The 57,671-nt window shown below is 33.8% G+C and carries 58 protein-coding genes; 26 read left to right on the top strand and 32 right to left on the bottom strand.

The features are described 5' to 3' along the window. Positions 1-149: 149 nt before the first annotated feature. Complete coding sequence (locus QZ659_RS09480; RefSeq protein WP_291725381.1) at positions 150-500, bottom strand: 4Fe-4S binding protein; 351 nt, start codon at positions 498-500, stop codon at positions 150-152. 136 nt (positions 501-636) lie between these two features. Here QZ659_RS09480 and QZ659_RS09475 point away from each other — a divergent pair, with 136 nt between their 5' ends. Continuing rightward, entirely contained in the window at positions 637-1,182 is a 546-nt protein-coding gene (locus QZ659_RS09475; RefSeq protein WP_291725379.1) for a GNAT family N-acetyltransferase, read from the top strand. Between the two features lie 26 nt (positions 1,183-1,208). Here QZ659_RS09475 and QZ659_RS09470 read toward each other — a convergent pair whose 3' ends face one another. Together QZ659_RS09470 and QZ659_RS09465 are read right to left on the bottom strand one after the other, a co-directional pair. Then, a complete protein-coding gene (locus QZ659_RS09470; protein WP_291725378.1) occupies positions 1,209-1,634 on the bottom strand; it encodes a copper-binding protein in 426 nt (141 codons plus the stop codon). A 79-nt stretch (positions 1,635-1,713) separates the two neighbouring features. Then, positions 1,714-2,658: a 5'-methylthioadenosine/adenosylhomocysteine nucleosidase gene (locus QZ659_RS09465; protein WP_291725377.1), complete on the bottom strand. Its 945-nt coding sequence runs from the start codon at positions 2,656-2,658 to the stop codon at positions 1,714-1,716. 492 nt (positions 2,659-3,150) lie between these two features. On the opposite strand from QZ659_RS09465, the gene QZ659_RS09460 reads away from it, so the two are divergent. Then, a complete protein-coding gene (locus QZ659_RS09460; protein WP_291725376.1) occupies positions 3,151-3,666 on the top strand; it encodes a hypothetical protein in 516 nt (171 codons plus the stop codon). A 10-nt stretch (positions 3,667-3,676) separates the two neighbouring features. Here QZ659_RS09460 and QZ659_RS09455 read toward each other — a convergent pair whose 3' ends face one another. The 3 genes from QZ659_RS09455 to QZ659_RS09445 form a co-directional block, all read right to left on the bottom strand. Further along, on the bottom strand, positions 3,677-4,618 hold the full coding sequence (locus QZ659_RS09455; RefSeq protein ID WP_291725375.1) for an AEC family transporter: 942 nt from the start codon (positions 4,616-4,618) through the stop codon (positions 3,677-3,679). A gap of 88 nt (positions 4,619-4,706) precedes the next feature. Then, on the bottom strand, positions 4,707-5,231 hold the full coding sequence (locus QZ659_RS09450) for a PRC-barrel domain-containing protein (protein WP_291725374.1): 525 nt from the start codon (positions 5,229-5,231) through the stop codon (positions 4,707-4,709). A 67-nt stretch (positions 5,232-5,298) separates the two neighbouring features. After that, complete coding sequence (locus QZ659_RS09445; protein WP_291725373.1) at positions 5,299-5,946, bottom strand: hypothetical protein; 648 nt, start codon at positions 5,944-5,946, stop codon at positions 5,299-5,301. A gap of 275 nt (positions 5,947-6,221) precedes the next feature. On the opposite strand from QZ659_RS09445, the gene QZ659_RS09440 reads away from it, so the two are divergent. The 3 genes from QZ659_RS09440 (at position 6,222) to QZ659_RS09430 (ending at position 7,907) form a co-directional block, all read left to right on the top strand. Next, on the top strand, positions 6,222-6,806 hold the full coding sequence (locus QZ659_RS09440) for an RNA polymerase sigma factor (RefSeq protein ID WP_291725372.1): 585 nt from the start codon (positions 6,222-6,224) through the stop codon (positions 6,804-6,806). A gap of 19 nt (positions 6,807-6,825) precedes the next feature. After that, complete coding sequence (locus QZ659_RS09435; RefSeq protein ID WP_291725371.1) at positions 6,826-7,326, top strand: hypothetical protein; 501 nt, start codon at positions 6,826-6,828, stop codon at positions 7,324-7,326. 104 nt (positions 7,327-7,430) lie between these two features. Continuing rightward, a complete protein-coding gene (locus QZ659_RS09430; protein ID WP_291725370.1) occupies positions 7,431-7,907 on the top strand; it encodes a hypothetical protein in 477 nt (158 codons plus the stop codon). Positions 7,908-8,036: 129 nt separating this feature from the next. Here the strand turns inward: QZ659_RS09430 and QZ659_RS09425 are convergent, their stop codons facing one another. Further along, on the bottom strand, positions 8,037-8,219 hold the full coding sequence (locus tag QZ659_RS09425) for a hypothetical protein (RefSeq protein ID WP_291725369.1): 183 nt from the start codon (positions 8,217-8,219) through the stop codon (positions 8,037-8,039). A gap of 273 nt (positions 8,220-8,492) precedes the next feature. Between QZ659_RS09425 and QZ659_RS09420 the strand changes: the two genes are divergently transcribed. The 3 genes from QZ659_RS09420 to QZ659_RS09410 all read left to right on the top strand — a co-directional run bounded on the left by QZ659_RS09420 (position 8,493) and on the right by QZ659_RS09410 (position 10,879). Then, a complete protein-coding gene (locus QZ659_RS09420; RefSeq protein WP_291725368.1) occupies positions 8,493-8,984 on the top strand; it encodes a YcxB family protein in 492 nt (163 codons plus the stop codon). Positions 8,985-9,065: 81 nt separating this feature from the next. Further along, the gene (gene mltG, locus QZ659_RS09415) at positions 9,066-10,145 is read left to right on the top strand and encodes an endolytic transglycosylase MltG (RefSeq protein ID WP_291725367.1); all 1,080 of its coding nucleotides are present in this window, start codon (positions 9,066-9,068) and stop codon (positions 10,143-10,145) included. Continuing rightward, positions 10,145-10,879: a metallophosphoesterase family protein gene (locus tag QZ659_RS09410; protein WP_291725366.1), complete on the top strand. Its 735-nt coding sequence runs from the start codon at positions 10,145-10,147 to the stop codon at positions 10,877-10,879. The genes mltG and QZ659_RS09410 overlap by 1 nt, the downstream gene beginning before the upstream one ends. Before the next feature lie 6 nt (positions 10,880-10,885). On the opposite strand, the gene QZ659_RS09405 is transcribed toward QZ659_RS09410, so the two are convergent. Both QZ659_RS09405 and QZ659_RS09400 read right to left on the bottom strand, forming a co-directional pair. Beyond that, the gene (locus QZ659_RS09405; protein WP_291725380.1) at positions 10,886-11,377 is read right to left on the bottom strand and encodes an SGNH/GDSL hydrolase family protein; all 492 of its coding nucleotides are present in this window, start codon (positions 11,375-11,377) and stop codon (positions 10,886-10,888) included. Positions 11,378-11,532: 155 nt separating this feature from the next. Further along, positions 11,533-11,724 (bottom strand): hypothetical protein, encoded by a 192-nt coding sequence (locus QZ659_RS09400; RefSeq protein WP_291725365.1) that lies wholly within the window; start codon positions 11,722-11,724, stop codon positions 11,533-11,535. 456 nt (positions 11,725-12,180) lie between these two features. Between QZ659_RS09400 and QZ659_RS09395 the strand changes: the two genes are divergently transcribed. The 9 genes from QZ659_RS09395 (at position 12,181) to QZ659_RS09355 (ending at position 20,724) form a co-directional block, all read left to right on the top strand. Next, positions 12,181-14,616 (top strand): thiamine pyrophosphate-dependent enzyme, encoded by a 2,436-nt coding sequence (locus QZ659_RS09395; protein ID WP_291725364.1) that lies wholly within the window; start codon positions 12,181-12,183, stop codon positions 14,614-14,616. A gap of 128 nt (positions 14,617-14,744) precedes the next feature. Beyond that, positions 14,745-15,242 carry a hypothetical protein gene (locus tag QZ659_RS09390; protein ID WP_291725363.1) on the top strand — a complete coding sequence of 166 codons (498 nt, stop codon included), beginning with the start codon at positions 14,745-14,747 and terminating at the stop codon, positions 15,240-15,242. Continuing rightward, positions 15,242-15,760: a hypothetical protein gene (locus QZ659_RS09385; protein ID WP_291725362.1), complete on the top strand. Its 519-nt coding sequence runs from the start codon at positions 15,242-15,244 to the stop codon at positions 15,758-15,760. Before QZ659_RS09390 ends, QZ659_RS09385 begins: the two co-directional genes overlap by 1 nt. Positions 15,761-15,796: 36 nt before the next feature. Further along, positions 15,797-16,210 (top strand): hypothetical protein, encoded by a 414-nt coding sequence (locus QZ659_RS09380; RefSeq protein WP_291725359.1) that lies wholly within the window; start codon positions 15,797-15,799, stop codon positions 16,208-16,210. Positions 16,211-16,219: 9 nt separating this feature from the next. Beyond that, complete coding sequence (locus QZ659_RS09375; protein ID WP_291725358.1) at positions 16,220-16,807, top strand: hypothetical protein; 588 nt, start codon at positions 16,220-16,222, stop codon at positions 16,805-16,807. Positions 16,808-16,988: 181 nt separating this feature from the next. Beyond that, positions 16,989-18,326 (top strand): signal recognition particle protein, encoded by a 1,338-nt coding sequence (gene ffh, locus QZ659_RS09370; protein ID WP_291725356.1) that lies wholly within the window; start codon positions 16,989-16,991, stop codon positions 18,324-18,326. 160 nt (positions 18,327-18,486) lie between these two features. Beyond that, positions 18,487-19,254 (top strand): TIGR00266 family protein, encoded by a 768-nt coding sequence (locus QZ659_RS09365; RefSeq protein ID WP_291725354.1) that lies wholly within the window; start codon positions 18,487-18,489, stop codon positions 19,252-19,254. A 237-nt stretch (positions 19,255-19,491) separates the two neighbouring features. Continuing rightward, positions 19,492-20,058, top strand: coding sequence for a Crp/Fnr family transcriptional regulator (locus QZ659_RS09360; protein WP_291725352.1), 567 nt, complete (start codon positions 19,492-19,494; stop codon positions 20,056-20,058). 84 nt (positions 20,059-20,142) lie between these two features. Next, positions 20,143-20,724 (top strand): NAD(P)H-dependent oxidoreductase, encoded by a 582-nt coding sequence (locus QZ659_RS09355; RefSeq protein WP_291725350.1) that lies wholly within the window; start codon positions 20,143-20,145, stop codon positions 20,722-20,724. A gap of 51 nt (positions 20,725-20,775) precedes the next feature. On the opposite strand, the gene QZ659_RS09350 is transcribed toward QZ659_RS09355, so the two are convergent. The 4 genes from QZ659_RS09350 to QZ659_RS09335 form a co-directional block, all read right to left on the bottom strand. After that, positions 20,776-22,782 carry a DUF3857 domain-containing protein gene (locus QZ659_RS09350; protein ID WP_291725348.1) on the bottom strand — a complete coding sequence of 669 codons (2,007 nt, stop codon included), beginning with the start codon at positions 22,780-22,782 and terminating at the stop codon, positions 20,776-20,778. A 139-nt stretch (positions 22,783-22,921) separates the two neighbouring features. Next, positions 22,922-23,620, bottom strand: a complete 699-nt coding sequence (locus QZ659_RS09345) for a CBS domain-containing protein (RefSeq protein WP_291725346.1) — start codon at positions 23,618-23,620, stop codon at positions 22,922-22,924. Between the two features lie 272 nt (positions 23,621-23,892). Then, positions 23,893-24,669, bottom strand: coding sequence for an alpha/beta fold hydrolase (locus QZ659_RS09340; protein ID WP_291725344.1), 777 nt, complete (start codon positions 24,667-24,669; stop codon positions 23,893-23,895). A 241-nt stretch (positions 24,670-24,910) separates the two neighbouring features. Then, on the bottom strand, positions 24,911-26,167 hold the full coding sequence (locus QZ659_RS09335) for a protoporphyrinogen/coproporphyrinogen oxidase (protein WP_291725342.1): 1,257 nt from the start codon (positions 26,165-26,167) through the stop codon (positions 24,911-24,913). A 259-nt stretch (positions 26,168-26,426) separates the two neighbouring features. Between QZ659_RS09335 and QZ659_RS09330 the strand changes: the two genes are divergently transcribed. Further along, the gene (locus QZ659_RS09330) at positions 26,427-29,525 is read left to right on the top strand and encodes a PAS domain S-box protein (protein ID WP_291725340.1); all 3,099 of its coding nucleotides are present in this window, start codon (positions 26,427-26,429) and stop codon (positions 29,523-29,525) included. A gap of 17 nt (positions 29,526-29,542) precedes the next feature. Here the strand turns inward: QZ659_RS09330 and QZ659_RS09325 are convergent, their stop codons facing one another. After that, complete coding sequence (locus QZ659_RS09325) at positions 29,543-30,127, bottom strand: hypothetical protein (protein WP_291725338.1); 585 nt, start codon at positions 30,125-30,127, stop codon at positions 29,543-29,545. Positions 30,128-30,382: 255 nt separating this feature from the next. Between QZ659_RS09325 and QZ659_RS09320 the strand changes: the two genes are divergently transcribed. The 3 genes from QZ659_RS09320 to QZ659_RS09310 are packed head-to-tail and all read left to right on the top strand — an operon-like array spanning position 30,383 to position 32,136. Beyond that, positions 30,383-31,105 carry a hypothetical protein gene (locus tag QZ659_RS09320; RefSeq protein WP_291725336.1) on the top strand — a complete coding sequence of 241 codons (723 nt, stop codon included), beginning with the start codon at positions 30,383-30,385 and terminating at the stop codon, positions 31,103-31,105. Positions 31,106-31,108: 3 nt separating this feature from the next. After that, entirely contained in the window at positions 31,109-31,435 is a 327-nt protein-coding gene (locus QZ659_RS09315; protein ID WP_291725333.1) for a low molecular weight protein tyrosine phosphatase family protein, read from the top strand. Next, positions 31,432-32,136 (top strand): hypothetical protein, encoded by a 705-nt coding sequence (locus QZ659_RS09310; RefSeq protein WP_291725331.1) that lies wholly within the window; start codon positions 31,432-31,434, stop codon positions 32,134-32,136. Before QZ659_RS09315 ends, QZ659_RS09310 begins: the two co-directional genes overlap by 4 nt. Here the strand turns inward: QZ659_RS09310 and QZ659_RS09305 are convergent. Further along, positions 32,133-32,957, bottom strand: coding sequence for a TIGR02452 family protein (locus tag QZ659_RS09305; RefSeq protein WP_291725329.1), 825 nt, complete (start codon positions 32,955-32,957; stop codon positions 32,133-32,135). The genes QZ659_RS09310 and QZ659_RS09305 overlap by 4 nt on opposite strands. Before the next feature lie 316 nt (positions 32,958-33,273). Between QZ659_RS09305 and QZ659_RS09300 the strand changes: the two genes are divergently transcribed. Further along, the gene (locus tag QZ659_RS09300) at positions 33,274-33,879 is read left to right on the top strand and encodes a DinB family protein (RefSeq protein WP_291725327.1); all 606 of its coding nucleotides are present in this window, start codon (positions 33,274-33,276) and stop codon (positions 33,877-33,879) included. A gap of 84 nt (positions 33,880-33,963) precedes the next feature. On the opposite strand, the gene QZ659_RS09295 is transcribed toward QZ659_RS09300, so the two are convergent. Continuing rightward, positions 33,964-34,650 carry an N-acetylmuramoyl-L-alanine amidase gene (locus tag QZ659_RS09295; protein WP_291725325.1) on the bottom strand — a complete coding sequence of 229 codons (687 nt, stop codon included), beginning with the start codon at positions 34,648-34,650 and terminating at the stop codon, positions 33,964-33,966. 237 nt (positions 34,651-34,887) lie between these two features. Between QZ659_RS09295 and QZ659_RS09290 the strand changes: the two genes are divergently transcribed. Beyond that, complete coding sequence (locus QZ659_RS09290) at positions 34,888-35,955, top strand: alpha/beta hydrolase (RefSeq protein WP_291725322.1); 1,068 nt, start codon at positions 34,888-34,890, stop codon at positions 35,953-35,955. 181 nt (positions 35,956-36,136) lie between these two features. Here QZ659_RS09290 and QZ659_RS09285 read toward each other — a convergent pair whose 3' ends face one another. From QZ659_RS09285 to QZ659_RS09265, 5 genes are all read right to left on the bottom strand, one after another. Continuing rightward, positions 36,137-37,018, bottom strand: coding sequence for a hypothetical protein (locus tag QZ659_RS09285; RefSeq protein WP_291725321.1), 882 nt, complete (start codon positions 37,016-37,018; stop codon positions 36,137-36,139). 15 nt (positions 37,019-37,033) lie between these two features. Then, a complete protein-coding gene (locus QZ659_RS09280; RefSeq protein WP_291725319.1) occupies positions 37,034-37,933 on the bottom strand; it encodes a hypothetical protein in 900 nt (299 codons plus the stop codon). A gap of 76 nt (positions 37,934-38,009) precedes the next feature. Further along, a complete protein-coding gene (gene rfbD, locus QZ659_RS09275) occupies positions 38,010-38,882 on the bottom strand; it encodes a dTDP-4-dehydrorhamnose reductase (RefSeq protein ID WP_291725317.1) in 873 nt (290 codons plus the stop codon). A 213-nt stretch (positions 38,883-39,095) separates the two neighbouring features. After that, a complete protein-coding gene (purH, locus tag QZ659_RS09270; RefSeq protein ID WP_291725316.1) occupies positions 39,096-40,646 on the bottom strand; it encodes a bifunctional phosphoribosylaminoimidazolecarboxamide formyltransferase/IMP cyclohydrolase in 1,551 nt (516 codons plus the stop codon). A gap of 214 nt (positions 40,647-40,860) precedes the next feature. Continuing rightward, entirely contained in the window at positions 40,861-41,286 is a 426-nt protein-coding gene (locus QZ659_RS09265) for a 6-pyruvoyl trahydropterin synthase family protein (protein WP_291725314.1), read from the bottom strand. 240 nt (positions 41,287-41,526) lie between these two features. Here QZ659_RS09265 and QZ659_RS09260 point away from each other — a divergent pair, with 240 nt between their 5' ends. Beyond that, the gene (locus tag QZ659_RS09260; RefSeq protein WP_291725312.1) at positions 41,527-42,822 is read left to right on the top strand and encodes a dicarboxylate/amino acid:cation symporter; all 1,296 of its coding nucleotides are present in this window, start codon (positions 41,527-41,529) and stop codon (positions 42,820-42,822) included. Position 42,823: 1 nt separating this feature from the next. On the opposite strand, the gene QZ659_RS09255 is transcribed toward QZ659_RS09260, so the two are convergent. From QZ659_RS09255 to QZ659_RS09215, 9 genes are all read right to left on the bottom strand, one after another. After that, entirely contained in the window at positions 42,824-43,351 is a 528-nt protein-coding gene (locus tag QZ659_RS09255; RefSeq protein ID WP_291725310.1) for a hypothetical protein, read from the bottom strand. Then, complete coding sequence (locus QZ659_RS09250; RefSeq protein WP_291725308.1) at positions 43,352-44,302, bottom strand: hypothetical protein; 951 nt, start codon at positions 44,300-44,302, stop codon at positions 43,352-43,354. A gap of 170 nt (positions 44,303-44,472) precedes the next feature. Further along, positions 44,473-45,624 carry a molecular chaperone DnaJ gene (gene dnaJ / locus QZ659_RS09245; protein ID WP_291725306.1) on the bottom strand — a complete coding sequence of 384 codons (1,152 nt, stop codon included), beginning with the start codon at positions 45,622-45,624 and terminating at the stop codon, positions 44,473-44,475. 87 nt (positions 45,625-45,711) lie between these two features. Beyond that, the gene (locus tag QZ659_RS09240; protein WP_291725304.1) at positions 45,712-46,320 is read right to left on the bottom strand and encodes a nucleotide exchange factor GrpE; all 609 of its coding nucleotides are present in this window, start codon (positions 46,318-46,320) and stop codon (positions 45,712-45,714) included. 245 nt (positions 46,321-46,565) lie between these two features. Then, positions 46,566-47,495, bottom strand: coding sequence for a DMT family transporter (locus QZ659_RS09235; RefSeq protein ID WP_291725302.1), 930 nt, complete (start codon positions 47,493-47,495; stop codon positions 46,566-46,568). 214 nt (positions 47,496-47,709) lie between these two features. Then, complete coding sequence (locus tag QZ659_RS09230) at positions 47,710-48,495, bottom strand: glycoside hydrolase family 25 protein (RefSeq protein WP_291725300.1); 786 nt, start codon at positions 48,493-48,495, stop codon at positions 47,710-47,712. A gap of 11 nt (positions 48,496-48,506) precedes the next feature. Then, a complete protein-coding gene (locus QZ659_RS09225; protein WP_291725298.1) occupies positions 48,507-49,637 on the bottom strand; it encodes a SpoIIE family protein phosphatase in 1,131 nt (376 codons plus the stop codon). Between the two features lie 74 nt (positions 49,638-49,711). Further along, positions 49,712-50,833 (bottom strand): FIST signal transduction protein, encoded by a 1,122-nt coding sequence (locus tag QZ659_RS09220; RefSeq protein WP_291725296.1) that lies wholly within the window; start codon positions 50,831-50,833, stop codon positions 49,712-49,714. A 118-nt stretch (positions 50,834-50,951) separates the two neighbouring features. Next, positions 50,952-51,836 (bottom strand): DUF4846 domain-containing protein, encoded by an 885-nt coding sequence (locus QZ659_RS09215; RefSeq protein ID WP_291725295.1) that lies wholly within the window; start codon positions 51,834-51,836, stop codon positions 50,952-50,954. A gap of 226 nt (positions 51,837-52,062) precedes the next feature. Between QZ659_RS09215 and QZ659_RS09210 the strand changes: the two genes are divergently transcribed. Together QZ659_RS09210 and QZ659_RS09205 are read left to right on the top strand one after the other, a co-directional pair. Then, positions 52,063-52,356 carry a hypothetical protein gene (locus QZ659_RS09210; protein ID WP_291725293.1) on the top strand — a complete coding sequence of 98 codons (294 nt, stop codon included), beginning with the start codon at positions 52,063-52,065 and terminating at the stop codon, positions 52,354-52,356. Positions 52,357-52,601: 245 nt separating this feature from the next. Next, positions 52,602-55,319 (top strand): putative LPS assembly protein LptD, encoded by a 2,718-nt coding sequence (locus QZ659_RS09205; RefSeq protein WP_291725291.1) that lies wholly within the window; start codon positions 52,602-52,604, stop codon positions 55,317-55,319. Positions 55,320-55,667: 348 nt separating this feature from the next. On the opposite strand, the gene QZ659_RS09200 is transcribed toward QZ659_RS09205, so the two are convergent. Both QZ659_RS09200 and QZ659_RS09195 read right to left on the bottom strand, forming a co-directional pair. Continuing rightward, positions 55,668-56,486, bottom strand: coding sequence for a hypothetical protein (locus QZ659_RS09200; protein WP_291725289.1), 819 nt, complete (start codon positions 56,484-56,486; stop codon positions 55,668-55,670). Between the two features lie 14 nt (positions 56,487-56,500). Beyond that, positions 56,501-57,671: DUF4139 domain-containing protein (locus tag QZ659_RS09195; RefSeq protein ID WP_291725287.1), on the bottom strand; the 1,171-nt coding region annotated here is incomplete at its 5' end.

Raw genomic sequence — 57,671 nt, 5'->3', positions numbered from 1 at the left:
AAATTAAAATTATGAACAGAACATATTTCATAGAATTTATAAATTAGGGATGATAAAAAAATATACAAGTTGTCTTGCTCATATTTTGAATTAGACTGAAGTCTAACATACAATTTTCTCACTCTAAAGAGTAAGCTACAAGGAGCAAATTATTTATCCTCGTGTAACCACGCCTTTTTCAATAGTAATTCTTCTTCGGTTTCTGGAAAGTTTTCATCTGGCACACAACAATCTGCTGGACAAACAAAAGCGCATTGAGGTTCGTCATGAAAACCTTTGCATTCTGTACACTTATCAGCTACGATATAATAAATAAAATCATCTAAAGGCTCATTTTCCTTATGAGCATCCAAAATTTCTCCGTCTTCGGTTTCTACTTGCTTTAAATTTGTTCCCTCTGCAAACGACCAATTTTGCGCTCCTTCATAAATTGCGTTATTAGGGCATTCTATCTGACAAGCTCCACAATTTATACATGCATCTGTAATTTTTAATGCCATTTTATTTTTACTTTTGTCTTGATATACTTTTTCTTTTATGTTTCTCATTAGCTACGCTGATTACTTCGTAATTCTAAAGAATGAGCTACAAGTGCAAAATTAACCAAAATAGAGTTTCACAAAAAACCACTTTACTTTGAATAACAAATATATTTTTACATCTAAAAGATTAGGTTTTAGAAATTGGCTTCCCTCTGATACAGAAAAACTTTTCAAGCTCAATTCTGATAAAGAAGTCATGGAGTTTTTTCCATTCTTACCTTCTTTAGAGCAAACTGAAGCCTTGATAGAAAAAATGACAAGCCAGTTTGAGAAATATGGTTTTTGTTATTTCGCTGTGGATGAGCTAGAAACAAATGAGTTTATTGGCTTTATTGGCATAGCAGAACAAAATTTTGAAGCAGATTTTACGCCTTGCGTAGATATTGGCTGGCGATTAGATAAAAAATACTGGGGAAAAGGCTATGCAAGTGAAGGTGCAAAACGATGCTTAGAATTTGCCTTTGAGGAAAAAGGTTTAGATGCTATAAAATCCGTTGCTCCAAAAATTAATCAAAAATCTATTCGTGTGATGGAAAAAATTGGAATGCAGCATGTAAAGGATTTTAAACATCCAGCTTTGAAAGACGATAAAAGACTAGAAACTTGTGTTTTGTATGAAATAAAAAATCCTATGATATAAAAACCATAGGATTTATGTTGTAGCAATTATTTTTTCAATGTAAGCTCCGTTTCGGCTGGCAGTTTGGTTGCACTTTTTATGAGAAATCCTTCTTCAGTTTTAGTTATTTCAAAAGTACCTTTATCTTCTGCTGCAAGTTCTGCTACAACGGCAGCATCAGCTTTAAAATCCATTTGCATCGCCATCATTACGTCTGGGATAGCTTCATGATTTAGAGTTACTGTTACTTGACCTGTCTCATCGGCTTCTGTCATACTTACAAGCTGTCCACGAACAGTATATATTTCTTCCTGTGAGGTCTCTTCAGTAGTTTGTGAAGTTTCATCTACGAGGGTTTCCTCTGCTAAAAGTTCGATTTCTTCATTTGGAGTTTCTTCTACATTCTCCTTTTTTTCAGACTGACAAGCAAACATCATTGAAGCTGCTAAAGCCAACATAGCCATTTTTTTCATTGTAAATTTGAGTTTGTGATAGAATAATTAAATTATGAGCGAGCAATTTAATCAAATTATCTTTATCATCCTTTTATTACTATTCTGTTTTGTTTATCTTCTTGTTTTCTTTTTCAAGTAGAAAAATAAGTTCACTTACTAAGTGTGCTGCATTAAATGATGCTACTTTGAGAAATTTTTTATAGAGTTTGGCTGCATTTTCATCGGCTGTATCGCTAATACTTCTGATAATTACAAAAGGCACTCCTTGCTGATAACACACTTGAGCCACTGCTCCTCCTTCCATTTCTACGGCTTTGGCTTCAAATTCTTTCTCCAAACGGTTTTTGAATTGTGTAGAGGCTACAAAAACATCTCCTGTAACGATTGTCCCTGTGTTGATGGTTGGTTTTCGCTTGGCATCGTAGGTTCTGATAAATTTTATTCTTGCTTTATCGCCTGCTTCTTGTGTTTTTGCTATGAGTAAGGAATCACAAGGAAAAAATAGTGGGTTTGAAGTCTCGTCGTAGTCAAAGGTTTTCCAAACAGTTATGCCCTCGGTGGTAAGTTGTCCGAAATCGTGTTGGGCTGCTCGTTCGCCTACTACAATATCCCCAGGTAATAATTCTGCATCTATTCCTCCAGCAATTCCAGTAAAAATTACTTCTGTTGGATTAAAATGTTCTAATAAAAGGGCAGCTGTCATAGCAGAATTTACTTTTCCGATACCCGATTTTACCACCACTACATCACGAGTACGCATCTTGCCTACTGTAAAAGTAACTCCCATAATAACGGTATCTCTTTTGGGATGCACTTTGAGTTTAAATAAATCTACCTCTACTTGCATAGCTCCAATCACTGCTGTAAAAGGTTTACGATTCGGATTTTTAAGTTCTTGTCTTTGGCGAGCAGAGAGTTCATTTTTCTTTCCTTCATCTGCATTTTTTTCAATATCGGATGCTGTTTGTGCTACTCCAAAGAAACAAATCAGACTGAAAAAACTACATAAAAACACAAAAGCTATTTGAGATAACTTATTCATACACTTAGATTAGGTTCAATTTATAAAACAAAAGATGCCACAAAATAAGCAACTTTTTTTAAAACATATTTACAAAATAAAACTACACACAAAAACCTAGCAAATCTATACAACCTAAATCTATTCGGCTAGTAATAGTTTTGCCCTTATTTTATCGGTTTGCTCTACGAAACTGACCTTATTCCAATTAGGTCAGACCAGTACCAATGCAATTTTTAGGTGTAGTTTAATTTTTATTTTGGTGTAAATACTTATGCTTAGAAAAGTTGTTTAAGACCTGAAAGTGAGCGAAGCTAATGTATTTTCTCAACCGTAAACGAGGTTTAGAACCGTCGTTTAGGGAAGTTTATCCTCGTTGAGTGCTGCATTTTGAGCCTCAACGACGGTTATTTTTTCATTCTTAAACAACTTCAGAGTTTCTTTGTAGAAATGTAAATCCTATTTTTATCAAAGCTCGTACCTATTGTCAAACCATCTCACAATCATAATTCAATGTTGCATATACATAGACTGGAAAAAATAAAACACGCTGATTTTTTATCTGAAAATCGTATAGACCCAATTTCTCTTGATGCTATCGCAGCAAATAATGAGGTGGTGATTTGTGCAAGCTGTAAATCTGTATTTTTATTAAGCTCTTGGGAATATATTGGTAAATCGCACTGTGGACAGAATGAAACGCTGAAAGAACTACCCCAAACTCAAAACATCGTAGTTTCCCAAAAAGAAGAAGATTTTGAAAAAATTAAAACTCATTCAGTAGCTGCAACAAGGAAAACAGAAACGACAGAAGAAAACACATTATCGTTTGATGTTTTTGCATTTGTTGGGTCTGCCTTTGGATGTATTTATTTTATCTATTTGCTTGACCATAATATTAATTTTGGGACACTTCTATCTCTAGGTATTTTTGCTCCTTTTATATATATAATTTTGATTTGGATAAAGTCTAGCTTTCTCAATTTTTTCAGCTTCCTAAAAAATGAAATAATGAAGCTCTTAAATTAGCTTACCCTTTCTAAATACTATTCAAAAATAAAAACCATAAATAAACACTTCCAATAGAAACTGGAATACCAATCGCTAACAAAAAGCCTCCTAATTTTGGATTGAGGTCATATTCTTGTGCAAGCAAAACGCCTGTTACCATAGGAGCCATAGCAGCTTCTAAAACCCCAACGTCGAAAGCCATATTTTTTTCTGTAAAAACAATCAAATACAAACCATAAATAGCTAAAGGAGCTACAAAAAGTTTGTAAAGCAAGCCAAAAAAGAAAGGATTTATTAAACTAAAGTTTTCTTTATTAAACTCTATTTGAAGCCCAACAGAAAAAATAGCTAGAACAACAAGTGGCTGTGCTAGGGTTTTCAAAACTGCTTCCAATGTTGTGCTAATATGTTCTACTCCTTCAAATGGAATCAATAGTAGAGCTACCAAAAAAGCTATAAAAGGAGGGAAATAAAAGAGTTTTTTTAAAATTATTTTTGATGAAGATTTTTCTCCAGCATAGTTCATCGCCACAATAACACCAACTGTTGCCACCACCAAAAATGAACCAGCTTGGTCACATACAATAGCGTATTGTAAAGGTTCTTGTGAATTATATAAAAATTCTAGTAAGGGGAAACCAACAAAAGAAGTATTACAAAGTCCACACGCCAATACCAAAGAACCTTCAATTTGTCTATTCCAACCAAATAACGTTGAAAGTCCTCTAAAGAACAGAATGCTTAACCCAAAAACTACCCAAGCCATTGCAGCTAGCCAAATGAGTGATAAGGAAAACTCCAACTTTGGAATATAAACTAGAGCCAAGCAAGGCAAAGCCACCCAAATAATGTAAGTATTTATTCCTTTGTAGGAATCTTTTGGAAAGGAAGGAATCTGTTTTAAAACAAATCCTAGAACCAGACAAATAAAAATAAGGAGTAGATTTTCCAAAACGCTTTTTTTACGCAAAGTACAAAGTTATTTGCACAAAAAAAACCTTATTTCATTTTTCTGAAACAAGGTTTTTTGTATCTGTACAATAAGTTTTTTACACTTCCTAGAATTCTGCACCTCTTAGGAATCTACTACCGTACATGGTTTTGTTATCATATTTAGTAGCCTCGCTATAATCTGCTGCTTCACGCCCAACATAAGGTTGTAATTCTACCTTTGAATGTTTTTCGTAATATTCATGTATAAGGCGTTCGTAGTCGACATCAATATCTGAACCATCATAATGTGGATAGTCAATGAAAGCATCTGCATCAATAGAGTCTATCTGTACGATTTCTAAATCTTCTTTGAGTTTAACAAGTCCGATGGGAACAACGATGTGTTTATGTACACCTCCTGCTTTGCGAAGACTTTCATCTACTGCAACATCTAAATATAAGATTCTTCCTAGCTCTTTTGAAGCTATTAATCCTCTTACTTTTCCTACTCTAAACTCTTTATCAGCTATTACTTTCCAACCTACTACATTATCGTAGCCGTCAGCTATTTCATAACCACTAAGGTCTTCTAATCTTTCTAAAGTGATTTCATCATAGAAATCTACTGTATTATCTGTTTTGTCTGCCATAATAATTAAAAATAAAGTTTAAAAAATGAGATAAATGGTTTTGGTAATTTATTTTTCAAAAAACCTTCTATTCTTCCATAGCAATTTTCTGCATTACCATTGCAGTCTTGTCAATAAACTCCTTAACATCAGACTTCTGATTTAAAGTCAATGTATTTGGGTCAATATCTCTAGCTTCCTTCTTTAAATTTGTGTCATTAGATGTATAAGCTAATTTATTTAAAGCTGTGCTTACTTTCAAAAAAGCTGCTCTAATATGGTCTGCATGGTCAGTTTCCTTCCAGTTTTTTTGAATATCATCTGCTGCTGCATCCAAATCACTGTGTAATGCTTTTGCATTGATTTCATCTGTCATTCCTTTCTGCTCTGCAAGCGCTACAATAGCATCTCCCATATAACGAAGCGATTTACCTGTATATTCGTGGTGAACACCCATTTCTGCGTCTTCTTCATAACCATTTTCTTCGTTTGCAAAAGCCACAAAAGTATTTACTTCTAAAGGAATAAGTTCTGTTCCTACTACTGTTGCATCATCTACTGGGGTAATTTCATTGTCTGGCAATTCATCTGCCATAGCCACATTATCATTATTTTTCTCGTAAATATCATCTACTTGAAATGCAAAATAAACACCTCCAAGTACTGCTGCGAGTAAAATAAGTCCTAATATCCAAGGAACAATTGGGGTTTTCTTTTTAATTTTAATCTCTGCCATAATAAAAAATAGGTTTTAGTTAAAAAAATTGAGTTGTAAAAAAATGAACTCTGTTAGTTGAAATTCTTGCTTATATAACACTTTCAGAACACCTTTGTTTAAAAAAATCTAACTTTAACTTTGATTATTACTAACAAATAGGCATTCAAAACCTACTCTAAAAACATTTTTTCTGCCTTTTTATACTTTTTTTGACATCAAATTAAACCTTTCTTAAAAACTTGTGTCTAATAGACAAAACCATTAATTATTAATAACTAACTTAACTTTTTTCTTTGTCAGAAACGATTCCATATCAAGCAGAACAGGAACAGATTTGGATTGAGCAGTTACAAAATCCGAACACAAACTCTAAGCAGCGTACGATTGCCTTTGATGGAATTATGCGCCTACACAGGCGAGCCATTTATTCACATATTAGAAAAATGGTGATCAGTGCAGACGATACAGATGATTTGTTGCAAGAAACTTTTGTTAAGGTGTGGAAAAACATCGACAAATTTAAAAATGAATCTAAACTCTATACTTGGATTTATAGAATTGCGACCAACGAAACACTGCGTTTTTTAGAACGAAAAAAGAAAAAATATGGACTTCAGATGAATGAAACTTCTGAAGAACTAATGAGAAATTTAGAAAGTGATGAACAGTTTTCTGGAGAAGAAGTACAGCAAGCTCTTCAAAAAGCACTTTTGACTCTGCCAGACAAACAGCGTTTGGTCTTCAATATGAAATATTTTGATGAGATGAAGTATGAAGATATTTCACAGATAGTAGATACATCTGTCGGTGCATTGAAGGCATCTTATCATTTAGCTACTAAAAAAATTGAAGCCTATTTAAAAGAACATTACCAATAAAATTAAATCAAGACGTGCTATGAAATTAGATGATATACCTAAAAAACACCCCTTCAAAATACCAGACGAGGCGCATTTTGAAGCTCTGTCTAGTAAAATATACGCTCAAATAGAAGAGTTAGAAAAAAACAGTGAGAAGCAAGAGGAGCAAAAAGAAGCAACATCTATTTCTATTCAATCAGAAAATAAAGCCACTTCTTTTTGGGTAAAACCTCAAATTATGGGAATTGCTGCGACATTACTTTTACTTTTGGTGGCTACCTTTGGAGTTTATAAATATGAGACAAACAATGAGGAAGAAAAAACACTTGCCGTTTCAGAAAAACAGCTAGATTTTTCAGCCATTCCAACAGAGCAAATCAGTAATTTCTTATTAAATGAAGATATTTCTGAAACAGAACTTATTAGTTTTATACCCCAAAACTCTACTTTAGAAATAAATGATGTCTTGGAAGAATCTGACCTTAATTCTATTGATAATGAATCTTTAGACTTGATGTTGGAAGAGGAATATCTTTAAATTAAAATAGTAAGTGGTAAATGAAATACCGTTTTCTCTGTGTTCTCTTTTAACTCTGTGGTTCATAAATTATACTATACAACAAAGACAAACTATCAAAATCTATGAAAAATAAATTCTATATCGCTTTTATATTTTTTCTCTTCACTTCTTTAACAGCCTTTGCTCAAAGAGGAAAACGAGGGGGAGAGGAAATGAGTGAACAGCTCAAAGCTATGCGAGTAGCCATGATTACTCAAAACCTCAATCTTTCTTCGGATGAGGCAGCCAAGTTTTTTCCTATTTATAATGAATTTTCTGAAAAAAGAGAGAGTATAAAAAGACAACTCAAAGACAACAGAAAAGGAAGCAGAAACCTTACAGGCTCTGCATTAGAAGCCTCATTCAAAAAATCTTTTGAACTGCGTGAGCAGGAAGTAGCTTTAGAAAAACTCTACTTTGAAAAATTTAAAACTGTCATTTCAGTAGAAAAAATAAGAGAACTCTATCATACCGAAAGGCAATTTAGAAGAATGCTCTTGAAAGAACTCGCCAACCGAGGAGGGCATCGCCTGCCAGATGATGATGAAGACGACCATTAAGGAAAAAACAAAAACAGGGAAAGAGCTAGTCTCTTTTCCTGTTTTTGTTTTTTCGTTTTTGGCAGTTGAGAAGGAGCAGAGAAAAATACTCATAAACGCAAAAGTTAGTAGTAACTACTTTCTCAGTCTCTACTCTTTTTCGTTATTATTTGATTGTGTATTTTCTTCTTTCTCTTCAGTTTTATCATCTATAACTTCCTTTTTGAAAGAATTAAAATAAGTTACTTTTCCTTGAAAATCTTTTTTCTTTTCTTTCCAAGAAACAAAAAATAACCAATATATGAATATGATTATGCCGAAATAGACCAGCATTTCTTTTAAAAAGATTTACAATGTATTCTATAAAATCCATATTTCTATTATTTATACCTTTGCTAATATTCTAAAGAAATAAGACAAACAAAAAAAGTGCTACCACAAACCTACTAAAACTTTAACCTTTTACAGCCATCCGAAATGAAAGCTCAACAAGAGTAGGAAAGAGTAAGTCTTTTCCCTTGTTTTTATTTTATTTTGCTTAATTTTGCAGTCAAATTAAAATAGTGATTCAAATTATAAAAAAATTCATTCTGAATTCATTTTTCTATGATTGTCAAAACAAAAAAATATAAATTAGACCCAGATGTTTACGTCAAAATTTCATTTGTAAATGCCTTAAAAGAATGGTGGTGGGCTTGGCTTATTCCCCCTGCTATATTTCTTATTTTTCTTGCCTTTGGCTTGTGGGGTTGGGGCTTAGGCGTAGCAATTACATTGTCTGGTCTGTATCTTCTTTTTTGGTACATTCAGTTTAAAGGACTTACGATGCACGAAAAGTCAAAACCACTTTTTGAAAAATATGCCTACGACATCAATAGCAAACGCATCATGATGATGATAGATGCCAAACGTGGTTCAGAAATCAAGTGGGATAGAGTTATTAAGGTAGAAAAAAGAGAAGACGCTTTTGTTCTTTATCTCTCAAAATTTGAATTTTTGTACTTTCCTTTCAACATTTTCAAATCTGAAAATGAAGTAAAATTTGTTGAAACAGTTATCCGTCGCAAAGGGTATTTGAATACAGAAATTAAAAAATAAAAAAGACCCTAAGAGTTTTAGCTTCGCTGACTTGTCAGTTCAAAAACCCTTAGGGTCTAATCAAACAAAGATTAGAGTATCATGGCTACTTCAAACAAAGACAATTCGAAAGGTAAAATCAGTTTAAAATATAAGATAATTTTAGGCGTATTTGCAGGCTTATCTGTTTTTGTGATTGCGACAAGCTATTACATTTATCAGATGGCATATACTCCAAATGTCTTGACTCAAAAAGGAGCAAAAGAACAAGTTTTGTACATTCCAAAAGGAATGAAATATGACGAACTTGCCAAGAAACTCCGTACAGAAGGGACAATTCAACACCCTGTTGCTTTTGGCGTATTTTCAAAGTGGCTAGGATATGTAGATAATGTAAAAGCAGGGCGTTATATTCTTACTCCAAAAACAAATACGATTGATTTTGTACGCCAACTTCGTTCTGGAAATCAAGCTCCTGTAAATGTTACCTTTAACCAAAACTTGCGTTTCTTAACAGACCTTGCAGGAAAAATAACAAACAACTTAGAACTAGATTCAGCAGAGTTTGCTACTTATTTGCAAGATGAAAGCACAGCAAAAGAGTTTGGTTTTGACAAGGACAATTTTATCTCTATGTTCATTCCCAATACCTACGAAATGTACTGGACAGCTACAAAAGAGGAAGTAGTGGAGAGAATGAAAAAAGAATATGATAAATTTTGGACAGACAAACGAAAAGAGTTAGCTAAAGCAAAAGGACTTTCTCAAAAAGAAGTAGCTATTTTGGCTTCTATTGTAGATGCAGAAACTCGTTATGCTGATGAAAAACCTCGTGTAGCAGGTGTTTACTTGAATCGTTTGGAAAAAGAAATGCTCTTACAAGCTGACCCAACACTTGTTTTTGCTCACAAAGATTTTACTATCAAAAGGGTCTTGAATAGCCATAAAGAAATCGAATCGCCATTCAATACGTATAAATATGCTGGTTTGCCTCCTGCTCCAATTCGCTTACCATCTATTTCTGGATTAAATGCTGTTTTGAATGCAGAAAATCACGAGTATATATTTTTCTGTGCAAAAGAAGACTTATCTGGCTATCACGCTTTTGCCAAAACAAATGCAGAACATGAAGCCAATGCAAGACGTTATCACAGAGCATTGAATGAGAGAGGAATTAAATAATGAATTTTCCTTTCAAAATAGCTACAGATTCTAAACAAACCAAAGGTAGAAGATTAGTCATACCAGATATACATGGCTGCTCTTCTACCTTTCGTGCTTTACTCCAAAAAATCAATCTGACAAAAGATGACGTATTGTTTTTCTTAGGAGATTATATCGATAAAGGTATTGATAGCAAAGGAGTAATTGACGAGATTCTAAGGCTTGAATCAGAAGGATATACTATTTTTTTACTACGAGGAAATCACGAACAAACACTTTTAGAAAGTATAGAAGAATACCCAGAAAATCCTCTTATTTTTCATAAAGCCTACAAACTTGAAAACTTGCTACATCATACAGGACAGATAGAAGAAAAATATCACACATTCTTAAAAAATCTGTATTTCTATATTGAGTTAGAAGATTATTTTTTGGTTCATGCAGGATTTAATTTCGATGCCGAAAATCCTTTTCAAGACTTCGAAGAAATGTTATGGTTACGTGATGTTTTTTATGATGAAGAACTTGCCAAATCTAAAGCCATAATCTTTGGACATCAGCCTACTCCACTGATTGATATTCAATACGCTATACAAAATAATTCTAAAGTTATCTGCCTTGATAATGGAGCAGTTTTTTATGATTTTGCAGCACAAGGCTATGGCAAACTTTTGTGTTTTGATTTGGATAGTAAAAAGCTATTTTTTCAAAAAAACTTAGAACAACAAAGACTAGAATCTAATCTGATTTAGAATTCTTTATTTGTTAAGCATCTTCATCACGTCTTTTGCCATCAAATCTACCCATTCTTTATACATCTGCCCAGAAGGATGAAGTCCATCACTAGCAATGAGCGTTTTGTCTTGAGCTGCTTTTCTTGAAATTGGCGTTATGTCAAAATATTTTACTTTGTATTTCAGTGAAATCTGTTTATTTATTCTATTATAATAATCTATCTCACTAGCTATTTTTTGAGTATCCAAATTTTTACTTTTGGCAAAATCTGTCATTCCGTAATCTGGAATTGAAATCACAAATACTTTTGAAGCATCTTTTGCAGCCAAACTAATTGCCTTTTGCAATAGTTTTTCAAAACGTTGTTCATATTTCGTGCTATCTTCTCCATCGTATTGGTCGTTTACTCCAATGAGAAGAGATACAATGTCATATTTTTGTTTTAAGTCTTTTCGTTGTTCTGCCAAACGAATCGCTGTCAAGAGTTCTTCGCATGTCCAACCTGTTTTTGCAATGATTTTGGGTTCTTCAAAATTAGGGTAAACGCACGAAAAAAAAGTATAGCCATTTAAATCAAATAGAAGCTCTTTTTTACTTTGATTATTTATATTACTCTGACAAGTAAAGTTTATTTAAAGCTAAGTGAGCTAGTATAAAAAGTTTCGTGCGTTTACCCTACTTCAAAATAAATTTTGTTTTTATCTTGATTATTTTTTGATAAAAATTCAATTCTTTCAGCAAGCTGTACAGGATAACGCTCTCTTATTTTTACACTTTCTCCGATAGTATAGGAGTCGCCTAGAGCAAGGTAATTTATTTTAGCAATTTCTTTAGAGTCTTTATCTACTGATTTCTGTGTCATACAAGAAGCTAAACATACTGTACAAACAAAGAATAAAAAGAATGGAAATATTTTGAACATAATTGATAAAGGGGATAAATAAAATTGAAGCAGTTAGATTTTAAAGGGTAAAATAGCTTTTTTTGGTATAAAAGTCTATAATTTCTTATTCTGACACATTGTTCAAATCTCTTCTGTATTTCTTACTATCTGCCAAACAAAAGAGAATAAAATAGGATTAAAAGCATACAAAAGGTATTGAAAAACACAAACCTCTCAAAATGAAGACTTTACAAAAGCACAGTTTTATGAAAATTTTAGATTTCCAAATATGCCTCTAGTTTGTTAAATTTGTAAGCATCACATTTAAACAAGACCCTCAAATTAGTAAAAACTCGTAGGGTCTGATGCAATGATACCTCTACTGGAACAAACACACATAAATTATAATTTAATAAAATTAAGCTATCTAAAGTTATGCAGACAAAAGAAACGCTAAAAGAATCTACGCCTACAAATACAAGTTTTGATACAAAAGAAGTCTTGAAACACTATCGTATCGGTTGGGAAAGCCGAAATGCCAGTCTTTTAGGACGAAAAGAAGTATTTGCAGGGAAAGCCAAATTCGGAATTTTTGGAGATGGAAAAGAAGTTCCTCAGATTGCGATGGCAAAGGCGTTTCAAAAAGGAGATTTTCGTTCGGGTTATTACCGAGACCAAACCTTTATGCTTGCTTTAGAAGAAATTACTTTAGAGCAGTATTTTGCACAGTTATATGCTCATACAGACCTAGAAGCTGACCCAGCTTCGGCAGGTCGCCAGATGAATGGACACTTTGCTACTCGTTCAATAGATGAGAACGGAGATTGGAAAAACCTTACAGAACAATATAATTCAAGTGCAGATATTTCTCCAACAGCAGGACAAATGCCTCGTTTGGTAGGATTGGCACTCGCTTCAAAAACCTATCGCCAAAATGCTGATATTTTATCAGAATACACTAAATTTTCAAAAAATGGAAATGAAGTAGCTTTTGGAACAATCGGTGATGCTTCTACTTCGGAAGGACTTTTTTGGGAGGCGATAAATGCTATGGGCGTGCTTCAAGTGCCAGTAGTAATGTCGGTTTGGGATGATGGCTATGGAATTTCTGTTCCTAAAAAATATCAAACTACAAAAGAAAGTATTTCGGAAGTCTTATCTGGTTTCCAAAGAGACGAAAATCATAAAGGCTATGAAATCATCAAAGTAAAAGCGTGGGATTATGCTGAACTTTGCCGAGTTTATGTAAAAGCAGCCAACCTTTCTCGTACCGAACATCAGCCTGTTCTGATTCATGTAGAAGAAGTTACACAGCCACAAGGACACTCTACTTCGGGTTCGCATACTCGTTATAAGCCAAAAGAGCGTTTGGAGTGGGAAAAAGAATACGATTGTTTGTTGCAAATGCGTAAATGGATTCTCTCAGAAGGAATTTCGACAGAAGAAGAACTAGATAAAATAGAAAAAGATGCTTTTGCAAGAGCTAGAGACGCAAGAAATCATGCTTGGAAAATCTTCAATGAAGATATGCAAAAAGACCAAGATGAAGCCCTAAATTTGATAGAAAGAGCAGCTAATCAGTCTTCTAACCAAAATATTAAAAATGAATTATTAGACATCCATAAGACGCTCAAAACTACGCTCAATGCAATGCGTCTGGATACAACTAAAGCCGTAAAAGCTGCACTCCGAACACTCAAAAATGAGCTTGAAAACCCTGTTCGTGTAGATTTAAAACTTTTCATTGACAGAACAAAAGAAGAAAATTACGACCGTTATAACTCACACTTGTATTCTGAAACAGAACTTTCTGCTTTGAATGTAGAAGAAGTAAAACCTACTTATTCAGAGGATAGTCCAGTAGTAGATGGAAGAGAAGTATTGCAAGCATGTTTTATTGAAGCATTTGAGAAAAATCCTTTGGTAGTTGCCTTTGGAGAGGATGTGGGTAAAATTGGAGACGTAAACCAAGCCTTTGCAGGTCTGCAAGAGAAGTTTGGAGAAAGCAGAATCACAGATACAGGTATCCGTGAAGCAACCATTATGGGACAAGGAATTGGAATGGCAATGCGTGGATTGCGTCCGATTGCTGAAATTCAATATTTAGATTATTTGCTTTATGGTTTGCAAATTTTGTCAGATGATTTGGCTTGTTTGCGTTACCGTACGAAAGCTGGACAAAAAGCACCACTCATTGTCCGTACTCGTGGACACCGTTTGGAAGGAATTTGGCATGCAGGTTCGCCTATCGGAACTATTTTAGGTGCGCTTCGTGGAATGTATGTTTTAGTACCTCGTGATATGACACAGGCAGCAGGTTTTTACAACACTATGCTCAAATCTGATGACCCAGCACTTATTATTGAATGTCTGAATGGCTACCGTTTGAAAGAAAAAACACCAGATAACGTAGGAGAATTTACTGTTCCTTTGGGTGTTCCAGAAATTTTGAGAGAAGGAAAAGATGTTACAGTTGTTACCTACGGTTCTATGTGCAGAATTGTGATGGAAGCAGCCGAGCAGCTAGAGAAACTAGGCGTAGATATAGAAGTAATTGATGTTCAGACACTTCTTCCGTTTGACCGTCATCATATCATTTTGGAATCTATCAAGAAGACCAACCGTGTTATTTTTGCTGACGAAGATGTAGAAGGTGGTGGAACAGCCTACATGATGCAAAAAGTTCTAGATGAGCAAAATGCGTATCGTTTCTTAGATTCTAAGCCTGTTTGTGTTTCGGCACACGACCACCGTCCAGCTTACGCAACAGATGGCGATTATTTCTCTAAGCCAAATCCGGAAGACATCACAGAAGCAGCTTATACTTTGATGCACGAGTTTAATCCACAAGATTTCCCAGAACTCTATTAATCATTTTTTAGACTGATTTTTGCTGAAAATTTTAATAAGTAGCTTATATAATTTATAGGCTACTTATTTTTGTAAAAAACTTTAAGTATTGAATTACGGTTTAAGATGTTGAACAAACCAATTCATTTATGAATACTGCACCATTAGAATTATCGCATAGTTTATTAAAAACTATTGATTCATTATTTATAGAAAATAATATATCCAAATATTTTAAAGATGTTGTAGTGGTTGTTTTGGCTATTCTGTTTTTTCCTATTTTATATTTTGCTTTTTGGATAGTTGCTCTAATTGCATTTTTTATGATACGTAAAAGCTATGCTGAAAAAATCAACTTCAAAAGTGCCGAAGAATACAGACAAAGCAGAATAGCTTACGATGAAGCCTTGCCTATTGCTAAGGAAAATGAAATTATCTTTACTAAGTTAAAGGAAATAAGTAAAATAAGATATTTTATTTTCTACCCAATACGACTAATTTATAAGCCTTTTGAATGGTACTGTAAAAAAGTCAAAAAAGAATTTGAAAAACTAGATAGACCAACTAAAGAAGGAGATTTGTTTGAATCTATTTCAGAAGAAGAGATGTGGAAAGAACGTCCATCTGTTTACAAATATAGAATATAATGTTTAATACTCCTTACAAGTTTAACTACTTAGGTCATACTAAAACGAAAACAGAGCCTTTCAACAAACTACATAAATTTGCTTTCAAATGTCGCTTCAATCATAGATATATTGTAAGAGTAGAAGAGTATGAAAACTTAGTGTTTGTAGTAAAATTTTATTTAAAGAATCATGAGAATTCAGATAAAAAATACCAGTTATTGAGTGGATTTAATGATGTAGCTCGTGTAATTTCTACAAATATCGAAATAATGTTTTGGTTATATCAGAAAAATGACCTTTCCTTGTTTGGTTTTATAGGTGCAAATTCAGAAGACGAAGAGGTAGCAATGTCTAAAAGATTTAAAGTATATAGTAAAGTTATGTTACGCTGTTTTTCTCCAAACAAATTTTTCCACAGAAAAAGCTCTACAAACAGTGCCTACCTCCTCCTCAACAAAAAACACATAGAAACTGAAGAAAACTTAGAAGAACTCATCAAAGAAATGTTCATAAAATATTATGATATGTCTTTGTAAAAATATTTACTTACTTAAATTTTAAAACTATAACAAATGCTCTACGACCAAGCTAATTCCCACATAGATAAAGAAGAGTTTATGGAACTCTCTATCGAACACGCCCATACACATATTGGAATATTTTTGAGTTGGATTGTTACTAATGACCTCGCAAGCGAAGATTTTGAAGATGAGGCAGGTTTGCAAATTCGAAATCTACTACAACGCTCTATTTCTTGCTGCATTTTTAGTGAAATTTGGGACGGTGTTGTTTCTGATGAAATGCTCAATGAGGAAGCGCAAAAATTTACGAAAGCCTATTACGGAGGAGGAAACTATATTGAAGATTACAGAAAAATATTTCCACAATACGAATGTATGTACTTGGTAGAAGATACGTGGGAAAATTATGAGAAAGTAGCCAAAGTATTGGATATGCGTTTTAAGGAATGGAAAAATATGAAATAAAAATTTTAGATGTACAAAAATCTTTATGTAGAACGAAATAGAATCATCTACCAATCTCTGGAAGATATTCAAAATCAAGAAAGAGGGAATATTGTCCTATTCTGTTTTCCGACTTTTTATAAGGATTTTGGTATTTCATTTTACAAATATTATGGGTCTTATCATTGGGTAAAAAATACGATAGTCGAAACGAAAGATGAAGAGCTAACAGAAAGTAATATTAAATTATCTCTACTTTTTAGAAAGGAAACAGGCATACTTTCAGAAACTACTTTCAAAGAAATAGAAAATAAAATCAAAAATACGCCCTTTCCACAAACTCAAATTTTTGGAGAGGGAGGAAGAGATGGAACTACTTATAAACTTACTTTAAACTCTGCTGTCAGTATTTCGCTAAGTTGGTGGGATGCAAGTTTAGAAAAAGATTCAGATTGGCAACCGATAAACAACACCATTTCAGAAATTACAAAACAGGTCAAAAATTTTGAAGCAGAAGAAAAAAAAGAGTTTTTATACATTTACGAAGAAGATATTTATAAAGACAATCTCACTGGAGATTCAAGGGTTATGACACACATAGAATTTAAGTCTATTTAAAATTATTTTAATCCTATTTTTATTCCTAAAAAATTGATAATCAATGGCATAAGCCATTATTAAACATCAATTATCAATTATCAATTCATTTATTCCTTGTTTTTCTGTACCTTTGTGTGTTGAAAACTTTTTAGCAAAGAAATTCCACTTTTAATAGAAAAAATACAATCGCTTTTTAGATATGTTAGATAATTTAACGGCTCGTTTAGACAAAGCTATGAAATCGCTGAAAGGCGAAGGAAGAATTACAGAAGTAAACGTAGCAACCACTATTAAAGAAATTCGTCGTGCGCTAGTAGATGCCGACGTAGATTATAAAGTAGCCAAAACGGTTACAGACGAAATTAAAGATGAGGCTTACGGACGTGAAGTCTTGATTGCTGTAAAACCAGGGGAACTTTTTACAAAGATTGTCTATGACAAACTTACTCAACTAATGGGTGGGGAACGTAAGGAAATGAATCTTTCTGGGAATCCTTCTATTATTTTGGTGGCAGGTCTGAATGGTGCTGGTAAGACTACTTTTACTGCAAAACTTGCTAACCACCTCAAAAAACAAGGTCGTCAAGTTCTTTTAGCAGCCTGTGACGTGTACCGTCCTGCTGCGATTGACCAGTTAAAAACATTGGCAGAGCAAATTGATATTGAAGTCTATGCAGAGCCAGAAAATAATAACCCTGTTCAGATTGCAGAAAATGCTATCAGACACGGTAAAGACACAGGAAAAAAAATAATTATCGTCGATACGGCAGGTCGTTTGGCAATCGATGAATCTCTTATGACAGAGATTTCAGAAATGAAAAAAGTTCTGAATCCTACTGAAACTCTTTTTGTAGTGGATGCTATGACAGGACAGGATGCTGTTACGACTGCAAAAATATTCAACGAACGCATCGATTATGATGGTGTAGTGCTTACAAAATTAGATGGTGATTCTCGTGGTGGTGCTGCCCTTTCTATCCGTAGAGTGGTAGATAAGCCAATTAAATTCATAGGTACGAGTGAAAAGATAGACGGAATTGATGCTTTCTATCCAGACCGTATGGCACAGCGTATCTTGGGAATGGGAGACGTTCTTTCCCTCGTTGATAGAATGCAGCAGGCGTATGATGAAGATGAGGCAAGAAGAATCAATAAGAAAATCCGTAAAAATCAGTTTGATTTCAATGACTTTATCTCTCAAATTGAGCAAATCAAGAAAATGGGTAACATTAAAGACCTAGTTGGAATGCTTCCAGGCATTGGCTCAAAAATGAAAGATTTTGAAATTGATGATGATGCGTTCCGTCCGATTGAAGCTATTATCAATTCAATGACTCCTTACGAAAAAGCAAATCCAGATGTTTTAGATGGAAGTCGTCGTCGTCGTTTGGCTGCTGGTAGTGGACGTACTATCCAAGAAGTAAACAACCTTATCAAGCAGTTTGGTGAAATGCGTAAAATGATGCGTAAGATGAACCAATTCCAAGGACCAGGTGGAAATAAAAAACTAGCTAAAATGATGAAGCGAGGAAGATAATATAGTTATTAATGTTAAGTGATTAACGATTAATTAAATATTCAAAAAGCGTTTTAGAATAAATCTAAAACGCTTTTTGCTTTTAAAAGACAAAATCCGTATTTTTTGAAAGTTAAAATTCATTTTTAAAAATTCACTTATTAAAAAACATTTTTTCCTTATGAAATCTCACGAGATAGATTATACTATTATCGGAAACGATATTCAAATTGTAGAAGTAGAATTAGACCCTAACGAAACGGTCATTGCAGAAGCTGGAGCAATGCTCTACATGGAAGAAAATATAGCTTTCGAAACCAAAATGGGCGATGGCTCTGAACCAGAACAAGGCATTTTTGGTAAACTTATGTCGGCAGGCGCAAGAATGATAACAGGCGAATCACTTTTCATGACACACTTCACGCAGCGAGGAAGTGGAAAAGGACGAGTAGCTTTTTCAGCTCCTTACCCTGGAACGGTTACACCTGTTCAGCTTTCAGCTTGCAACAATAGTACGCTTATCGTTCAGAAAGATAGTTTTCTTTGTGCTGCATTAGGAACAAAAATTTCAGTACACCTTAATCGTCGTTTTGGTTCTGGATTTTTTGGTGGCGAAGGGTTCATCATGCAGAAATTACAAGGTGATGGAATGGCATTTTTCCATGCTGGAGGAACAATCATTGAAAAAGAACTCAATGGCGAAACGCTAAAAGTAGATACAGGCTGTATCGTGGCTTTTGAAGAAGGCATTTCGATGGACATTCAACGAGCAGGAAACCTAAAATCTATGTTTTTGGGTGGTGAAGGCTTGTTTTTAGCTACGCTTAGTGGAACTGGAAAAGTTTGGCTACAATCTATGCCAATTTCTAAACTCGTTCAAGCACTTTCTCCAATGAGTAAGGCTACTTCAAAAGCAACTTCTTTAGGTGGACTTTTGGGAGGAGATTAATTTTGGTAAATAAACTTTAATTTTCAAAAGAGAATATTTATAGAGCATAAAGCATCATAAGTGTTTCTTATCAATAGAAAACAAACCACTTTTATAATGACCTGTAAAAGTGGTTTGTTGTATTAAAATAAAAACTATTTTACCCTAATGTTTTTCTGCAAGACTGATTTTATTTTCTATTTAGGTCAGCTCAATAGAGTAATATCAAGATAATTGCAAATATCATTGTTAGATTATATGGTTAAAAAATTCCTCAATTCTTTTGGTATTCTTTCAGAAAAAGAAATTAATGATTTTGTACAAAATACTGTTAGAAAGAAATTAAATAAATCTGATTTTTTTATTCGTGAAGGTGAAGTATGCAATGAAATTGCTTTTATAAATTCGGGTACATTTCGTTCGTTTTATACTACAAATAAAGGCGAAGAGTTTACTTATTGTATTATGTTTCCTGCTAACTTCATAGCTGCTTATTCTTCATTTATTACAGAAGAAGCTACTTCTGAAAATATACAGGCTATTACAAATGCTGAGTTGCTGGTAATTTCCAAAAATACACTAGATAATTTTGCAAAGCATAGTATAAACTGGCTAAAGATGTATAAAATCATAGCTGAACAACAGTATATTGAGTTAGAAAAAAGAATTTATCAACTTCAAAAAGATAATGCTGCTGAAAGATATAGAGACTTAATTGAAAACCAACCTCAATATATACAAGAAATTCCACTACACTATTTAGCTTCTTACTTAGGAATAACACAAAGACATTTGAGCAGAATACGAAAGGAAGTTGTGTTTTAGACATTTGTCCTATAGCCTAATTAAGCTCTTTTCTACCTTTGTTTATTATAAAATAATAAATCAATTAGACTAAAAAATAGACAAATGAGTAAGAAAATTTTGATTATAAATGGGCATCCAAACAAAGATTCATTTAACTTTGGAATTGCAGCAGCCTATAAAACAGGAGCAGAAAGTTCTCAAGCAGAAATTAAAGAAATCATTATTTCAGAGTTAAATTTTAATCCTAATCTACAGTATGGTTATCAAAAGAGAACTGTATTAGAACCTGACTTATTAGAAGCTTGGGAAAAAATAAAATGGGCAGAGCATTTGGTTTGGATACATCCTGTTTGGTGGGGAGGTTTACCTGCTATTTTAAAAGGATTTATTGATAGGGTATTTCTACCAACATTTGCCTTTGCATACAGAGAAAACTCTATTTTTTGGGATAAACTTTTAAAAGGTAAAACAGCACACATTATCACTACATTAGACCAACCAACTTGGTACTATAAGTTTATTAATGGGCAACCTAGTACAAAACAATTAAAGAAAAATACCCTTGAATTTTGTGGAGTCAAGCCTGTTAAAACAACTTATATTGGAATCGTAAAAACATCCACACAAAAACAGCGTAAAAAATGGCTAGAACAAATATATAAGTTAGGAGAAAAACAAAGATAATCTAACACAGAATGGTTTACGTAAAAATAAACCATTCTGCATCAAAAATTTTTACTCCTTTTCTAGCACCAATACAATTTTATTAAAATCGGCTGCTGCATTGATGACTTTTCTGTACTCTTCAAAATCTTCTAAAGGAAGATAAATCTCATAGTAATACTCAAAAATATCTACAGTTATAGTATTTCCTTCTTGTTTGTAATCTGAAACAAAACCACAATTTTTCTTTCCACCGTCATCAAAGACAACATTGAGTTTCAAATCATCTAAGTTTTTGACTGTGTAGCCTTCTGGAATATCAAAGACTAATGTTCTGTCATAAATACGGTTGTGTCCGTTCTCTACAGCTAGTTTTCGCTCCTTTTCTTGGTAGAGTTCCGATTGAGGACCGATACATTTTCCAATAGTGAAGAGATATTTATTTCCTGCCTTTTCTATCCACGACTTCGATTCAAAGTTAGTTTTGATAGCAAACTCATTTTCTAAAAGGTCGGTGTTCATTTTTTCATTTTCTAACTCAATATTCTCAAATTCTGCATCTTCTGAAAGCCCTCTCAAAACATTTTCTAACATTTCATCACGCTTTTCTCCAGACAAATAAGGAATAATTGGCTGAATACCAACAGCAGAAAGTCCTCCAAAACTATATTTTAAATCAGCTTTCACAGCGTCCATATCTTCATTGAACTTCATTTTTAAATTGATATTGCTGAAATTTTTATCGCCTTCAAGGGGTTGTATTTTTCTGACTGTTCCCATTCCAAAAACATTGTCTCCTACTTTCATTCGACGAATAAAAAGTCCATCGGTTGCCGTCCACGTATCTGGTACAATTCCGTAACGGTATAAAGGAGTGGCAGGTGAAAGATATTTTTTTGTATTCGGAAAATAAATTAAAAACTCACGCATATTGCCCCAATAATCAAAATCGCCATCAAATCTGACTTCACTTCTATCGCTTGTCAGAATAAGTTCGTAATCTACTTCTGCCAGTTCAAAAAGCGTTGTAAAGAGGCGTACAAGTCCACGCTCGTTTGCAATTTTAGACTTTTCTATTTCTTCAATGTTTGAAAAGGCTGGCGTTGGAGACTCTGTCCCTTGCACTTTGACTTTCAGATAATTTTCTATTTTTCTGATACGTTCTTCTTCTGATTCTTTACCTTTTATGCCTATTTCTTTATATATTTTTTTAAGAGCTTTTTCTTCTTTTTTGTCTCTAGTTTGGCAAAAAACACTGTAAATCTGTCGTGCTGCATCCGACCACGTATAAAAACGCTGATTCGAACTAGCTGCCAAATTATACGCCAGTTTGTAATCTACTCGCATTCTGTTAGGGTCTGCATAAGCAAATGGTTCTCCTAGAAGTGGCGCAACACTATCTAGTTTAATGGTTTGAATAGTTTTTTCGCTGTTTGTGTCTTCTTTTAGCTCGGCATCTGGCAAACCGTTATAACTCTTAGCTTCAAATTGCAAAAAAGAGGGTGTAATAAGTTCAAAATGCACATTTTTAGTGGGCGTTCCTGTTTGCAGAAATTCTCTTCCTTCTTGATTTCCACCAAAAACAGTCTCTTTTGTCGTATAAAAATATTCGATTTCGCTCCCTTTTTCAATCCCTTCAATAGCAAACATTTTATAACCTCTTCCAGATTCTTCATCTTTTATTTCCTTGAGTTCGTCTTGGTTTGAAATGACCACTTTTCCATTTGGAGAAATAGAACGAACCTTTAGTTTTTCTAAAGTTCCCTCTCCTAGAGGAATAAAAATGGCATTAAAACGCTCAACAGCATCTGTACTTCCTAGCCAGCGAATAGCATGGTGTGTTTTGTATAGAATCACTTGGTCATCTGAAGGTGAATAAAAATATTCTATCATATTTTTATCTAAAAAAACGATTGAAACTTCATCTTTCAAGTGAGCAGGAATTTCGTTTCTTTCTCTATTTTCCTCCCAGTCATAATTGGCATATTCGTGATTATCTTTATCTGCCCAAGCTGAAAAGGATAATAAAAAAGATGCAAGTAAGGTTATTGAAAGTACACTGAATTTATTTTTTTTCATGTAAAAAATTGGAGATTTATATTGACTAAAATTATTAAATACGAAAAGCATTTTCCTTGATTTGAAAAATGCTTTTCATAATTTTTTGTGTTGTTAAATTATCGTCGGTGGAGACACCGACAATGGCAAGATATATTATTTATATATCAAAATATCTAAAGAACATATCTAGGCGTTCTTTCTGAATATCTGCATCTGGATTTTCTTGAAACTTAGCAATCACACGATATTCAAAACGCTCTAAGGTTGCTAAAATAGCATTGAGTTCTGTTTTATCTAATTTTAAAGTGAGTTTGATAAGATTGTGGTCATAAGGGTCTGTATCTACATAACTACTCAAAATTTTGGTATTATTTTCTTCTATCAGACGGCTAATATGAGAAAGAGAATAATCTCTATAATTCATTGACAAGACAATAATTGCCCCTGCACTTTGGCTGGCAAACGTACGAGCAAAGGCTGCCAACGTATCTCTTACTGTTATTACTCCTACAAAGAAATTACTCAAATCCAAAACTGCAATAATACGCAAGTTGTGGTCTGTTGCAAGACGCATCACATCATAGAAATGTTGTTCTTCGCTTACAAAAACATCTTCATAAAATGGCTCAACAGAGTCGATAGTTGCTTCTGGATTATTTATCTCATAGAGCATATCTTCTGTGATAATGCCTTTATACACATTATCCTCAACGACAGGAAGTTGTGTAATACGAAAAGCATCCATCCAGTTTAGTGCTTTCCTTACACTATCGTTACCCTTTAAAGGAGGTATCATTTCATTGATGAGGTCGGCAGCGACCATCACAGAAGTAGTAGAATTAAAAGTATCAGTCATAGTGGTTGTTTTTGGATAAAGCAATAGATAGCAAAGCCCTAATTATTTATCTTTGTCCAAAACAATATAAATAATTTTGTTTGATTATTTATAAATATAATCATCTTGCTATGAAATAGAACAACAATTTGTATGCTAATTTGCTTAGAAAAGCCATTATATTTAGTTAAATCCTCTTTACAAAGAAGCATTTTTAATACAAAAGAAGGTTCAATATCAATGTTTAGATTTTTTTTACTTGCAATGTGTGTAAACTACAAGTTTATTTTTTATTAAACCATGTAGGCTGTCTTTTCTAACGGATTATTTTTTAAAAAGTCGTCGAAGTACGCATTAAAGATAGCAGAGTGTTCCATCATCGGAGCATGCCCACACTTGTCAATAAAACGAAGCTGACTATTTCTCAACAGCCTATGAAACTCATGGGCAACAGGAGGAGGAGTAATCGTATCGTTCAATCCCCAAACTAACAGTGTCGGAATATTTATCTGTGGAATCTCTTTAGCCATATTATTGCGCTGTGCCGAACGAGCAATCGTAATCATACGCAAGCACTTTGCATTGTTATTTGTTACTTCGAATACGTCATCTACTAGCTCTTTCGTTGCAACTTTTGGGTCATGAAATGTATATTCTACTTTTTCTTTTATGTATTCGTAGTTTCCACGCTTAGGAAAAGAACCTCCCATACCATTTTCGAAAAGCCCTGAACTACCTGTCAAGACCATTCTTTTAGAGATGTCTTTATTACGAAGAGCAAAAATAAGAGCCAAATGCCCTCCTAAAGAATTACCTACCAATGTGAGGTCTTTCAACTCCTCCATCTTTACAAACCCTTCTACAAAATCGATAAGACCTTCCAAATGCGCTTTGCGAAGAGAAATAGTGTAAATTGGCATCATAGGTATAAGTACCCTATAATTTTTAGAAAAATGAGCTACTACGCCTTCCCAGTTACTCATCTCTCCAAAAAGCCCATGTAAAAGCAAAAGCACTTCACCTTCGCCTTCATCTATATATTGGTATCCTCCTTTTTCTTTTATTTTCATGCGTGCAGAATTAAACCTTAAAATGAGATTAGATATAGTTTTAAAACGACAAATTTACTAAAAATTATGTATCGTTTTGCTTTAATGAGCCAATTACAAATTATGAACTGTAAAATCAGCGAAGCTAATTACGAATTATTTCATTCTGCATAGCTAATCTTGAGCTAATAAAATTTTAGTTCTCAGTTATTTATGGGAAATTTACGCCTCTGTTTTTTTCACATTCAGCTATAAAGATAAATTATATCTCGTCGCCAATAAGTTGTGCTACCAAACGTCCAGAACGCATAGCAGCATTGAGCGAGCCATTGAGAAGATAATCGCCACAACGGTATAAACCATCATGAATTTTCAAATCATCTACTGATGGCGTATGTCTGACAGAGTTTTGGTTAGGCAAGGCATGTGGAATAGCATAAGATTTCAAAAATTCCCATTCGTAGGCGTGAGTTCCATACCAAAGACTAAGTTCTCGTCGTGTTTTTTCTATGAGTTCTTCTTCTGTGAAGTCTTTATTTTCATCGTCTGTAATAATAGAAACTGAAAGCAAAGATTTATCAATCGGAGCATAATCAGAAGAAATATCGCTCATCACAACAAAATTATTTACTAATCTGTTTTCCAAAGAATTTAGACACAAAACAGGTCTTCTCACAATAGATTTATCCATCGAAAAATAGAGATTTGTTGTTCCTCTAGTCTGTGTATTTTTTGTTAAGTTAGCTCTATACGATTGTGAAAACTCATTATTTTCTGTGGCTATCAAAATGCTTCTTGCTTCAAATTCATTTCCACTTTCTGTAGTAGCTACATTTTTATTGACAGAAACTACTCTTTCGTTTGTAATGATAGCATGGTCAGACAAAACATTAGCTAACTGGCGAGGAATTTCTTCCATTCCAAGTGCAGGAACAGCCCCTTTTCCATTAGAAAACATCTGAAAAACAAAATCAAACATTCTATTTGAAGTTTCTAAATCTTTTTCTAAAAAAATACCTGCCAAAAAAGGATTTAAAAACTGTTCTATCAAAGAGCTTTTAAATTTATAATTTTGCCTTAGAGCTTGATACGTAGAAGTTTCGGGTTGTGTAAAAATTTCGTGTAAATCTTTTCCATTTATTTCCGTCTTGACCAAAAGCATACGGAGCTTATCTGCCCACGTACCTATGGGATTGGCAAGCGTAGAAAGTGTTTTTTCTGGACTTCTAAAAGGGTCTGCAAACTCAAAAATTCCTTTGTCTGTGTGTAAGAGCGCACCTGCATCAATGGTTCGAAGTTGTAGTTTTGAGTAATTGAGAGCTTTTTGTGCTTCTGGGTAGGCTGTCAATAGTACTTGGAAACCTCTGTCTAAACGAAAACCATTTACTATGTCTGTCTTTACTCTTCCCCCTACTCGGTCGGTAGCCTCAATAACTTTGACAGAAAGTCCTCTTTGATGTAAATTTCTAGCAGCCGTAAGTCCAGCTACTCCTCCTCCAATGATAAGTACGTCAGTCATATAAAAAAATAAGAATATGAGTTTATAATGATTTGTAAAGTATAGCTACTCAAAAGTACGGTTTCTTGTTCAGAATTATGTAAAAAAAGTAGCTATTTTTTGATACTTCTAAAAAGGAAGTAGAGCAAAAACTGTTTTATTCAACTTGTAAAAATATTTTATCGAAAATGAATACGGAAAGAGCTCTTTTCATTTTGAACTAAAAAAATGAAATTGTAAATTAACTTTTCAAAATACGCACAAGAATTAAATAACCAGAATGAAGCAGCATATTAGTGTAGAAAATTTTGTCCCAGACGAAGAACTTTTAGAGGCTTATGAAGAGGAAACGTTTCATTATATAGATACAATAATGGAACGCTTTCTTATCGTTTATTTGGCATTTAGCCTTGTTTTAGCTGTTTTTTATCAAGAATTTGTTCAAGTATATTTATTTCTGCCTAGTTTGGGGGCTTTCTTTGCTTATCATCTGATTAAGCGTTTTGTAATGCCACAAGATGCTCGTTATGTCCTGACGGCTGTTTTGGCAATGATGGGCGTAGTATATTTGATACAGTTGCAGGGAGCTTTTTATATTCAATTCGTATTTTTTATTACGCTTACGGTCTTAGTATTTTATCAGAATTGGCGTATTTTGGTTTTTTATGCCTCACTTATAGGGGCTTATATTTTGATTTGCTTTGCTTTATATAGCGTATTCGGACAAGCTAACATAAAAGAATATTTCCTCAATGTAGAAAACTTAGATTCACAAGTAGCCTTTTTTGGCTGCCTGTTAGGAGCTGCAGAGCTTTTTGTAGCCATATTTTTTGCTGGCTATTTGAAAAAACAAACCGACCAAGATGCAAGAAATAAGATTTACCTCAACGAACAACTCAATTTTTCGGGCAATTTGGCATTTGCCAATAAGATTGCAGAAGGTGAGCTAGATTCAGAGTTTGTTCCTGCTGAAAACGATGTAATGGGAGAAGCTCTTCTGAATATGAGAAATAGCTTGAAATCATTTGTAGAAAACGAAAGACTAAACAAATGGCGAAGTGATGGAGTAGCACAAATTAGTGACATTTTGGTTTCTAGTGAATCTATTACTATGCTTTCTCAACAAGTTCTGAACAAAGTCGTTTCGTATTTAGGAGCGCATCAAGGCATTTTTTATTCTTTACATAAAGATTCTTTCAAACACGAACCTTATCTGAAAGCCACAGCAGCGTATGCGTATGATGATATAGAAAAGCTAGACCAAAAAATTCTCATTGGAGATGGCTTAGTGGGGCAGGTTGCCGAATCTAAAGACCCTATTTACCTTAAAAACCCTCCTCCTCATTTCTTTAAGATAAAATCTGCTATTGGCGAAGCTCCTCCACAAGGTCTGATGCTTTTGCCACTACAACTTCGTGAAAATTTGGTAGGAGTGTTGGAAATTGCTCTTTTACGTCCTTTGTCTCAACACGAACGTAGCTTCTTAGAGGAAATTTCAAGCCGTATTGCTGCTACTATGATAGCCCTTCGCTCACAAGAAGACAATAAGCGTTTGTTAGAGGAATCTCAAGAATATGCAGAACAAATTGCCTCACAAGAAGAAGAAATGCGTCAAAATGTAGAAGAACTGACCAGTACACAAGAAGAACTTGCCAAGCAGATGCGTGAGACAGAATATATAAAAAATGAGGTTACAGCGCAGTTAGAAGCTCTCAATCTTTCTGCTTTGCTTATTCAATTAGATACACAAGGAAGAATTATCTCATCTAATGAACGAGTTTCTGATGCTATACGCAGATATGAAGATGATTTGGATGGAATAAAACTAGCACAACTTATAGATGATAAAGAACACTTACAGTCTTGGGAACGAGTTTGGGCGCAAGTTCAGCTCGGAGAAATCGGACATTTGGTCTTTAAAAACAAACGACCAGATAAAAGTTCTGCGTGGATTGACCTAACTATTGCTCCTGTACGAGATAAAAATGAGCAAATCTACAAATATATTGCTATTGGTCTCAATATCACTCGCCAAATGAAGCAAGATGCTAGGCTCAAACGCCTACTCAAAGAAACTGAAGAAGCTAGGGAAAAAGCAACAACAGTAAGTCGTCAGAATCAAGAACAATTACGAGCTATTGATAATTCAGTAGCAATGTTAGAAATGGATAGCGAAGGACAGATTCTTCAAGTCAATGAAAACTTTTTGAAGATTATGGGCTATGAGAAAAAAGAAGATTTAGAAGGAAAATATCACTCTGATTTAGTAGAAAAAGGAACAGTTCTTACTGAAGAATATTTAGATTTATGGAAAAAATTACGTCAAGGAGAAACTGTTGAAGGAACATTCAAACGAATGTATAGCACAGGAAAAACAGTTTGGGTAAGAGGAAGTTATACTCCGACGCTTAATTCAAAAAATGAGCTTGCTAAGGTTACAAAACTCAGCTATGATGTTACTGAATCTAAAAAACAACAAATAGAGCTTGAAAACCTATTGGAGCAAATGACGGCTCAAGAAGAAGAAATGCGTATCAGTATGGAATATTTACAAAACACGCAAGAAGAATTAGACCGTAAGACAAAAGAGTTTAAAGATTTTCACAATTTTATTAATGACTTCAATGTTATTATTGATTTTGATGAGAAAGGAACGATTTTAAGTGTCAATGAACTATGTGAAAAAATTACGGGATACGACGAGTCTGAAGTCATCGGACATAGCTATTCAGATTTTGAAGAATTGGAAGGAAATGAAACCTTCGAACATCTTTGGAAAGAAACCATAGAAGGAGATTATACTGAGCGAATAGTAAAAGTCAAAGCAGCAGATGGTTCTATTATTTTCCTCAAAACTTTCTATATTCCTATACACGACCAAAACAATGAGGTTACAAAAATAACAGCAGTGAGTGATGACATTACCACACAAAAGCAACAAGAAAAGCTCATTCAGAAAAATATAGATGAGCTAGAAAAAAACCAAGTAGAACTAGAACAAAGAGAAAAATTTTTAGAATCTCTACTTAGTATTTTAGACGAAATTCCAGCACTTGTAGGGCGTGCTACTTTAGGAAAAAAATTAGACATTGTATATGTCAATGAGTTTGGAGAAGAGCTGATTGGTTATGATGCTAATTTTATAAAAAAGAACGGATTTGGTGGCTTCATCCACAAAGAAGATATACCAAAACTAGCACAGGTTACAAAAGAAAAACTAGCTAAAAGTGATAGTTATTCGGCTTCATTCAGAGTAGTTACGAAGGATAAGAAAATCAAAACGGTTTGGGAATATGCTCAAAAGGTAGATTTTAATGGAAAAGAATGTATAGACTTTTTTATCATTGACCCAAGTATTATTTCTCAAAATGATTTGTAAATAAAATGATTGGCTTTCTATTTCCAAAGAGAAAGTTCTGAACACGTCTTGCTCATTTGTTGTATTTCTGTGTTTAGGAACTTTGTCATTACTTGTTCTTGAAAATCAATTCCTATCATAATCAACATTCCACTAACATTTCTTTCCTTAAAACGAACAATAGCTCCCACTTTCTTTTGACTTTCATTATACACATCTGCTACTACGACATCGGCATTTACATTAGAGAGGGGCAATACTCTAAAGGCTGAAAGTTGAAGTCCTTCTGAAAGGTAAGTTTTACTGGCTTCTCCGTATGCTTCATACGTAAAGTTAGCTGCCTGTGCAGAAGATTCTACCCATAAAAGTTCGTGTAACCACAAGTCAGCATCTTCAAATTCATAAGTGTATAGCAAAGAACCATCGCCATAATCTTCCTTTTCTATCTCCTCACCAGCACTTGCATTTTCATAGATAATTCCCAGTGGTTCAAAACTTTCTATGGTAGTAAATAATTTGCGTTCTTCATCAGAAATAACTGTTTGCCCCAAGACTTTACCATATAATGAAAGACAGACAACAAAAGCAAAAAATTTACAAAAATGATTAACTTTACACATCATAGTAGTTCTATTTTTATTTATATAAGGGTTAGACAGGCTATATTTTGTAGCAAAATAAGCAAATACTATTCTATTTCTTTAATTTTTAGTGAAATTTGATAGCTTCATAGTATTTTATGTACTCAACAAACACAATGATAGTTTCTAAGTTGTGTAATAACAAAATTACTTTTCCGATTATTAATTTAATTCATTTATAAGAAGTTATATCTCGTCAGTGGCAACTATACCTCTAAAACCACAATCATTTATTATATGAAATTTTTCACATTACTTTTACTTGCCTTATTGTTTAGCTTTTCTTCATTCTCACAGAATAATACAGATGATTTTAGCTATGAAACTCAATTTGTGTATGGTCTGAATCTAAACACACAGTCTGGGCTTATCGGAGGTTTTGCTTTTCGTTATTCAAAAGCAATTACAGAAACAATGTATCATAGTTTTTCCTTAGAGTTGGTAGATGTTAGACACCCAAAAGAGCAGCGCAGAGCCAGCAGAATAACAGGAGAGTTTTTCACTCCAGGAAAGCGTAATTTCCTCTATGTTTTGCGTCCTCAATATGGTAGAGAATTTGTTCTGTTTAGAAAGGCAGAAGAGCGTGGAATACAAGTCAATGCTATCGGAGCTATAGGACCAACCATCGGAATAGTTGCGCCCTATATTATTGATTATCAGTTTGCAAATGAAACTATCAGAACAGAACAGTACGACCCAGAAGTACACACTTCATTTGAAGCTGTTGTGGGAACAGGCTCTTTTGCACAACGCCTTACAGATGCAAATATTCAATTAGGAGCAAGCCTAAAGACCTCTCTTGCACTAGAGTTTAGTGCCTTCAAAGGCTCACAAGTCGGATTTGAAGCTGGGATGATGATAGATGCTTATTCAAAAGAAATTGAGATTATGGGACTAGCAGAAAACAAACAAATCTATCCCTCTGCCTTTTTCACTCTTTTTTATGGAATTAGTAAATAAATAATGAAAGAAAGACCCAATTTTTTAGTGGTTTGTGGTAAAAACAAAAAACGCAGCCGAACAGCCGAATTCATTTTTAAAAATGACAATCGTTTTGCCGTTCGTTCGGTGGGAGTGAGTCCGAAGAGTAATCGTAAAATCACCGAGAAAGATGTTGAGTGGGCAAATTTGATTTTGGTAATGGAAAAAGACCAAAAACAGAAAATCAAAAAGCTATACTCTCACTTAGAAATTCCAACAATCGAAGTTCTACATATTCCAGACGAATATGAATATATGGATGAAGAGCTTATCGAAATTCTGACTGAAAAAATTGAAGTCTTCTTATGAAACTAATATCTTTTGTATTTCCTCTTGTCTTCGTTTTTTCATTTCTCTTGAAAGAAACTGCCTTATCTCAAACTCTTACAGACCAAGAGCAAATTAACTTCTATTTAGAAAATTTGAATAATCAAGAATTTGACATAGAAGATTACGAGGAACAATACTTTGATGGAAAAGTAATTTATTCTTCCGATTCTTTACTCAAACTCTTCACTTTTACAGGAGATGCTCATTTTGCTTATTTTACTAGCATTTCAAAATCGTATCTTCATGTTTTAGATACAAATGCAGAACTCATAGAAATTAGGGGAGGTGATTACGGTAATGTTGTGGAAATACATAATCTATCAAAAAATAAACAGCAAAGAAATTATCTTATCTTAGAAAATAAAGAAGAAAAAGTATCATCAGTATATTATATTTCTTCAGTAACAGCAAGTTGGCTAATTATTGAAAATAAATCATCAAGGTTTGGCAGAATATATAAAGCAGATAAAAAATTATCTTATTCTACTCCAAAATACGATTTGGACAATACGTTGGAAATTAATGTTTATTATAATATCAAAGATAAAAAACTCATTTTTGAATATGATTTATTATCAGAAGTGAAAAGTGAAGAAGAGCCTTCCCATTTTATGAGAATTGTTTATGAGTGGAAAGGCAATGGATTTGAGTTTCTTAAAAAAGAAAAGCTATCGTATTAGAAATATTTTTCAAAAGGACTGATTATTTTTTCTTGATTGGTCTTGATGGCAAAGACGACTTCTTCAAAGCAGTTTTCAAATTTTCCAGTCAGAAGCTCGTGGAAGATAGTAGCAATATCGATAGGAATGTTTTGAAAAACACCACAGCCCCACGCTCCCAAAACTAAATATTTATATCCTTTTTGATGAGCAATCGCCAAGACTTTTTCAGTGCGCTGATACATCGTAGGAATGATTTTATCAATTCGTTTGGGTTCTTGCCTTCGCACTACACCAGCATTGACGGCAGCCGAAGTCAGAATGCTTATCTTTTGAGGCGTATCTAAATATTCTCCTTCATCGTTTTTAAAAATTGGAACATCTGGAGAATAAATCATTGTGTCGGTGTATAGCATCGTTTTTCTCCCACGATGAAACTGATAATATTCATCAAAAAACTCAAAGCAGCACGCACTAAGTCCTGTTACTCGTGCAATCGATTCTTCTTGTGCCTGTGCGCCTGTCAGAAATCCACCTCCTATATTTTTAGCAGAAGCAAAATTTAGACAAAAAACAGGGGCTTTTTTCTCTTTCAGAAAATTGTCAATCACAACCATTACTGACTCATTTTGAGTAGAAAATTTTGTAATATTATTTGGCAATGGCTGATAATGTTCTTTTAGCATTGAATTATCTTCCTCTTCAAAAAGCTCTGAATTTAGTTGAGAATATTTTTGAATCTCAGAGATATCTACTTTTTTGTTTTTTTGATTGATATAAAAACCATCTTCAATTATCTTGACAGTATCTTTGGCAATGGCTATTCGTTTGGATTTTTGCATTTTTATCTGTTATATGAATTTTGTTAGCGTACTGGACATCAATAGATATTTGCTGTTCTGTGACTCAGAAAATAGGAAAAAAACACCATTAGTTGTTTTTTTTAGTGTAGCGACACCAACAACTTTTTATCTCATATACAGTACTCTAAAATTTTATATTTATTTTTCCAACTAACAGACTTTCCATTACTTTTAGTTTCCTTATTGTTTTTCTGTATCAAAATAAAATTCTTGATTTGAATCAATGTTTTGAAGTTATACAGTCTGTATTTTTGTAGTAAATCATTGATATTCAAACCATTAAAATCTAATTATTATGAAAATAGCAGCATCAGAACTAACACAAAATTTGATAGGAGAAATAAGAACTATTTTAGGGAAAGCAGAACATCTGAACAACCTCTCCGATGATGAGCTAAACGAAAGACCACATTCAGAAAGCTGGACAGTTTTAGAATGTATAGAACATTTAAACAGATACAGCGAATTTTATTTGGAGGAAATAGAAAAGCGAATTGATGCCAAAATGGATACAAATAAAAAGATGGATAAGAAAAGTATAGACAATTATATTTTCAAAAGTGGCTTTTTAGGAAACTATTCTGCCAACTCTATGCTTCCCAACCAAACAGGAAAAAAAGCTGGACAAATCAATAAAATGACAACTTTCAAAGACAAAGACCCTATTCATAGTGGTGTAAATAGAAAAGTATTAGAAACATTTATAGATGACCAAAATGAATTTATACGTCTCTTAGAAAAATCAAAGAATATAAATCTTAATAAAACAAAGGTTTCTCTTACCATTCCCCTTCTAAAATTTAACTTAGGAGACACGTTTCGTTTTGTAATTAACCATCAGATAAGACATTTCTTACAGATTGAAAATATCTTGAAAAACACAAAAGAACTTGTTGCCTAAAACAAACACAATAAAAAAGGTCTAAATTCACAATGAATTTAGACCTTTTTAGATGGTATAACTCTCTTTCTTTTCTATTATTTTTTAGTTTGCTGCCAAACCAATTTTTGCCCAATCAAATAAACTTCCTGGGTCGCTACGACGTGAAGGTGCATATTCGTCGTGTCCTACAATATGCTGACGGTCGTGGCTAATATCTGTATGACGGCTTTCAATATCTTTTAACAAACGGTCTAACGCTTTATATTGTGCTTCTGTAAAACCAATATCATTTTTATCTATTTTTGAGTAAGAAGCCGTAGAAATAAATTTTGACATTTCAGATTGTGTTCCGATAGCCATCATTTCTATTCCTATCGAACGCCCATTGAGGTCGTTGTGGCGATGAGCTTCGTGCGACAAATGTCCTTTTCCTGCGTGGTGAGCTGCACGGTTTTCATTGACTAAGTGATGAATAACTCCCTCTCTATCAATAATATAATGTGCTGAAACTTTGTAGGTTTCAAATATATTTAGAATATCTTTTAAATTGTATGGGTTGGTTGGGTTTTGAGCTGCATTGCTACAAAAATGAAGCATTACGTGTGTGATATTGGCATCTGCTGAACGATTGTGAGAACATCTATCTGATAGAAGTTTGGAAGCTACATTTGTTTTAGGAACAAATTTTTCTTCTCCACCACCTAAAGAAAGAGAATTTGAAGAAGTAAAAGCTGATGAAAGTATAAGTAAAGTAGTGAGTAAGCAAGTAGAAAACAATGTTTTTCTCATAGAATAATAAATTAGAAAAGAGTAAGAGTAGATTATGAAAGTAGGTCTGCGAAATAAAATTTCATTTAAACGCAACTTATAAATAAATATTCAAATATCAAACCAAAATCCAATTTTTATTTGGTTTTTTATTATTATTACCAAATATTTCATGTAAATTTAGGAGTATGAAATCAAACGTAGTAATTGTAGGCTTATCTCTTTACCCAAGCTTTATGTTACTTACAAAGTACCACAATGAAAATACACAAACTCTTAAACATGGAAAGAAAATCTATTCAAACCTCACGATTACAAATCAGTTATTTAGAGACGCAAAGTAAAGCAAGCCAAACAGTAGTTTTTATACATGGAAATGCTTCTTCATCAGTCTATTGGAAAGGAACTATGAATGCTTTAGATGAAAAATTCAGAGGAATTGCGCCAGACCTAAGAGGATATGGAGATACACAAGATGTACTTATAGATGCTACCAAAGGCATGAGTGATTGGGTAGAAGATTTGCAAGCCCTATTAGAAAAGCTAGATATAAAAAAATATCATATTGTAGGACACTCACTAGGAGGAGCTTTTATATTTTCTCTAATAGCAAAATATAGCGAACAGGTTTTATCTGCCACGCTCATCAACCCTGGCTCTCCTTTTGGCTTTGGAGGAACAAAAGACGAAAAAGGAACTCCTTGTTTTCCTGATTTTGCTGGCTCGGGTGGGGGAATTGTGAATCCTGAATTTGCAAACTTAATAGCACAAAATGATAAAAGCACAGACAATCCTCAGGCATCTCCTAGAATAGTAATGAACAGCTTCTACTGGAAACCTCCATTTCGACCTGAGAGTGAAGAGGAATTATTAGACGGATTGCTGAGTCAAAAGGTAGGAGAGAACAAATATCCAGGGGATTTTATTCCTTCTAGCAATTATCCTTTTGTCGCTCCAGGCAAGTATGGTTCTATCAACTCGGCTTCTCCTAAATATATAAAGGATACTATATCTAATTTTTTGAATAGCACTTCTAAACCTCCAATACTATGGGTACGAGGTTCAGATGACCAAATTGTATCAGATAACTCACTATTTGACTTGGGAACATTGGGAAAAATGGGTGTAATCCCAAATTATCCTGGAGAGAAAGTATTTCCTCCTCAACCTATGGTAAGCCAAACTAGATATGTATTGGAACAATACAAGCAAAATGGAGGTAATTATACCGAATTTGTTATTGAAGATACAGGACATAGTCCTTACATAGAAAAACCTGATGTTTTTGATAAAAAATTTCATGAGTTTTTGAACGGCATAGCCTAATAACCCAACGATTTGATGCAGTTCTGCTGTCAGAAATACAAAAGGATTAAAATTCTAATAAACCCAAAAATTGGGGGACAAATTTCAAGAACTAAGCAAAAAGATTGGACATAGTCTCTATTTTATTATGAGATAATGTCCAATCTTTTTTTTCAAATTTGATTTGTCTTGATACCATCTCTTATTTAATTTCAAAAGTGATATTGCTCTCAGTGGAATTTACAAAATCTATGGCTGTTTGATAACGTGGATGTTTACCTATTTCTAAATGAATTGGAATAGAAAATAAGTGATTCAACTTATCTATTGCTTCTAAAAATTCTTTACTATTGTTTTCTTTAAATAAATTGTTGATATAAAACTTTGTTGTAAAGTTATCTTTATTAGTAATGATACAGTAACTGTTTGAATTTACAGAAAACTTGAATTCTATTGATTTTATATAATCAGTATTTAGTGTGTACTCTTTTATTCCATAATTACTACTGAGTCCAATTCCTTTTTTAGAGAAAAAGAATACTTCATTTTTAAAGTATTTGTGTATTGTAGTTAGCCTTCTACCATATATTTTATCATGTATATTACCAAATAGAAGAGTGGTAAAAGCTAATGTTACTCCAGCTATAAAAAGTAATGGATTTTCATTGAAACTAGCTAGGAATAATTCTACTACGAAAATTACCCAAGAGATAATGGGTATATATATTCCATCAAAAAAAAACTGGACTTGTGAAAGTTTTCTCTCTGTTGTAGTCCATTTTTCATTTAACTTTGGAATAGAACTTCCTCTACCATTAAATAAATAAGCATAAAAGAAAATATCTTCTTCAGTAGATAATAATAATTCTTTAGATAGTGGAATTTTAATTAATGTTTCACTTTGACAACAATGCTGCTTACCTAAATACTCCCATGTATCTTTTAGAAAAACAGATTTACAACTCTCACAAAACACAACTTCATCTCCTGCCAAAATAGTGTCTCCAGTAATGGGGTCTTTTCTATTCTGAGCTAAAAAGCCTTTATGTTCTTTGAGATTGGGATTGATTTTGTGAGTGTGCATACTAACTTAAAATAGTTACTCTACAAATGAAAAATTGATTTTAGAATCATTACGACTTATAAAACGTTCTGCTTCGTCTCTATTTTTTCTACTGTTGGTTGTGATATCAATACTGATGTTATATTCTTGATTTAAGAAATGCAATGTTTTTAGAAAGCTATCATTTTCCGTCATTTCAAAATAGTTTATATAAAACTTTACTTTTCTCCCTCCTGTATTAGTAATAGTACAATTGCCAATCTTTGATGAGAAACTGCTAAACTGTGAAAAGTCAAAAGAGAGTGATGCAATATCAGCAAAGCTAGAAGTATAATCCTCTACTCCATATTTGGTACTAAATCCTATACTTTTATTAGAAATATAGAAAACTTCACTATTAAAATTATTATGAAATGTATTAATCTCGTGTGCATTTACACTGGCATAGAAATGTTTGATAACAAAAAGCACTGCCAAAAATATAACCAGAGCAAGGACAAACAAAGGGTTATTATATACCATAGCACCAGTTATCCCTACGAAAACAGAAATAAGAGCAACTACATATATTGAAAAACTTATTGTATTTTGAGGTTGTGGTGTCCCTCTATATTTCCAAGTGTCTCTATCTATGTTTGGGATATTACTAAAACTGTTGTCTTTTGATGTGAGATAGCTATAAAATAAGAGCTTTTCACTTTTTTGTAACTGAATAGAGTTAGCACTAAGAGGAAACTCTATCAATGTTTCATTCTGCTCACAATGCTGCCCACGCAAATATTCCCATGTATCTTTCAGAAAAACAGACTTACAGCCAGCACAAAACACAACTTCATCGCCTGCCAAAATAGTATCTCCAGTAATAGGGTCTTTTCTATTTTGGGCTAGAAAATCTTGGTGTTCTTTAGAATGGAGATTTATTTTGTGGGTGGGCATAGTTTTTTATAAGAACAGGGTTTCACTTTGCGTGAATTAGACAGGGTTTTAACCCTGTCATTTCAACCCTGTTATATTATACCTTCTTCAAACATCGTTTCAAGGCATCTCTCCAATGAGGGATTTCAATATCAAAATGCTCTTTGATTTTTTGTTTATCTAATACACTATACGAAGGACGTTCGGCTGAGGTTGGAAACTGTGCAGAACGAATAGGTTGTAGATTTACTTTTTTATCTTTTGTTTGCTTAGAGAGTTCGAAAATAGCGTGGGCAAAGTCGTACCAACTAGCTATGCCTTCGTTAGAATAATGGTATGTTCCCCAAAGATGTGGTTCTACAAAACGTTTTTCTTCTAGTTTCAAGATAATTTGTAGAATAGCATTAGCTAAATCTCTTGCATACGTTGGACTTCCTACTTGGTCATAGACAACGTTTAAAGGATTTTTGTCAGCTAAAGAAAGCATTGTTTTGAGAAAATTCTTTCCAAAGCTAGAATACAACCAAGCCGTACGCAAAATAATAGTGTGTGGATTATGTTGTAAGATATTTTTTTCTCCCTGCCATTTGGAAGTGCCATATACTCCTTTAGGATTAGGCTCATCTGCTTCTGTGTAGGGCGTACATTTATTACCATCAAAAACAAAATCTGTAGAGATATGAATCAGACGAACCCCATGTTTTTCACAGGCTTTGGCAAGATTGGTCGTTCCGACTACATTAACTTCATACGCCGAAAGTTTATCATTTTCAGAAGCATCTACGGCTGTATAAGCTGCTGCATTGATGCAATAATCAAAATGTTGGAGATCGAAAAGCTCGTTTACACGGTTGGTGTGTGTAATATCTAGCTTATCAGTATCTGTAAAGTGAAATTCGAAGGGATAGGCTTTTTGAAGGGCTTGAAGTTCTTGTCCAAGTTGTCCGTTTGCTCCTGTTACTAAAATCATTGTCAATTACGAATTATGGGATAATCAGCGAAGCTAATTACGAATTACGAATTAGCAAAGCCAAATAAGTATTCAGTATAGCTAATTATAATTCAATATAGTGAAATGAATGTTTAAACTGAACCAACCATAAGCAAAACACAATGTTTACTTATGGTTGAAATCACATTACATCATTGATGGTTCTGACTGACCTCAACGACGGTTTGAGAATTAATGTTTGAAATGTCTAGTTCCTGTCAAGACCATCGCCATTCCATTTTTATCACACATATCGATAGAATCTTGGTCTTTGATAGACCCACCAGGTTGGATAACAGCACTAATTCCTTCACTCGCTGCAATCTCTACACAATCTGGAAAAGGAAAAAAAGCATCAGAAGCCATCACAGCACCTTTCAAGTCAAACCCAAATACTTTTGCTTTTGCAATGGCTTGTTTGAGTGCATCTACACGAGAAGTCTGCCCCACCCCACTAGCTAAAAGTTGTCCCTCTACGGCAAGAATAATCGTATTTGATTTAGTGTGTTTTACCAATTTGTTAGCAAAAAGAAGGGCATTTACTTGCTCATTTGTCGGAGCTTTTTTAGTTACTGTTTTAAGGTCTTTCTTTGTTTCTTGTTTCTTATCAGCATCTTGTGAAATAACACCATTTAAAAGTGTTTTGAAATGAATATGAGGAAAAGCAACATCTTTTCGTTTCAAAAGAATACGATTTTTCTTTTGAGTAAGAACTTCTAGAGCTTCCTGTGTAAAATTTGGAGCTATCAGAACTTCAAAAAACAAATCATGCATCGCCTCGGCAGCAGCTTTATCGACTTCCGAATTAGTAATCAAAACGCCACCAAAAGCAGAGAGCGTATCAGCAGCAAAGGCTTTTTTATAGGCTTCAGCTACTGTTTTTCCTGTTGCCATTCCACAAGCATTGGTGTGTTTTAGGATAGCAAAAGCTGGCGTTTCGTCTTTAGAATCTTCAAAATCATCAATCAAAGCAACAGCTGCATCAATATCTACAAGGTTGTTGTAAGAGAGTTCTTTTCCGTTGAGCTGCTCAAAAAGTGCTTCCAAATCTCCATAAAAATAGCCTCTCTGATGTGGATTTTCTCCATATCTCAAGGCTCTTCCTTCTTTAATACTTTCTTTAAAAACTAAACTCACATCATTTCCTTGTGTATGTATTTGGTCAAGATGCTTGAAAATCGCTGTATCGTAGTGCGAACTGGTATTGAATGCCTTTTTAGCAAAATTTCTTCTCGTTTCTAAATTTGTTGTTCCGTTTTGCTCTTTTAGAATCTGATTGAGCAGTGGATAATCTTTTTTGTCTGAAAGAATTACGACATCATTGTAGTTTTTGGCAGCAGCACGAATAAGGGCAATTCCTCCAATATCGATTTTTTCAATAATCTCATCTTCCGATGCGCCAGACTTTACTGTTTCCTCAAAAGGATATAAATCTACAATTACCAAATCGATTTCTGGAATTTCGTATTTTTTTGCTTCCTCAACATCGCTATCTAACTCACGACGGTGCAAAATTCCTCCAAAAACTTTTGGATGAAGCGTTTTTACTCGTCCTCCAAAAATAGAAGGGTAGGATGTTAGGTCTTCAACACGAGCTACTGAAATGCCTTGCTCTTCAATAAACTTTTGTGTTCCTCCAGTAGAGTAAATAGTAACACCTTGACTGGCAAGCGTTTGTAAAAGAGGTTCTAAGCCGTCTTTGTAAAATACTGAAATGAGCGCAGATTTAATTTTCTTTTGCATAAGAACTATGAAGTTTTGCTGTATGGGTGAATATTCCGTTTTTAATGGATTAGAATATGTTTTCGTACAATTTTCTACAAAACTACATATAAATCTTAGAATTGAAAGGGGAAATTTTGCTTGTTGCAAATGTAGTTCAGATATCTTGTCTGAATATAAAATATGTAATTACTAGGTTCTGCTAACAGTCTAGAAGACTGTTTTACAAAAAAGTCTATTCCTCTCCAAAATACTCTACATAATTCTTTTCTGTTTCGAAAAGCGTAAGAGAGTGCAAAACAGCATTATTATCTGAAATCTCTTGTACTTTAGGTGCAAGAATTTTCCAAAACTCCATAATCACAATTTCACACGAAGGAATTTTATTTTTTAGAAACTCTACTTCTATATTAAGATTCTTGTGGTCGACTTTATCTATGATTTCAGTTCGTATTAGTTTTCCTAGTTTTTTCAAGTCTAACACGCAGCCTGTATCTGGATTAATCTTTCCCTTTACTTTTACAGTCAGCTCAAAATTGTGTCCATGAAAATACGGATTCGAACAAATACCGAACTCTTCTTTATTTCTCTCATCGTCCCAAGCAGGATTAAATAATCGGTGGGAAGCGCAAAAATGTTCTTTTCTACACAAATAAACCATATTTTTCTTATTTAGATAAGGCAAGCCTTATCTCTACATAAATACATTTCCATTTTAAACTGCAAAATTACGCTTATTCTATCAAAATTGATAATTTTATTTGCTCTGAGTTTAATCTAATTGTTGATTATTAATTTTTAATTATCAATTCAGTCGTTTGTTGTTTAATCAAAACCAACCTATATTTGGAATCTATTTTAATAAAATTCTGTAAAACCTATATTTAGATATACAAATACTATGAAAAAGTCGTTCAAACTCGCTCTCCACTGGCAAATTATTATCGGAATGATACTAGGCGTTGTTTTCGGAATAGCTGCCGTTCTGATGGGTTGGAGTGGTTTTGTAAACGACTGGGTGCAGCCGTGGGGAAAGATTTTTGTCAATTCTTTGAAAATGATTGCAATGCCTTTAGTATTTATTTCTCTAATACAAGGAATTGCAAGTATGAGTGATATTTCAAAACTCTCTCGTTTGGGTAGCCGAACCATACTGATTTATCTGATTACGACCGTTGTAGCGATTTCTATCGGACTCGTTTTAGCAAATGTCATCCAACCAGGGAAGGCTTTTTCAGAAGAAAAAAGAGCCGAATTTGCTCAAAAATATGCAGAGAAAACAGCCTCAAAACAAAAAGCTGCCAAAGATGTAAAAGAAGCTAGTCCGTTGCAGCCTATTATTGACATTGTTCCAGATAATGTAGTAGCAGCAGCTACTAATAACCAAAATATGCTTCAAGTGATATTTTTTGCTGTTTTGTTTGGAGTGGCTTTAGTTATGATAGATTTTAAGAAAGGAGAAATGATAAAAAAGGGCTTCGATGCGCTCAATGATTTGGTCATAAAAATAGTCGAAATTCTGATGCTCTTTGCGCCTTATGGTGTTTTTTCATTGCTTGCATTCTTGATTGTAGATTTTGCAGAAGGAGATTTAAACAAAGTAGTTGAGCTTTTCAAAGTGGTAGGAATCTACTGTCTGACGGTCGTTTTGGGATTGCTTCTAATGATTGTTTTTTACATAGTAATTCTAATGATTTTTGCTCGTTACAACCCACTACAATTTTTCAATGGTATTGCTCCTGCACAGCTTTTGGCATTTTCTACCAGTTCTAGTGCTGCCACGCTGCCTGTTACGATGGAACGAGTAAACAAGTTTTTAGGCGTTCCGAAGCAGATTGTAAGTTTTGTTTTGCCTGTTGGAGCAACTGTAAATATGGACGGAACAAGTTTATATCAAGGTGTAGCTGCTCTTTTTATTGCACAAGCCTACGGAATGGAATTGACCTTAGTAGAACAACTCGGCATTGTCTTGACAGCTACACTTGCTTCTGTCGGAGCTGCTGCCGTTCCAGGAGCAGGAATTTTGATGTTGATTATTGTTTTGCAACAGGCAAAAATTCCTTCGGATGGTATCAATCTTATTTTGGGAGTAGATAGGCTCTTGGATATGTGCCGTACGGTAGTGAATGTTACAGGTGATGCAAGCGTTTCTATTTTGGTCGCCAAATCTGAAAATGAAAGATTGGATGGGGAGTAATTTATTCCGTCCTGTCTCTTTCTTTTTCTAAAGCCTCTCCAAAGACTTTTAGTAAACCTTCATAATCAGAAGTTATTACAGAGGGTTCATAATGCAGGGCAGTAGTGATATCTTCTATAAAAATTTGATATTTGTCGTCCCCATAATTAGGGCTATACTGCCCATCTCTGCTATTTTGTGTAGGAAAAATAACTTTGTAGTGTACAACGTATCTATGCAAAGAAATATCCTCATATTTATCAAACTCTCCGTACGAACTCACTATTTTATATTTGCCTTTATAGTAGCGTGGAAAAATCTCATTAATTTGCTGTTTGCTATCTCTTTGTACTCTGCTTATCCAAACAGGATTTTTTAAATTCGTTTCCAACAAAAAAACAAGAATAGTAGGTTGGCTTCCATAAGTAGTTGGTATTTTTTTACTCTCTTTTGTGTAATTGTTTGGGTTTATTCTGCTGTGGCTGGCGCAACTTGTGAGGATGAGCAATATCGATAAGAGAAATTTTGAAAGAGGATTTAGTGTTTTCATTCACTCAAAATATTTATACTCATAACTAATTGTAAAAATTAAATTATCTTCTTCGTACACATCAACTTTTTCCAACAGTCCACTCTTTTTGTAAAAGTGCTTGAATAAATAATGATTGTTTAAACTCATACAAGGGTCAAAAAAATGAGTGTATTTTTCTTTTATAGAACCGTCTTTGTTGTATGAAATTTTTGTAATTAATTCTGTAATGTTTTTTGGTTTATTTTTTCCTCTAAACGTCATATAATTAATATTGCTTATCTCTTCAATATCTTTCTCTCTTTTATCAATCAGCCTATTAGCTACATCGTATTTGTAGGAAATTGTATTTATTATGGTATCGTTTTTATAATGTATTTCTTTTGCTATGTTGATATTTTTATGGTATTCGTATTCTTTACGATAAGTGTCTAATACTTTGTAATCCAATCGATTGGTGGTATCAAGCATTTCAGTTTTAATAGTTTTGGTTTTTATTTTCCCAAAACTCGTCCAGTCCATAATTTTTGTCTCTTTGATAATATCTCCATCTCTGTTTTTGCCTTTACTGGTTTGTTTTATCAGCTGTGAGGCTGAATCATAAGTATTTTTAAAGACTTCTTCGTTTCTTTGGATTAATGTGCCATGTTGGTCGTATCTATAAATAGTAGAATCATAATAAACATTATCTGATTTATCTATCCAATAGGTTAGGATTAAATTATCATTTTCATCGTATTTATGCCCTATACTTACAGCCTCCATTCTACCCATCTTCCACTCAATGGTATTTCCATTCTTGTCGTATTTCTCTATAATCGTAGTACAATCAGAGTTTGAGCCAGTAAGACGATGTTTTTCAAAAGACTCTTTGACTTTATTCCTGACAATTATACTCTTTTCATTTCCAACTTGTGCCAAAACTGATTGGGTTATACCTATAAGGATTAATAGTAATATTTGACTTTTCATATTTTACACGTAGTTATAGATAAAGTTATGCTGATGTAAGCGAGTATAATGTAGAAAGGTTAAAAAACTAACGATGATACGCTTAGAATAAGTATTTATTTCTACACTATAGAACAAAAAAATAGAGTTCCAAAAAATTGAAACTCTATTTTTAAAAGGGTTATATTTTTCTAATGAAAAAATTCTCTTACTTTATCAAAAAACGAACGGTCTTGATTTTCTAAATCAGGAGCAAAATTTTCTGATTTTTTGAGTTTTTCCATTTCCTTACGCTCGTCTTTAGAGAGTTTTTGAGGAATCCAAACATTAACGTGAATGAGTTGGTCGCCTGTTTCGTAGGTGTTGTAAGGACGTATTCCTTTTCCTCTTAGTCTTAATATTTTTCCTCCTTGCGTACCTGCTTCTATCGGAACTTTTACGCTGCCATCAATCGTCGGCACTTCGACAGTCGTACCCAAAACAGCATCTGGGAAGCTAATACACAAATCGTAATGAACGTTTTTACCTTCTCTTTTGAGGTGTTCGTGTTCTTCTTCTTCAATCAAGATAAGCAAATCGCCTGCAACACCTCCTCGTGGTGGATAGTTACCTTTTCCAGCCATTGAAAGCTGCATTCCGTCTTCAATTCCTGCTGGGAGTTTGATTTCTGTTACTTCTTCTTTCATCTGCACACCCTCGCCACTACACGACTTACAAGGTGCAGTAATAATAGTTCCTTGTCCGTTACAAGAAGGACAGGCTGCCGTCGTTACCATTTGCCCAAGCATGGTGTTGGTAACACGTCTTACTTGTCCGTTTCCGTTACACTGCTTACAAGTTTCTTTCGAAGAAGCATCTTTTGCGCCAGAGCCATCGCAAGTATCACACAAAACTTGGCGTTTGATTTTTATTTTTTTCTCTACACCATTAGCTATTTCTTGAAGCGTAAGTTTGAGCTTAATACGTACAGAAGAACCTTTCTTTTGGCGTTGTCCTCTGCCTCCACCAAAAATATCATCGAAAGGAGAACCTCCTCCCCCTCCGAAGCCACCACCAAAGATGTCTCCGAAATGAGAAAAAATATCATCAGCACTTTGGAAGCCACCACCTCCACCACCATTCATACCTTGGTGTCCGAAACGGTCGTATCTTGCTTTTTTATCTGGGTTGCCCAAAGCATCGTAGGCTTCGGCTGCTTCTTTAAATTTTTCTTCGGCTGCTGCATCTCCCGGATTTTTGTCGGGGTGATATTTAATCGCAATTTTTCGATAGGCTTTCTTTATTTCTTCTGGAGAAGCGTTGCGTGAAACACCCAAAACTTCGTAAAAATCTCTCTTGCTCATAACAGGTAATGCTTGTTTAGTATAGCTTTAGTAAAGTGTCTTTAATTTTTCCTAATTGAAGTTGCTTTTTTTTAATGGTCTGCAAAATTACGAACCTACAACTACTTTAGCAAAGCGAACTACTTTATCGTTCAAATAATATCCTTTCTCTACTTGGTCGACGATTTTGCCTTTAAACTCTTCAGAAGGTGCTGGTGTAGTAGTGATAGCCTCATGAATATCTGTATCTAGTGGCTGACCGATAGGAGATTCCATTTCTTTAAGTCCTTGTTGTTCTAAAACTGTACGGAAACGTTTTTGAAGTATTCCGATAGCATCCAAAGCAATATCAGCCTTCTTATCTTCATCTTCTGCTTGGTCGATAGAAGTCTCTGCACGCTGAAAATCATCCAAAACTGGAATAAGTGCAGCCATCATATTTTTATTGGCAAGTTGTGTATGCTCAATTTTTTCTTTTGCTGTACGACGACGGAAGTTTTCAAACTCTGAATAAAGACGTAAGTGCTTGTCTTTTAGCTCTAAAAGCTCTGCATGATAATCTGGAGTCGCTTCTTCTGTCCCATTGTCAGTTTTGGCTGTTGTCTCTTCGTTTGTTTCTGCCGAAGTGTCCGAAGTAGATTCAGTCTGTGCTTCTGTATTCAAATTTTCTTCTGTCTGCTTGTTTGTAGTTTCGTTTTCTGGATTATTCGTGTTCATAACTACGTATATTTTTGATTTTATTTTTAGATAATGAAATGTCTTTGGGAATGCTAAAGCAAACTATTTCAAGAGAAAACTATTATTTGCTTTAATATATGCTATCAAAAAGGCAATATATTTGCCAAAGCAGGAATTTTATTTTTTTGTGTCAGTATGGCAGATTGGCATTTTCTTTTTCTTGATGTTTATATTTTATGTATCTCATACTTTTGAAATATAGTGTTTAAATTTTATTAGAGTATTTACTTCCACCTATTAGCCACAAAAACACCAAAAATAATCATTGCCATTCCTATAAAATGCTCGGTTTGTAAAGGTTCATCATCCACTACACCCCAAAATATAGCCACAATAGGAATAAGATAAGTTACCGTACTGGCAAAAACAGCGTCATTGAGTTGAATGACTTTATTAAAAATAATGAGTGCAAAAGCAGTTCCTATCACGCCCAAAATGACAATGTAAAAAAGAGACTTCCAAACTGTAATAATACTTGGAACTACAGTAGTCTGTAAAGTAACTGCACTGGCTTCTTCAAAGTGAGAAAGAAAAGGTGTGCCCAAAAATAGATATAAAAGAGAAGGAATACCAACGGTAAGAAAGGCACAAGAAGCAATCGGAAAAGAAGGGATTTCAGAGAGTTTATCTTTAATTACATTCAAACTAATAGCATAAAAAAAAGCTGCCAACACTACTAGCAAAACATACGCATTAATATCTCCAAAACCTCCTCCTTTTTTAGCAATGCTCAAAAGTCCTGCGCCAAAAAATGCTACTCCTAAACCTATTAATTGTTTATATTTTAACTTTTGGCTAAAAAAAAGTGCGCCTACCATTACTGTAAAAAGGGGAGTAAGTGCGTTCAGAACTCCTGTAACTGAACTTAAAAGTTGAGTTTGAGCAAGTGGAAAAAGAACAGCAGGAATAGCATTACCCACAAGCCCAGAAACCAGTAAATATTTCCATTTAGATTTAGGAATTTTTCGGGCGTGTACAATAGCAAACGGCAACAATGCCACAAAAGCAGCCGACATACGCAGCGCACCAATTTCTAAAGGCGAAAAAACAACCAGTCCTCGCTTCATCAAAATAAAAGAACTTCCCCAAATAAGAGCAAGCAAAATCAGTAAAAACCAAGACAATACAAGAGGATTTTTTGTAGAAGTGTTCATAGAAAAAATAAAATTGCTTTTTTTGAAAATGACAGAAGAAGAAAGAAAGAGAGTAGCAATCACACTTTATAACTAATTAAAAATCAATCACTTAAATAAAATTATCTCATTTCACAGGTCATAATTATTATTTTTTAATTCTTAATTGTATCAAAGGTAGTTTTTCTGACAAGAGATATTCCTATATAGCGTTACTTTTTGAGGTATTTTAATATTAGGAGTTCCAACTTATAACAAGTTCTTTCTCATTACCATTGAAAATATTGTAGTCTATTCCACAATCAAAATCATCTACTTTGTAAAAACAAGGCTTTTTTGTTGTGTCATTTTCATCTTTGCAGCAGTTCATCTCACAACCAAATTGCCAAAGGGAATAGGTTGTCCATATTTTTTTTGATTTTTTGGTTGGTATAAAAGTTTCAGAAATATCTCCATCGTCTGTGAGGGCAATTATCCATAATTTACATTTCTTAAAAACATGTTGGTAGAGTGAGTTTTCTAGCTTTTTAAGATTGCTTCTTGAAGAATAGATGTGAGGATAGCGTCCTGTTTTTTCATAAATTCTTGTTACAAAAAGATAAGCATTATGAGGAGAAATAAACTCTTTAGTCGTTTTGTGCATTTCAAAATCTAAAGCCAAAAACTCTTTCTTGATATAATCTTTCCCCACCATTTTGAGATAATCATCAGCTTGTTTTTTTCCATCTGTATTGTGTTTGGGCAGCCAATACGAACCAAAAAGTAAATTATTTTGGTAGGCTTGTTTTCTTCGCTGATAAAAAATATTGCTGTCTTGTTCTGAAAGTTTATGGATAATTCCTTTTATGCGTTTTTCTTTTTTGATTTGCTCTATGGTATAATCATTTTTGCAATAAACATCGATGATTATAGGCTTTTCTTTGTCGTTCCACGGCTTTATAAAATCAGAATCTACTTGGGTTTGAACATCATAAACAAAGAAAGTCATTAGAAAAAAAACAATAAATAATAGAGTTTTCATATTCTTTTTCTTTAGGCTTGAAAACCAATTACTAATACATCATCTATTTGGTCTTCTTCTCCTTTCCAATTTTGATAGTATTTTTTGAGTTCTTTTTTCTGCACTTTGCAAGCTAAATTACAAATACTTTGAAGTTTCTTTTTAAAGTTCTGTCGTAAGAGTTTCCCTCCATTTTCTCCTCCAAACTGGTCGGCAAAGCCATCCGAAGCAAGGTAAAAATAGGAGTCTTTACAAGAAGATAAATCTACAACGTGAGAAATAAATTTGACTTCGTTTTTATTTTTTATATAACCACCAATAGATTTTCTATCAGCTTTAACTTCAATGAGTTTATTACCTCTAAAAAAAACGAGGTTTTGTCGTGCGCCTGCATAAGTAAGTGTGTGATGTACATCATTCACAACACACAAAGACATATCTGCTCCATCTCGGTTTGAACTTCCTCTTTGCCTAAGTGCATTGATTACATAAATATGTAACTCTTCTAAAATTTTTGCTGGCTCTACCACTTTTCGGAACTTAACTATTTCATTCAAACCATCATTAAGAATTAAGCTCATAAAAGCTCCTGGAACACCATGTCCAGTACAGTCTATTACGGCTACAAAACGATATTCTCCCAATCGTGTAAACCAATAAAAATCGCCAGAAACAATATCCTTTGGAGAAAAAAACACAAAACTATTTGGGAAAATAGTTGCTATTTCATCTTCAGAAAGTAGCATTGCTTTTTGAATACGCTTGGCATAATTGATACTACCCATTATGTGCTTATTCTTGACTTCTAAAAGCTCTTTTTGACGTTCTATGTCTGAAACAGCTTGCTCTACTCTTTCTTCTAGTCTTTCATTAAGCACTCGTAACTCTTCTGAGTTTTGACGCAACTCTTCTTCCATAGAAATAAGTTGTGCATTTGTTTCTGCTAAATTATTATTTTTAGCTTCTAGTTCGTTTATCGTTTCTGCCAATAGTTTTTCTAATGTTTTTTTATCTCTAGCTGTTTTTTCATATTTGAATTCGGTCATTTTCATCTCACGTTCTACTTTTTTTAAAAGTTGAGACAACTCTTTTTCCTGTTCATCTGGAAGAGAACCTTTAGGAACAAAAGCAAGAATTTTTTCAAGATGTTTAGCTAAACTCAAACCTAATTACTGTAATAAATAAAAAAATGATTAATTAATTAAGGTAGGCATTTTTGATAAATAGACTTTATATTTTACTTTTCTTTCAAAAGAATAAGAGAAACGGTTTCATTGTGTAAATCACAAACACTTGCTCCATTTATTGTTCCGATTTCTCCATACGAAAAGAAACCGATAAGTGGAGCATTCCAAAGTTGTTGAAGTCCTTCTAATTCGCCTTCAATCATAGGGCCTAAAGCAGCTTGGCGAGCAGCACAAGAAACTAAAATTACTGCATCAGCTTCTGGATAATTATCCTTCAAAATTCCTAAATCTTCTACAGATTGATCTATCACATCAAAATCTGGAGGCATAGAAAAAAGCATAGAAGAGCCTTCTGGTACTTCTCCAGCTAAAATAAGTGCGCCTTCGTCATTTGCCATAAGTGGCGCACGCAGAGTAGTGTAGCCATCTCTTTGTAGTTGTAGAGGGTATTTCATTCCCACTTCTGCTACTACGTCCTTACGGCGGTCGGAAGGTGTAGGAATATCAAAATATTTTAAAAATACGTCTAAAGCTGGTTCTCCATCAATAGTGTAAAGAATATTTCCTTCTGCTCTAGTAGCAATCTTTGGCGTTCCGACAGCTTTCCAACCACTTGTGGCAAGTCCTGCTATATCTACCTTATCTTTATCAATAGCTAAAAATAAAAGAGCTTTATCCGATTTTTTATTATTTGAAAAAACATAAGAGGCTTGCATTTTGAGGTCGTCTCCAGCCATTCCTCCAAAAAGAGGATAGTTTCCCACTTCATTTACTCCTTTAATAATATCGTCTCCATTCGTGTCTAGTCCTCCAGAGAAAACAATAAGAGCGAGATTCTCAAACTTTTCTTTTGCTGCTTCTGTTGCCGTTTTAGCTGCCAAAACAGTGTCTTCTTCCTCTGCTAGATAAATAAAAAAACTCTCCTTTTTCATATCCAAAAGCAAAACAGCCATAGACTCATCACTTACCTCTCCATTGACAAACTCTCCAGAAGTAGTGCAACCTACTAACTCAATATCATATTTTTTAAATAGACTTGAAATAGCATCTATGTCGTGAGCTACAGAAGCAAACACAAAGGCTAATGTGGGGTCAAAATCTACTGCTGCATATTCTTGGAGTTGCCTTTCTAGAGATGAAAATGAATCTGCATGAAAATTTTTTGCTTGCATAATGATTTTTGTGTTTGTAACAGAAGTAAAGAAGTATTTTGAAATAGCAATATAAGTTTTTAAACAATGAAATCAAAGACGGATAAGCAATTTGAAATCGCATTTTTCTTTATAAAAATTATTCAAAAGTTTTTAAATCCTCTTGTGAGAATATCCATTCTGGAGTTATGATATTTTCATTGGGAATACTTGGAATTTCATACCACGGACTTAATGTCTCATTATTAAAATTCTTCAAAATATGAATATCTTGAGCTGGCATATAGCTTTGAGCAAGCAGGAATATTTTCTTGTTGGTCAGAGAATCCATTGCTACATCTACCACCAAAACAGCATGTCCAGGAAAACCTCCCTGTATCAGAACATCTCCTATCTCAATATCTTGAATCTTTTTTGACTTTAGCTCTTTGCTCAGCGAAGCCGAACCTGCATACATAAAAACGTTATCCATGTATTTTAAAAAGTTGGAATAACTTGTATCTGCTTTAGCTTTCAAACTCCAACTGACTTTATTTCCTTTAATCGTTGGACGGTAGCCAGTTGCCCATTTTTGATATATAGCAGCATCTCCACTTGTGTAGTTGAATGAAATTTTGTCTTTTTGGTTTGTGTTGAGTAAATATTCAGCACGAAGACGCATTACAGCATCAGCACATTGTTGTAAATCTCGCTTTCCTACTGAAATATCAAGTACTCTATAATGCACTTGTTGGTAATTTTTATATTCTCCACTATATAACTTGACTGGAGAGCCTTTTGGCTTCAATAAAATATTGCGAAGATAGTATCCGAAAGAATCACTAGACTCCTGTTTTCTACTATATCCTTGTGGAACAGGAATTTGTCCGATTTTATCTATGGTTTTTGTTTTTGTAATACCCCCTTTTTCAGACGCTTTGACTTCTTTGATAGGAACAGTTTTCCTTTCAATAAAACTAAAAGCCACTATACCAACTAGAAATATAAAGACAATTAGACTGGCAAAAATTTTTAATGGTTTCATTCTATTTTCCTGATTATGATGCAGTTATCAATACGTTATATCACAAATAGCCAAAATCTACGCCATTATATCATATTTCATAAAGAAAAAATATGAAGAAAATTTTAGACCTCAAATCCTTTACGGTCTGCGCTTCTATATTTGTAATATAATAAGAAGATAAAGAGACAAAATTTATCTAATTATCTTAACTACAACATCTTATCAACAATAAATATTTAGAAGTATGAGCAAGTTACAAAGAATCGCAAAAGCCATTGAACGTGAAGCAGATTACCGTAAAGAACGTGTACTTTTATTTTGGAAGAAAAAATATAAAAATATGTGTATTGGTGTTACAGCCAATCCAGTGGCTACAAAAAGAGAATTAGGAAAGCCAAAAACGTGGATTTGTTGGGAGGCTACAACAGAAGAAGAAGCACAAAAAATTGCTAACTATTTTGAAAAAAAAGGAATGCGTTGGGAATATAAAGAACCACAACAATCAGTTTGGAAAGCTTTGTATGTATATGTTATATAAAAAAATCATAAGACAATCACCTACAAAAATAAAATCACCAAATTTATCTATTTATCACTTTCTAAAGTCTTCTATTTTCTCTTGATAAGAGTTAAATGGAAGGCTTTTTTTATTAAGAACAGATAAACGGAAATTTTTCAAGCATTAAATACTATTAAATCAGAGTTAAAATAGAGTAAAAGCGTTTCGTTTGTTACCTTTGCACCGTCTTTTCGATGTATTTTTACAGCGTTGTTTAGTTATATATGACAGTACGCTTTCTTCTTCGAATTATTTATAAAAGTTTTATGCGTTTTAGAATTTTATTTATTTTCTGTTTTACGATTAGTTTATTTTCTGGTTTTTCAGCAGTTGCTCAAGACATCAAACCTCTGACTATTTCATTAGATAGTTTGAACAAACTCAATGCACTAAAACAGCAAACTGCCTTAGATTCCTTAGAAAAAGCTGAAGAAGCTGACACGCTAGGTCGTCCTGCTGCTAGTGGAGATTTTACAGCTATTGTAAAATATTCAGCAACAGATTCGATAAAATATGACTTCAAAACACAGAGCATAACACTTTACAACAAAGCTGAAATAGACTATACTAATATCAATCTTAAATCAAATAGAATTGCTTTAGATTGGAACACCAATGAACTAACAGCAACAGGTTTGGAAGATTCTTTGGGAAAGCTGACCGAAACACCTGTTTTCAAACAGGGCGACGATGAATATAAAGCAAAAAAAATAAGATATAATTTTGTAAGCGAAAGAGCCGTAGTAAGTGAGATTGTAAAGAAAGAAGGCGAAGGTTTTTTATTGCTAGAGAAAGGAAAACGTGATGCAGAAGGAAATTTGAATGGTGTGGAAGGCTCATATACTACTTGCCAAAACACTTCGCATCCACACTTTCGCATTCGCTCAAAAAAATTAAAAGTAATAGAAAACAAACAAATTGTTTCAGGACCTTTTCAGTTAGAGATTATGGATATTCCAACTCCTGTTGGATTTCCTTTCGGAATTTTGCCTGTTCCCAAAACTCGTACTTCTGGAATTATTGTTCCTAGTTATGGAGAAACTCAAGAACGTGGTTTTTTTCTTAGAGATGGAGGATATTATTGGGCTATAAGCGACCACATAGACCTTACTTTTTTAGGCGAAGCTTACTCAAAAGGGGTTTATGGTGCATCTGTGCGTAGCCGATACAAAAAACGATATTATTATGATGGTAATTTCGACTTTAGAATGAATACTATCAGAGCCGAAGAAAGAGGAATTGACGAGAGTACTAGCAATGATTTTCGCCTTACGTGGTCGCATACACCAAAGTCAAGAGGTTCGTCTTCATTTTCAGCTAATGTAAATATCATGACCTCACAATTTAATGAGCGAAATTCCTTCAATCCAAACGACTATACACAGGCTTCTGTCAATTCAGGGGTTAATTATAGCAAAACATTTACAGGAACGCCTTTTGTTTTTTCTGGAAGTCTTCGCCACAACCAAAACTTACAATCTAAGATAACCAATGTTTCATCTCAAGCCAATTTGAGCATGAATCGTATTTTTCCACTTCGAAAATTAGTCAAAAACTCTCAATCACCACTTGCTCAACTCGGACTTTCTTATCGTTTAGATGGACAAGCAGAAGTTTCAAACCTTCTTCAAAGTAGTATCAAAGGAAATTTTAAAGTTCCTTCCGACCAAAGAAGCACTAACGACACACTTGCCTTCGATTTTGCCAATGTCCCAGAAATACTTGACAATTTAAAATGGGGATTTAAACATGCTATTCCTCTTTCTACTTCGGTTACTTTTTTGCGTTATTTCAAGATGAACCCTAGTGCTAATTTCAATCAAGTATTTTATGGTAGCAAAAACTCGTATGAGTGGATTCAAAAAGATACTGTCCGAACTACTACAGAACAGGGCTTTTCACATTTTTATTCTTACAATGCTTCAATAGACTTTACAACTACTTTCTACTCTACTTTTTTATTTAAAAGTCAGAAATTTAAGGCGTTGCGTCATACAATGATTCCGACTATCTCCCTAAGCTATCAACCCGACTTTAGCGACCCTCGTTTTGGTTTTTATCAAGAGGTACAGATAAGCGAAGATGGCACAACACAGCGTATCCCTCGTATGAATGGCATTTATGGTTCGCCTTCTGCTGGAGAGTCTGGAACAGTTTCTTTTTCTCTTAGAAATACATTAGAAGCAAAAGTAGAAAACAAAGAAGGAAAAGATGAGAAACTAAAAATCTTAGATAGTTTTGACTTTTCTACAGCCTATAATTTAGCAGCTGACTCCTTCAATTTGAGCAACATTGGTGCAAACATGAGAACTTCTCTTTTCAAAAATAAGATTGGAGTAAATATCAGAGCTTCCATAGACCCTTATCAGTACGATGTTTTAGTAAGAGACTCTCTTACAGGAGAAGTTAGTCAGCAACGCAGAATAAATAGATTTGCTTGGCAAGAAGGTTTGAGTATCGGAACGCTCAATACACTAGGTATTTCATTAAATACTTCACTTTCAGCAGACGGATTTAAAAGTGATAATGAAGATGAGGCAAGTAATGAAGCTATTTCTCAAGCCGATTTGGATTTTATTAATCAGAACAGAAACCTCTATGTAGATTTTGATGTGCCTTGGTCAATCAGTCTTTCCTACAACTGGAATTACAGACAAACAGGGCTAATAAAAGGAGATGCTAGTCAAAACTTGTCTTTTAATGGTGATGTTAATGTTACACCTAGATGGAAAGTGAGCTATAATGCAAGTTATGACTTAGAGCTAAATGAAATTTCGGATGCTACTTTCAACATTCATAGAGATTTACATTGTTGGGAATTGCGTGTCAGTTGGACACCAGTAGGCTTTCGTCGTGGTTATACCTTAGATTTACGTGTAAAATCAACACTTCTACAAGACTTGAAACTCAACCGTAGAAATAACTGGAGAGATAGAAGATAAAATCAGATATACGACCAAAATCCCTTTTTGTTTTATAGCAAAAAAATACCCTTTACATTTCGTTGCGCTGCAACTCTCAAATAAACTATCATAATCCACTCTACAAATAGGATGTTGCGCTGCAACTTTTTCTATGCTTTTTTTACAAAAAACACATTTTTATTAGCTTTCAGCTTAAAGTAGCTGACATTTCTACCTTTATACAATACAAGTTGCAGAGCAACGTTCTGGTTGGTAGAATAAAAAAGCACAAAAAATAGAGTTGCAGCGCAACGAAATATTGAATGTTTTATAAACAGGGAAATTTGTCGTACACCCATAAAATCTGTTCAACAAGCTATAAAAACACTATTTTTGCTTTACCTCAACATTTAAAAAATGAGCCATTTTTTCTGCATTTTGTTTTAGTCGTATAGCCTTTTCAGTGGGTGGATTCGAAGAAAGTTCGGCAGATGTAATTATCATAATTGTCTTGTGATTGGAAAGCTCCAAATGCAGTCCTGCTTGATAATCAAAGGTAGGATGTTCTACTTTTTTGAGTAGCAATATATTTTTAATTTCTGATAAATTTCCTTGTTTATTTTGTTTTAGAGGCGAAGAATATTTAACAAAGTATTGATTTTTATTCTTATCAAAAATATAATTCGTATTCCCTACAAAAAAACCTAAAGCCAAAAGAATTAGAATAACTATCCCTGTCGGAATCAAAATGATAGCAGACAAAACGCCAAAATACCTTTCTGTTGTTTTGAAAGAAGTTTGGTTTCTTTGTTGCAAAAAGCGATTAAACTCTTCTGTAAAGCTAGAGCTAAAACCCACCTGTCTTTTGCCACTTAATAATTTTATTTGTTCGCCATTATTCAAAATCAAGATAGGATTTTCATAATTATACTTTTGGCTTCTCATTTTCGAACTACTACTTCCTAAATCTATTTTTCTAATAGAAGATAGACGAAACTCTTTTGTTTTGAAACCACTAAAAAACCTAAAATGACTTGTTTTGAGTGTATCTTTTGAAAGATTAGCCTCTAAAGAAATGTGTTCGTAAGCAAAGGCAAGAACGACCATAAAAGCAAGTGCTACAAAAAAGGCAACTACTAAAAAATTTTTGGCATAGTTGATAGAAAGCTCTAAAATTTCTGAGCTATTTTGGGTGAGTTTTAGCATAACATCAAAATAATTTAGTTAGTTTCCACAAAATTAGTTTCTAACTGTTTTCCTTTCGGATATTTGATAGTGTATTCCAATTTAAAGGTCTTAGAATCAGAAGCAGAAAGTTCTGTATTCCAAATGACTTGCCCTGTTCGGCTATTGAGTTGCCCTCCACTTAGATTTTCTGTTTCGACTTCAATTCGGCTATCCATAGAAAGAGGAATTTGGTCTATTACTTTTACATTTACTTTGCGACTCAAATTATTTTTAACAATAACTTCGTAAGCCTTTGCTTCTTTTACATTTGAACCAATAAATTTACGTTTGTTTTTGTCTTTAAGTGTGATTTTTTCAGCTACAATTCGGCTATCCTTTCCTAAAGAGACAGCTAATGTATCTCCAGAATCTTGTGTATCAAGATAGCTCTTGCCCACAAATTTATTTTCAAAATAAATATTGACATCTCCCGAAACAAGTTGATATTGCTGCCAGTCAGAAAGATTTGCCATTAGGAAACCTTCCTTTTGCTTTCCTGCAAAAACAGTGTACTGATAATCTGTATCTACATCGATATTGGAAACTTCTACCAGTTGTTTTCTGCCATCAGAGAGAATTGTATAAGGCAGTTTTATTTCAAATTCGGAAGCTAAAGCCGTCTCCTTAACCGTAGTATTATCAGCAATAGACTCTGCTTTTGCTTCTTCTAACTCATCATCATCTCCCCAATCTCCATCGTCCCAACTAGCATCTTCTTCTACACTTTCTTTTTTTTTATAGGATGATTGAACTCCAGCAGCATATCCAGCCATTGCAATAGGCTGATAAATTTTCAAGTGTTGAGCATAAAATTCAGGTATCTCAGTACTTTGAGTTGGGTCTGCTGTAGAAAGGGTTAATTTTATGTCTTTCCAGTCTATGCCTGTTGTTTGATTGACATGCGCTCTATATGAAATTTGCATAGGTTTACCTACTTCTTCTGCTCTAAAATCATAAATTGGATTCCAATATACATTTGTAACCAAGTATTGTAATACAAAATCTACGCTTACATTGGATTTTGCTTCCAAACTAACAATTACTTCTCCAGAAGGAACATCTACAGTTAGGTCATTAGAATAGGTACTTTTATTGAGCATACGAGACAAATCTTTTTGCAGTCGTCTTATTAAATTGTCATTTTCTTGTTGTTTTTCTTTTACC

The organism is Bernardetia sp., assembly GCF_020630935.1.
In the GTDB taxonomy this organism is placed as follows: Bacteria; Bacteroidota; Bacteroidia; order Cytophagales; family Bernardetiaceae; genus Bernardetia.
The sequence above is the reverse complement of the archived record's forward strand: the minus strand, read 5'-3'. Positions and strand labels throughout refer to the sequence as shown.

What these genes read in the sequence shown, in the direction of transcription:
- QZ659_RS09355 (WP_291725350.1), top strand. Translation starts at nt 20,143, where the DNA reads ATGAGTAAGAAAATTTTGATTATAAATGGGCATCCAAACAAAGATTCA.
- QZ659_RS09325 (WP_291725338.1), bottom strand. Translation starts at nt 30,127, where the DNA reads ATGATGTGTAAAGTTAATCATTTTTGTAAATTTTTTGCTTTTGTTGTC.
- QZ659_RS09310 (WP_291725331.1), top strand. Translation starts at nt 31,432, where the DNA reads ATGAAACTAATATCTTTTGTATTTCCTCTTGTCTTCGTTTTTTCATTT.
- QZ659_RS09250 (WP_291725308.1), bottom strand. Translation starts at nt 44,302, where the DNA reads ATGAAAAGTCAAATATTACTATTAATCCTTATAGGTATAACCCAATCA.
- QZ659_RS09255 (WP_291725310.1), bottom strand. Translation starts at nt 43,351, where the DNA reads ATGAAAACACTAAATCCTCTTTCAAAATTTCTCTTATCGATATTGCTC.
- QZ659_RS09450 (WP_291725374.1), bottom strand. Translation starts at nt 5,231, where the DNA reads ATGGCAGACAAAACAGATAATACAGTAGATTTCTATGATGAAATCACT.
- QZ659_RS09340 (WP_291725344.1), bottom strand. Translation starts at nt 24,669, where the DNA reads ATGAAAATAAAAGAAAAAGGAGGATACCAATATATAGATGAAGGCGAA.
- QZ659_RS09210 (WP_291725293.1), top strand. Translation starts at nt 52,063, where the DNA reads ATGAGCAAGTTACAAAGAATCGCAAAAGCCATTGAACGTGAAGCAGAT.
- QZ659_RS09220 (WP_291725296.1), bottom strand. Translation starts at nt 50,833, where the DNA reads ATGCAAGCAAAAAATTTTCATGCAGATTCATTTTCATCTCTAGAAAGG.
- QZ659_RS09465 (WP_291725377.1), bottom strand. Translation starts at nt 2,658, where the DNA reads ATGAATAAGTTATCTCAAATAGCTTTTGTGTTTTTATGTAGTTTTTTC.
- QZ659_RS09305 (WP_291725329.1), bottom strand. Translation starts at nt 32,957, where the DNA reads ATGCAAAAATCCAAACGAATAGCCATTGCCAAAGATACTGTCAAGATA.
- QZ659_RS09215 (WP_291725295.1), bottom strand. Translation starts at nt 51,836, where the DNA reads ATGAAACCATTAAAAATTTTTGCCAGTCTAATTGTCTTTATATTTCTA.
- QZ659_RS09205 (WP_291725291.1), top strand. Translation starts at nt 52,602, where the DNA reads ATGACAGTACGCTTTCTTCTTCGAATTATTTATAAAAGTTTTATGCGT.
- QZ659_RS09380 (WP_291725359.1), top strand. Translation starts at nt 15,797, where the DNA reads ATGCTCTACGACCAAGCTAATTCCCACATAGATAAAGAAGAGTTTATG.
- QZ659_RS09435 (WP_291725371.1), top strand. Translation starts at nt 6,826, where the DNA reads ATGAAATTAGATGATATACCTAAAAAACACCCCTTCAAAATACCAGAC.
- QZ659_RS09335 (WP_291725342.1), bottom strand. Translation starts at nt 26,167, where the DNA reads ATGACTGACGTACTTATCATTGGAGGAGGAGTAGCTGGACTTACGGCT.
- QZ659_RS09445 (WP_291725373.1), bottom strand. Translation starts at nt 5,946, where the DNA reads ATGGCAGAGATTAAAATTAAAAAGAAAACCCCAATTGTTCCTTGGATA.
- QZ659_RS09395 (WP_291725364.1), top strand. Translation starts at nt 12,181, where the DNA reads ATGCAGACAAAAGAAACGCTAAAAGAATCTACGCCTACAAATACAAGT.
- QZ659_RS09470 (WP_291725378.1), bottom strand. Translation starts at nt 1,634, where the DNA reads ATGAAAAAAATGGCTATGTTGGCTTTAGCAGCTTCAATGATGTTTGCT.
- dnaJ (WP_291725306.1), bottom strand. Translation starts at nt 45,624, where the DNA reads ATGAGCAAGAGAGATTTTTACGAAGTTTTGGGTGTTTCACGCAACGCT.
- purH (WP_291725316.1), bottom strand. Translation starts at nt 40,646, where the DNA reads ATGCAAAAGAAAATTAAATCTGCGCTCATTTCAGTATTTTACAAAGAC.
- QZ659_RS09235 (WP_291725302.1), bottom strand. Translation starts at nt 47,495, where the DNA reads ATGAACACTTCTACAAAAAATCCTCTTGTATTGTCTTGGTTTTTACTG.
- QZ659_RS09360 (WP_291725352.1), top strand. Translation starts at nt 19,492, where the DNA reads ATGGTTAAAAAATTCCTCAATTCTTTTGGTATTCTTTCAGAAAAAGAA.
- rfbD (WP_291725317.1), bottom strand. Translation starts at nt 38,882, where the DNA reads ATGATTTTAGTAACAGGAGCAAACGGACAACTTGGACAAGAACTTCAA.
- QZ659_RS09350 (WP_291725348.1), bottom strand. Translation starts at nt 22,782, where the DNA reads ATGAAAAAAAATAAATTCAGTGTACTTTCAATAACCTTACTTGCATCT.
- QZ659_RS09290 (WP_291725322.1), top strand. Translation starts at nt 34,888, where the DNA reads ATGAAAATACACAAACTCTTAAACATGGAAAGAAAATCTATTCAAACC.
- QZ659_RS09365 (WP_291725354.1), top strand. Translation starts at nt 18,487, where the DNA reads ATGAAATCTCACGAGATAGATTATACTATTATCGGAAACGATATTCAA.
- QZ659_RS09400 (WP_291725365.1), bottom strand. Translation starts at nt 11,724, where the DNA reads ATGACACAGAAATCAGTAGATAAAGACTCTAAAGAAATTGCTAAAATA.
- QZ659_RS09240 (WP_291725304.1), bottom strand. Translation starts at nt 46,320, where the DNA reads ATGAACACGAATAATCCAGAAAACGAAACTACAAACAAGCAGACAGAA.
- ffh (WP_291725356.1), top strand. Translation starts at nt 16,989, where the DNA reads ATGTTAGATAATTTAACGGCTCGTTTAGACAAAGCTATGAAATCGCTG.
- QZ659_RS09230 (WP_291725300.1), bottom strand. Translation starts at nt 48,495, where the DNA reads ATGAAAACTCTATTATTTATTGTTTTTTTTCTAATGACTTTCTTTGTT.
- QZ659_RS09285 (WP_291725321.1), bottom strand. Translation starts at nt 37,018, where the DNA reads ATGCACACTCACAAAATCAATCCCAATCTCAAAGAACATAAAGGCTTT.
- QZ659_RS09375 (WP_291725358.1), top strand. Translation starts at nt 16,220, where the DNA reads ATGTACAAAAATCTTTATGTAGAACGAAATAGAATCATCTACCAATCT.
- QZ659_RS09390 (WP_291725363.1), top strand. Translation starts at nt 14,745, where the DNA reads ATGAATACTGCACCATTAGAATTATCGCATAGTTTATTAAAAACTATT.
- QZ659_RS09385 (WP_291725362.1), top strand. Translation starts at nt 15,242, where the DNA reads ATGTTTAATACTCCTTACAAGTTTAACTACTTAGGTCATACTAAAACG.
- QZ659_RS09430 (WP_291725370.1), top strand. Translation starts at nt 7,431, where the DNA reads ATGAAAAATAAATTCTATATCGCTTTTATATTTTTTCTCTTCACTTCT.
- QZ659_RS09260 (WP_291725312.1), top strand. Translation starts at nt 41,527, where the DNA reads ATGAAAAAGTCGTTCAAACTCGCTCTCCACTGGCAAATTATTATCGGA.
- QZ659_RS09480 (WP_291725381.1), bottom strand. Translation starts at nt 500, where the DNA reads ATGGCATTAAAAATTACAGATGCATGTATAAATTGTGGAGCTTGTCAG.
- QZ659_RS09420 (WP_291725368.1), top strand. Translation starts at nt 8,493, where the DNA reads ATGATTGTCAAAACAAAAAAATATAAATTAGACCCAGATGTTTACGTC.
- QZ659_RS09280 (WP_291725319.1), bottom strand. Translation starts at nt 37,933, where the DNA reads ATGCCCACCCACAAAATAAATCTCCATTCTAAAGAACACCAAGATTTT.
- QZ659_RS09200 (WP_291725289.1), bottom strand. Translation starts at nt 56,486, where the DNA reads ATGCTAAAACTCACCCAAAATAGCTCAGAAATTTTAGAGCTTTCTATC.
- QZ659_RS09410 (WP_291725366.1), top strand. Translation starts at nt 10,145, where the DNA reads ATGAATTTTCCTTTCAAAATAGCTACAGATTCTAAACAAACCAAAGGT.
- QZ659_RS09425 (WP_291725369.1), bottom strand. Translation starts at nt 8,219, where the DNA reads ATGCTGGTCTATTTCGGCATAATCATATTCATATATTGGTTATTTTTT.
- QZ659_RS09315 (WP_291725333.1), top strand. Translation starts at nt 31,109, where the DNA reads ATGAAAGAAAGACCCAATTTTTTAGTGGTTTGTGGTAAAAACAAAAAA.
- QZ659_RS09300 (WP_291725327.1), top strand. Translation starts at nt 33,274, where the DNA reads ATGAAAATAGCAGCATCAGAACTAACACAAAATTTGATAGGAGAAATA.
- QZ659_RS09345 (WP_291725346.1), bottom strand. Translation starts at nt 23,620, where the DNA reads ATGACTGATACTTTTAATTCTACTACTTCTGTGATGGTCGCTGCCGAC.
- QZ659_RS09295 (WP_291725325.1), bottom strand. Translation starts at nt 34,650, where the DNA reads ATGAGAAAAACATTGTTTTCTACTTGCTTACTCACTACTTTACTTATA.
- QZ659_RS09265 (WP_291725314.1), bottom strand. Translation starts at nt 41,286, where the DNA reads ATGGTTTATTTGTGTAGAAAAGAACATTTTTGCGCTTCCCACCGATTA.
- QZ659_RS09320 (WP_291725336.1), top strand. Translation starts at nt 30,383, where the DNA reads ATGAAATTTTTCACATTACTTTTACTTGCCTTATTGTTTAGCTTTTCT.
- QZ659_RS09460 (WP_291725376.1), top strand. Translation starts at nt 3,151, where the DNA reads ATGTTGCATATACATAGACTGGAAAAAATAAAACACGCTGATTTTTTA.
- mltG (WP_291725367.1), top strand. Translation starts at nt 9,066, where the DNA reads ATGGCTACTTCAAACAAAGACAATTCGAAAGGTAAAATCAGTTTAAAA.
- QZ659_RS09330 (WP_291725340.1), top strand. Translation starts at nt 26,427, where the DNA reads ATGAAGCAGCATATTAGTGTAGAAAATTTTGTCCCAGACGAAGAACTT.